Origin of the sequence: Salinarimonas sp., assembly GCF_040111675.1 — a bacterium.
Lineage (GTDB): Bacteria > Pseudomonadota > Alphaproteobacteria > Rhizobiales > Beijerinckiaceae > Salinarimonas.
The window spans coordinates 1,838,022-1,892,232 of sequence record NZ_CP157794.1 but is presented as its reverse complement, the minus strand read 5'-3'; the positions used below and the strand labels follow the sequence as shown (position 1 = coordinate 1,892,232).

The 54,211-nt window shown below is 71.8% G+C and carries 54 protein-coding genes and 1 tRNA gene (2 of these 55 only partly in view); 29 read left to right on the top strand and 26 right to left on the bottom strand.

Annotated elements, in window-relative coordinates; genetic code table 11:
* Positions 1–263, top strand: partial view of a phosphoserine phosphatase SerB gene (serB, locus tag ABL310_RS08830; protein ID WP_349371307.1) — the end only. The gene continues 670 nt to the left of window position 1, outside the view; the window shows 263 of its 933 coding nt (coding positions 671–933); its start codon lies off the left edge, out of view; its stop codon occupies positions 261–263.
* Between the two features lie 12 nt (positions 264–275).
* Here serB and ABL310_RS08825 read toward each other — a convergent pair whose 3' ends face one another.
* The 4 genes from ABL310_RS08825 to ABL310_RS08810 form a co-directional block, all read right to left on the bottom strand.
* Entirely contained in the window at positions 276–719 is a 444-nt protein-coding gene (locus tag ABL310_RS08825) for a response regulator (RefSeq protein ID WP_349371306.1), read from the bottom strand.
* Positions 720–759: 40 nt separating this feature from the next.
* A complete protein-coding gene (locus ABL310_RS08820; RefSeq protein ID WP_349371305.1) occupies positions 760–1,221 on the bottom strand; it encodes a BLUF domain-containing protein in 462 nt (153 codons plus the stop codon).
* 67 nt (positions 1,222–1,288) lie between these two features.
* Positions 1,289–1,561 carry a bacteriocin gene (locus ABL310_RS08815; protein WP_349371304.1) on the bottom strand — a complete coding sequence of 91 codons (273 nt, stop codon included), beginning with the start codon at positions 1,559–1,561 and terminating at the stop codon, positions 1,289–1,291.
* Between the two features lie 121 nt (positions 1,562–1,682).
* On the bottom strand, positions 1,683–3,290 hold the full coding sequence (locus tag ABL310_RS08810) for a carboxyl transferase domain-containing protein (RefSeq protein WP_349371303.1): 1,608 nt from the start codon (positions 3,288–3,290) through the stop codon (positions 1,683–1,685).
* Between the two features lie 124 nt (positions 3,291–3,414).
* Between ABL310_RS08810 and ABL310_RS08805 the strand changes: the two genes are divergently transcribed.
* On the top strand, positions 3,415–4,254 hold the full coding sequence (locus ABL310_RS08805) for a VCBS repeat-containing protein (protein ID WP_349371302.1): 840 nt from the start codon (positions 3,415–3,417) through the stop codon (positions 4,252–4,254).
* Positions 4,255–4,349: 95 nt separating this feature from the next.
* Complete coding sequence (gene hisS, locus ABL310_RS08800) at positions 4,350–5,876, top strand: histidine--tRNA ligase (protein ID WP_349371301.1); 1,527 nt, start codon at positions 4,350–4,352, stop codon at positions 5,874–5,876.
* Positions 5,877–5,888: 12 nt separating this feature from the next.
* On the opposite strand, the gene ABL310_RS08795 is transcribed toward hisS, so the two are convergent.
* Complete coding sequence (locus tag ABL310_RS08795; RefSeq protein WP_349371300.1) at positions 5,889–6,332, bottom strand: iron-sulfur cluster assembly scaffold protein; 444 nt, start codon at positions 6,330–6,332, stop codon at positions 5,889–5,891.
* Positions 6,333–6,501: 169 nt separating this feature from the next.
* Here ABL310_RS08795 and folE point away from each other — a divergent pair, with 169 nt between their 5' ends.
* Positions 6,502–7,143: a GTP cyclohydrolase I FolE gene (gene folE, locus ABL310_RS08790; protein WP_349371299.1), complete on the top strand. Its 642-nt coding sequence runs from the start codon at positions 6,502–6,504 to the stop codon at positions 7,141–7,143.
* A 143-nt stretch (positions 7,144–7,286) separates the two neighbouring features.
* Here folE and ABL310_RS08785 read toward each other — a convergent pair whose 3' ends face one another.
* A complete protein-coding gene (locus ABL310_RS08785) occupies positions 7,287–7,538 on the bottom strand; it encodes an AbrB/MazE/SpoVT family DNA-binding domain-containing protein (protein ID WP_349371298.1) in 252 nt (83 codons plus the stop codon).
* A 144-nt stretch (positions 7,539–7,682) separates the two neighbouring features.
* On the opposite strand from ABL310_RS08785, the gene hisI reads away from it, so the two are divergent.
* Positions 7,683–8,117: a phosphoribosyl-AMP cyclohydrolase gene (gene hisI / locus ABL310_RS08780; protein ID WP_349371297.1), complete on the top strand. Its 435-nt coding sequence runs from the start codon at positions 7,683–7,685 to the stop codon at positions 8,115–8,117.
* A 157-nt stretch (positions 8,118–8,274) separates the two neighbouring features.
* Entirely contained in the window at positions 8,275–9,423 is a 1,149-nt protein-coding gene (locus ABL310_RS08775; protein WP_349371296.1) for a patatin-like phospholipase family protein, read from the top strand.
* Positions 9,424–9,441: 18 nt separating this feature from the next.
* On the opposite strand, the gene murJ is transcribed toward ABL310_RS08775, so the two are convergent.
* The 4 genes from murJ to ABL310_RS08755 all read right to left on the bottom strand — a co-directional run bounded on the left by murJ (position 9,442) and on the right by ABL310_RS08755 (position 13,993).
* A complete protein-coding gene (murJ, locus tag ABL310_RS08770) occupies positions 9,442–10,968 on the bottom strand; it encodes a murein biosynthesis integral membrane protein MurJ (RefSeq protein ID WP_349371295.1) in 1,527 nt (508 codons plus the stop codon).
* 66 nt (positions 10,969–11,034) lie between these two features.
* Positions 11,035–11,790 carry a class I SAM-dependent methyltransferase gene (locus ABL310_RS08765; protein ID WP_349371294.1) on the bottom strand — a complete coding sequence of 252 codons (756 nt, stop codon included), beginning with the start codon at positions 11,788–11,790 and terminating at the stop codon, positions 11,035–11,037.
* Positions 11,791–11,858: 68 nt separating this feature from the next.
* Positions 11,859–13,022, bottom strand: a complete 1,164-nt coding sequence (gene argE / locus ABL310_RS08760) for an acetylornithine deacetylase (protein ID WP_349371293.1) — start codon at positions 13,020–13,022, stop codon at positions 11,859–11,861.
* 101 nt (positions 13,023–13,123) lie between these two features.
* Positions 13,124–13,993, bottom strand: coding sequence for a LysR family transcriptional regulator (locus tag ABL310_RS08755; RefSeq protein ID WP_349371292.1), 870 nt, complete (start codon positions 13,991–13,993; stop codon positions 13,124–13,126).
* Between the two features lie 260 nt (positions 13,994–14,253).
* Here ABL310_RS08755 and ABL310_RS08750 point away from each other — a divergent pair, with 260 nt between their 5' ends.
* From ABL310_RS08750 to ABL310_RS08730, 5 genes are all read left to right on the top strand, one after another.
* Positions 14,254–15,873 (top strand): ABC transporter substrate-binding protein, encoded by a 1,620-nt coding sequence (locus ABL310_RS08750; RefSeq protein WP_349371291.1) that lies wholly within the window; start codon positions 14,254–14,256, stop codon positions 15,871–15,873.
* Positions 15,874–15,995: 122 nt separating this feature from the next.
* Positions 15,996–16,973: an ABC transporter permease gene (locus tag ABL310_RS08745; RefSeq protein ID WP_349371290.1), complete on the top strand. Its 978-nt coding sequence runs from the start codon at positions 15,996–15,998 to the stop codon at positions 16,971–16,973.
* Between the two features lie 11 nt (positions 16,974–16,984).
* On the top strand, positions 16,985–17,950 hold the full coding sequence (locus ABL310_RS08740) for an ABC transporter permease (protein ID WP_349371289.1): 966 nt from the start codon (positions 16,985–16,987) through the stop codon (positions 17,948–17,950).
* Entirely contained in the window at positions 17,947–18,951 is a 1,005-nt protein-coding gene (locus ABL310_RS08735) for an ABC transporter ATP-binding protein (protein WP_349371288.1), read from the top strand. Before ABL310_RS08740 ends, ABL310_RS08735 begins: the two co-directional genes overlap by 4 nt.
* A 10-nt stretch (positions 18,952–18,961) precedes the next feature.
* The gene (locus tag ABL310_RS08730; protein WP_349371287.1) at positions 18,962–20,035 is read left to right on the top strand and encodes an ABC transporter ATP-binding protein; all 1,074 of its coding nucleotides are present in this window, start codon (positions 18,962–18,964) and stop codon (positions 20,033–20,035) included.
* Positions 20,036–20,038: 3 nt separating this feature from the next.
* On the opposite strand, the gene ABL310_RS08725 is transcribed toward ABL310_RS08730, so the two are convergent.
* From ABL310_RS08725 to ABL310_RS08695, 7 genes are all read right to left on the bottom strand, one after another.
* Positions 20,039–20,500 carry a type II toxin-antitoxin system HicB family antitoxin gene (locus ABL310_RS08725; RefSeq protein ID WP_349371286.1) on the bottom strand — a complete coding sequence of 154 codons (462 nt, stop codon included), beginning with the start codon at positions 20,498–20,500 and terminating at the stop codon, positions 20,039–20,041.
* A gap of 23 nt (positions 20,501–20,523) precedes the next feature.
* A complete protein-coding gene (locus ABL310_RS08720) occupies positions 20,524–20,676 on the bottom strand; it encodes a hypothetical protein (RefSeq protein WP_349371285.1) in 153 nt (50 codons plus the stop codon).
* 196 nt (positions 20,677–20,872) lie between these two features.
* A complete protein-coding gene (locus ABL310_RS08715; RefSeq protein WP_349371284.1) occupies positions 20,873–21,091 on the bottom strand; it encodes a CopG family transcriptional regulator in 219 nt (72 codons plus the stop codon).
* Positions 21,092–21,128: 37 nt separating this feature from the next.
* Positions 21,129–23,282 (bottom strand): ABC transporter ATP-binding protein, encoded by a 2,154-nt coding sequence (locus ABL310_RS08710; protein ID WP_349371283.1) that lies wholly within the window; start codon positions 23,280–23,282, stop codon positions 21,129–21,131.
* Between the two features lie 4 nt (positions 23,283–23,286).
* On the bottom strand, positions 23,287–24,237 hold the full coding sequence (locus ABL310_RS08705) for an ABC transporter permease (RefSeq protein ID WP_349371282.1): 951 nt from the start codon (positions 24,235–24,237) through the stop codon (positions 23,287–23,289).
* A gap of 13 nt (positions 24,238–24,250) precedes the next feature.
* Positions 24,251–25,183: an ABC transporter permease gene (locus ABL310_RS08700; RefSeq protein WP_349371281.1), complete on the bottom strand. Its 933-nt coding sequence runs from the start codon at positions 25,181–25,183 to the stop codon at positions 24,251–24,253.
* 74 nt (positions 25,184–25,257) lie between these two features.
* Complete coding sequence (locus ABL310_RS08695; protein ID WP_349371280.1) at positions 25,258–26,964, bottom strand: ABC transporter substrate-binding protein; 1,707 nt, start codon at positions 26,962–26,964, stop codon at positions 25,258–25,260.
* 458 nt (positions 26,965–27,422) lie between these two features.
* On the opposite strand from ABL310_RS08695, the gene ABL310_RS08690 reads away from it, so the two are divergent.
* The 3 genes from ABL310_RS08690 (at position 27,423) to ABL310_RS08680 (ending at position 29,581) form a co-directional block, all read left to right on the top strand.
* On the top strand, positions 27,423–28,265 hold the full coding sequence (locus tag ABL310_RS08690; RefSeq protein ID WP_349371279.1) for a MoxR family ATPase: 843 nt from the start codon (positions 27,423–27,425) through the stop codon (positions 28,263–28,265).
* Between the two features lie 13 nt (positions 28,266–28,278).
* Entirely contained in the window at positions 28,279–28,476 is a 198-nt protein-coding gene (locus ABL310_RS08685; protein WP_349371278.1) for a ribbon-helix-helix protein, CopG family, read from the top strand.
* 94 nt (positions 28,477–28,570) lie between these two features.
* Positions 28,571–29,581 (top strand): Gfo/Idh/MocA family oxidoreductase, encoded by a 1,011-nt coding sequence (locus ABL310_RS08680; RefSeq protein ID WP_349371277.1) that lies wholly within the window; start codon positions 28,571–28,573, stop codon positions 29,579–29,581.
* Positions 29,582–29,599: 18 nt separating this feature from the next.
* Here ABL310_RS08680 and ABL310_RS08675 read toward each other — a convergent pair whose 3' ends face one another.
* Positions 29,600–29,911 carry a DUF1244 domain-containing protein gene (locus ABL310_RS08675; RefSeq protein WP_349371276.1) on the bottom strand — a complete coding sequence of 104 codons (312 nt, stop codon included), beginning with the start codon at positions 29,909–29,911 and terminating at the stop codon, positions 29,600–29,602.
* Positions 29,912–30,066: 155 nt separating this feature from the next.
* Here ABL310_RS08675 and ABL310_RS08670 point away from each other — a divergent pair, with 155 nt between their 5' ends.
* From ABL310_RS08670 to ABL310_RS08630, 9 genes are all read left to right on the top strand, one after another.
* Entirely contained in the window at positions 30,067–31,368 is a 1,302-nt protein-coding gene (locus tag ABL310_RS08670) for a glycerate kinase (RefSeq protein WP_349371275.1), read from the top strand.
* Entirely contained in the window at positions 31,340–31,828 is a 489-nt protein-coding gene (locus tag ABL310_RS08665) for a DUF1036 domain-containing protein (RefSeq protein WP_349371274.1), read from the top strand. Before ABL310_RS08670 ends, ABL310_RS08665 begins: the two co-directional genes overlap by 29 nt.
* Complete coding sequence (pyk, locus tag ABL310_RS08660) at positions 31,825–33,264, top strand: pyruvate kinase (protein ID WP_349371273.1); 1,440 nt, start codon at positions 31,825–31,827, stop codon at positions 33,262–33,264. Before ABL310_RS08665 ends, pyk begins: the two co-directional genes overlap by 4 nt.
* Positions 33,265–33,338: 74 nt before the next feature.
* Entirely contained in the window at positions 33,339–34,289 is a 951-nt protein-coding gene (locus ABL310_RS08655) for a peptidase inhibitor family I36 protein (protein WP_349371272.1), read from the top strand.
* A gap of 228 nt (positions 34,290–34,517) precedes the next feature.
* Complete coding sequence (locus tag ABL310_RS08650) at positions 34,518–35,132, top strand: hypothetical protein (RefSeq protein ID WP_349371271.1); 615 nt, start codon at positions 34,518–34,520, stop codon at positions 35,130–35,132.
* 22 nt (positions 35,133–35,154) lie between these two features.
* Positions 35,155–36,840: a methyl-accepting chemotaxis protein gene (locus tag ABL310_RS08645; protein ID WP_349371270.1), complete on the top strand. Its 1,686-nt coding sequence runs from the start codon at positions 35,155–35,157 to the stop codon at positions 36,838–36,840.
* A gap of 171 nt (positions 36,841–37,011) precedes the next feature.
* Positions 37,012–37,443, top strand: coding sequence for a curlin (locus tag ABL310_RS08640; RefSeq protein ID WP_349371269.1), 432 nt, complete (start codon positions 37,012–37,014; stop codon positions 37,441–37,443).
* 68 nt (positions 37,444–37,511) lie between these two features.
* Positions 37,512–37,910 (top strand): curli-like amyloid fiber formation chaperone CsgH, encoded by a 399-nt coding sequence (csgH, locus tag ABL310_RS08635; RefSeq protein WP_349371268.1) that lies wholly within the window; start codon positions 37,512–37,514, stop codon positions 37,908–37,910.
* Between the two features lie 35 nt (positions 37,911–37,945).
* A complete protein-coding gene (locus ABL310_RS08630; RefSeq protein WP_349371267.1) occupies positions 37,946–38,353 on the top strand; it encodes a curlin in 408 nt (135 codons plus the stop codon).
* Positions 38,354–38,360: 7 nt separating this feature from the next.
* On the opposite strand, the gene ABL310_RS08625 is transcribed toward ABL310_RS08630, so the two are convergent.
* Positions 38,361–39,089, bottom strand: coding sequence for a pyridoxamine 5'-phosphate oxidase family protein (locus ABL310_RS08625; RefSeq protein WP_349371266.1), 729 nt, complete (start codon positions 39,087–39,089; stop codon positions 38,361–38,363).
* Between the two features lie 87 nt (positions 39,090–39,176).
* On the opposite strand from ABL310_RS08625, the gene ABL310_RS08620 reads away from it, so the two are divergent.
* From ABL310_RS08620 to ABL310_RS08610, 3 genes are all read left to right on the top strand, one after another.
* Positions 39,177–40,589 (top strand): PLP-dependent aminotransferase family protein, encoded by a 1,413-nt coding sequence (locus ABL310_RS08620; RefSeq protein ID WP_349371265.1) that lies wholly within the window; start codon positions 39,177–39,179, stop codon positions 40,587–40,589.
* 129 nt (positions 40,590–40,718) lie between these two features.
* Positions 40,719–41,108 carry a septal ring lytic transglycosylase RlpA family protein gene (locus ABL310_RS08615; protein WP_349371264.1) on the top strand — a complete coding sequence of 130 codons (390 nt, stop codon included), beginning with the start codon at positions 40,719–40,721 and terminating at the stop codon, positions 41,106–41,108.
* Positions 41,109–41,236: 128 nt separating this feature from the next.
* Entirely contained in the window at positions 41,237–41,563 is a 327-nt protein-coding gene (locus ABL310_RS08610) for a hypothetical protein (protein ID WP_349371263.1), read from the top strand.
* A 69-nt stretch (positions 41,564–41,632) separates the two neighbouring features.
* On the opposite strand, the gene ABL310_RS08605 is transcribed toward ABL310_RS08610, so the two are convergent.
* The 7 genes from ABL310_RS08605 to ABL310_RS08575 form a co-directional block, all read right to left on the bottom strand.
* Positions 41,633–41,726: transfer RNA gene (locus ABL310_RS08605), tRNA-Ser, on the bottom strand.
* Between the two features lie 70 nt (positions 41,727–41,796).
* Positions 41,797–42,738 (bottom strand): cation diffusion facilitator family transporter, encoded by a 942-nt coding sequence (locus ABL310_RS08600; protein ID WP_349371262.1) that lies wholly within the window; start codon positions 42,736–42,738, stop codon positions 41,797–41,799.
* Positions 42,739–42,772: 34 nt separating this feature from the next.
* Positions 42,773–43,090, bottom strand: coding sequence for an antibiotic biosynthesis monooxygenase (locus ABL310_RS08595; RefSeq protein WP_349371261.1), 318 nt, complete (start codon positions 43,088–43,090; stop codon positions 42,773–42,775).
* A 72-nt stretch (positions 43,091–43,162) separates the two neighbouring features.
* On the bottom strand, positions 43,163–45,025 hold the full coding sequence (locus ABL310_RS08590; protein WP_349371260.1) for an SLC13 family permease: 1,863 nt from the start codon (positions 45,023–45,025) through the stop codon (positions 43,163–43,165).
* A 108-nt stretch (positions 45,026–45,133) separates the two neighbouring features.
* Positions 45,134–45,586 carry a ferritin-like domain-containing protein gene (locus ABL310_RS08585; protein WP_349371259.1) on the bottom strand — a complete coding sequence of 151 codons (453 nt, stop codon included), beginning with the start codon at positions 45,584–45,586 and terminating at the stop codon, positions 45,134–45,136.
* An 89-nt stretch (positions 45,587–45,675) separates the two neighbouring features.
* Positions 45,676–49,875 carry a peptidoglycan-binding domain-containing protein gene (locus ABL310_RS08580; protein ID WP_349371258.1) on the bottom strand — a complete coding sequence of 1,400 codons (4,200 nt, stop codon included), beginning with the start codon at positions 49,873–49,875 and terminating at the stop codon, positions 45,676–45,678.
* Between the two features lie 172 nt (positions 49,876–50,047).
* Positions 50,048–50,797 carry an FCD domain-containing protein gene (locus ABL310_RS08575; RefSeq protein ID WP_349371257.1) on the bottom strand — a complete coding sequence of 250 codons (750 nt, stop codon included), beginning with the start codon at positions 50,795–50,797 and terminating at the stop codon, positions 50,048–50,050.
* Positions 50,798–50,928: 131 nt separating this feature from the next.
* Here ABL310_RS08575 and ABL310_RS08570 point away from each other — a divergent pair, with 131 nt between their 5' ends.
* The 3 genes from ABL310_RS08570 to ABL310_RS08560 all read left to right on the top strand — a co-directional run.
* Positions 50,929–51,810, top strand: a complete 882-nt coding sequence (locus ABL310_RS08570; RefSeq protein ID WP_349371256.1) for a fumarylacetoacetate hydrolase family protein — start codon at positions 50,929–50,931, stop codon at positions 51,808–51,810.
* 62 nt (positions 51,811–51,872) lie between these two features.
* Positions 51,873–52,958: a hypothetical protein gene (locus ABL310_RS08565; RefSeq protein WP_349371255.1), complete on the top strand. Its 1,086-nt coding sequence runs from the start codon at positions 51,873–51,875 to the stop codon at positions 52,956–52,958.
* Between the two features lie 63 nt (positions 52,959–53,021).
* Positions 53,022–54,211 carry the 5' portion of a tripartite tricarboxylate transporter permease gene (locus ABL310_RS08560; RefSeq protein WP_349371254.1) on the top strand. 778 nt of this gene lie beyond the right edge of the window, so only the first 1,190 of its 1,968 coding nucleotides appear in the window; the start codon lies at positions 53,022–53,024; the stop codon falls past the right edge of the window.

Here is a 54,211-nt window from a genome sequence, read left to right as displayed (position 1 = left end):
TCGCCGAGCCGATCCTCGGCCGCGCCGCCAAGTACGCGACCCTCGTCGAGCTGCGCGAGCGCTTCGGCCTCGGCGAGCACGAGACGATGGCCGTGGGCGACGGCGCCAACGACCTCGCCATGCTGGGCGAGGCGGGGCTGGGCGTCGCCTACCACGCCAAGCCGGCGGTGGCCGAAGCGGCGGCGGCGCGCATCGACCACGCGGACCTGACGGCGCTGCTCTACGTGCAGGGATACGCGGCGGACGAGATCGTGCGGGATTGATCCCGCCGGGCCTCACAACGCGTCGTGCATGCTCTTCGGCGCCCAGTCGTTGACGATGCGGCGGCGGCGGGCCTGGCGGCGCAGCACGGTCTTGAGCTTCGACTTCAGAAGGGCGATGTCGAAGGGCTTGAGCAGGAAGGCGTCGACGCCGGCGGCGTGGGCGGCCGTCACCTGCTCGAAAGTGATCGAGACCTCGGTGAGGATGAAGGCGATCTTGAACAATTCCTCATCGCTCTTCACCGTGCGCAGCACCTGCAGGCCGTCCACCGGCTCGAGGTCGAGGTCGCAGACGATCAGGCCGTAATTGCCGTTGCGGATCATCTCGATGCCCTCGACGCCGGAGGGCGTGACGTCGACCTCGGCGAAGCCGAGGCGCGCGAAGATCTCGGCCACGAGCCGGCCGATCTTGGCGTTGTCGTCGATGATCAGGACTGCGGGAAACGGATCGTCGGACATCAGAACGCTCCCGTCCGCAGGCGCTTCGTGCGGCGCGTCGTCATGTCAGGGCCTCGATGCCGCGCTTGGCGAGCAGGTTCTGCTGAAGCGCGAGGATGCAGGCGTGAACGAGACTCGGCTTGGGCGTGCCGCGCGTGAACGCGTCGTCGAGCGCGAACTTGTCGAGGATGTCCTGGGTGATCAGGTTGCGATCGAGGAGCTCGAGCGAAGGCAGGAGCTCGCGACGCGGGATCTCGCGCCATTCGACGATGCGCACCTCCTTGTGCCGGTTATCGGCGGCGATTCGGCGGAAGGTGCCGTTGAGCGCGTCGCGATCGCCCTCCAGCATGTGGCAGAACCAGCCCCTGTCGAGCACCAGGATAGAGGTGATCAGGGCGAACTCGTTCTGCCTGCGGCTCGCGCGAACGAGCTTGTCGAGCTGGTCGTCGCGCAGAAGCGCGTCGCGGTCGAGCGCGCAGCGGCTGAAATAGATGATCCGGCTGAGGCTGGAACGGTTGAGCATGGGGCCTTCGCGTCAGGTTCGGCCCCACGCTCTCAAAGCGGCGATAATAATCCGTAAAGCCCGTGGCTTAAGGGCATTGAACGCGATAGAGCCGCCCGTCGCGACCGCGGGCCGTGCAGTTGGCCGGCGTCGTCTCCGCGCCAATGATCGCGCCCGCGGCGCCGCCGAGCACGCCGCCGACCAGGGCGCCGCCGGCCGTGTTCGTCGCAGCCGCGCCGATCACAGCGCCGGTGCCGGCGCCGATCGCGCCGCCGGCGAGCGCGCGGTCGGTGCGCGAGTTGGGGCTGCAGGCGCCGAGCACGAGAGCGAGCGCGGCGCAGGCGAGAAGGGTCGTCTTCATCTGGCGTCTCCGGTCGCGGCGCCGTAGCGCGCCGCGCCGATACGTTTTCAGAAGAGCGTGGCCGTTTCAACCCGCACTTTCCCCGAGCCGTCCCGCTCGCGCACGCCCCCGAGAGGCGGCGCTACATCCGGAACACGCCGAAGCGGGTCTGCGGGATCGGCGCGTTCAGCGTGGCGGCGAGCGCCAGCGCCAGCACGCGTCGGGTCTCGGAGGGCAGGATCACGCCGTCGTCCCACAGACGCGCGGTGGCGTGGTAGGGCGAGCCCTCGGCCTCGTACTTGTCGCGGATCGGGGCCTTGAAAGCCTCCTCCTCCTCCGCCGACCAGGCCTTGCCCTCGGCCTCGATGTTGTCGCGCCGCACGGTCGCGAGCACGCTCGCGGCCTGCTCGCCGCCCATCACCGAGATGCGCGCGTTCGGCCACATGAACAGGAAGCGCGGGGAATAGGCCCGCCCGCACATGCCGTAATTGCCGGCGCCGAAGGAGCCGCCGACGATGAGGGTGAGCTTGGGCACCTGCGCGCAGGCGACGGCCGTGACGAGCTTCGCCCCGTCCTTGGCGATGCCGCCGGCCTCGTACTCGCGGCCCACCATGAAGCCGGTGATGTTCTGCAGGAAGAGCAGCGGCACGCCGCGCTGGCAGCACAGCTCGACGAAATGCGCGCCCTTCTGCGCGCTCTCGGAGAACAGGATGCCGTTGTTGCCGATGACCCCCACCGGCATCCCGTGGATGCGCGCGAAACCGGTGATCAGCGTCGTGCCGTAGAGGCGCTTGAACTCGTCGAACTCCGAGCCGTCGACGAGGCGGGCGATCACCTCGCGGATGTCGTACTGCTTCTTGAGGTCGGTGGGGACGACGGCGTCGAGCTCGGCCTCGTCGTAGGCGGGCTCGACGGGGTCGGTCAGCGCGAGGTCGACGCGCTTCACCGTGTTCAGGTTCGCGACGATGCGTCGGACGATGGCGAGCGCGTGCGCGTCGTCGGTGGCGTAATGGTCGGCGACGCCGGAGAGGCGGGCGTGCACGTCCGCCCCGCCGAGATCCTCGGCCGAGACCACTTCGCCCGTCGCGGCCTTCACCAGCGGCGGGCCGCCGAGGAAGATCGTGCCCTGGCGGCGCACGATCACGGTCTCGTCCGACATGGCCGGCACGTAGGCGCCGCCGGCGGTGCAGGAGCCCATCACGCAGGCGATCTGCGGGATGCCCATGCCCGACATCGTGGCCTGGTTGTAGAAGATGCGCCCGAAATGCTCGCGGTCGGGGAAGACCTCGGTCTGGTGGGGCAGATTCGCGCCGCCCGAATCGACGAGGTAGATGCAGGGCAGGCGGTTCTCCCTGGCGATCTCCTGGGCGCGCAGATGCTTCTTCACCGTCATCGGGTAGTAGGTGCCGCCCTTGATGGTCGAGTCGTTGCACACGATCATGCATTCGCGGCCCGACACCCGGCCGATGCCCGCGATCAGCCCGGCGGAATGAATCGCGTCCTCGTACATGCCGAAGGCGGCGAGCGCGCCGATCTCGAGGAAGGGCGCGCCGGGATCGAGGAGGCGCATCACGCGCTCGCGCGGGAGCAGCTTGCCGCGGGCGAGGTGCCGCTCGCGCGCCTTGGCCGGCCCGCCCTCCGCCACCTCCGCCCGGCGCGCCGCGAGCTCGTCCGCGAGCGCGGCCCAGGCGGCGCGGTTCTCCTGCGCCTGCGGGGAGGAGAGATCGATCTGCGAGGCGATGACGGGCACGGGAGAGGCCTCCGGGACGCGGTGACGACCCGTGGGTTATGCGGCAGGCCCGCGCGGATCACAAGCGGGAGAGGAGCGCGCGAGGCGCTTGCGGCGGGGGCCGGCCGGGGGCAGCGTCGGCGGCATGATCCGTCTCGCCTTCGCGCTCGCGCTTCTCGCCAGCGTCCCCGCCCCCGCCCTCGCCCAGGCCCCCGGCCCGGAGGACCGCATCCCGCATTCCGCAGTCGCCACCGGCGGGCGCGACGTCGCCCGCGCCTGGCTCGCCGAGCCGACGACGCGCTACGCCCACGGAGTCTTGGGCGACGCGATCGAGGCGGGCGCGCTCGTCGTCGAGACGCGCGGCGGGGAGCGGCTGATCCACCGGCTGCCCGAACGCTTCGTCTTCGAGGACCTGACGCCGCGCCTCGCCGATCTCGACGGCGACGGCCGCGACGAGGTGATCGTGGTGCGCGCCGATGCGCGGCTCGGCGCGGCGCTCGTCGTCTACGGCGTCGAGGGCGGGGCGCTCGTGCAGGAGGCGGCGAGCGAGCCGATCGGGCGGGCGAACCGCTGGCTCAACCCGATCGGCGCCGCCGATCTCGACGGTGACGGGGCGATGGAGGTCGCCTGGATCGAGACGCCGCATATCGGCGGCGTCCTGCGCGTCGCCAGCTGGCGCGACGGCCGGCTCGTCCCGCGCGACGCGCTGCGCGGCGTGTCGAACCACGCGCTCGGCGCGACCGCCCTCGGGCTCCACGCCCTCGTCGACCGGGACGGCGACGGGACCCCGGACATCGTGGCGCCCGTCCAGGCCCGCGACGCGCTCGTCGTGGTGGATTTCCGCGGCGGCCGGCTGGTCGAGGCCGAGCGGATCGCGCTGCCCGGGCGGGTCGCGGGGGACATCCGGGTGGAGGGCCGGAGCCTCGTCGTACCGACGGATCGAGGCGCCGTCGCCGTCCCGCTCGCGACGGGGGAGCGCGGCTGACCCGGCGCGCCGCGCCGACCCCGGCCTTGCCCACGCTCGCGCGACGGGGTATCGCGTCGCGCTCCAATCACGACGCGCGGACGGGCGGCGACACCATGGCCAAGGCCGACAAGACGACTGGCAAGACGGGCGGCAAGACCGGCGAGACCAAGGCGGACCGGCTGAAGGCGCGGGTGCCGCGCGGCTTCGCCGATCGCGGCCCGGGCGAGCTCGCCGCCGCCGAGCGGATGCTCGCCGCGATCCGGGAGGTCTACGAGCTCTACGGCTTCGAGGCGGTGGAGACGCCGCTCGTGGAGTACACCGACGCGCTCGGCAAGTTCCTGCCCGACGAGGACCGGCCGAACGAGGGCGTGTTCTCCTTCCAGGACGAGGACGAGCAGTGGCTCTCGCTGCGCTACGACCTCACCGCCCCGCTCGCGCGTTACGTCTCGGAGAATTTCGAGGCGCTGCCGAAGCCCTACCGCTCCTACAGGTCGGGCTGGGTGCTCCGCAACGAGAAGCCCGGCCCGGGGCGCTTCCGCCAGTTCATGCAGTTCGACGCCGACACGGTGGGCGCCGCCTCCGCCGCCGCGGACGCCGAGATCTGCATGATGGCCGCCGACACCCTCGACCGGCTGGGGCTCGCCGGCCAGTACGTCGTCAAGGTCAATAACCGCAAGGTCCTCGACGGGGTGATGGAGGCGATCGGGCTGTCCGGCGAGGCCGAGGCCGGGCGCCGCCTCACCGTCCTGCGCGCCGTCGACAAGCTCGACAAGGTCGGCGTCGCGGGCGTGCGCGACCTCCTCGGCGCAGGGCGCATGGACCCGAGCGGGGACTTCACCAAGGGCGCGGGGCTCTCGGCCGAGCAGGCCGAGCGCGTGATCGCCTTCAGCGAGGCGAAGCGCGAGACGCTGGAGGCGACCTTCGCCGCGCTCGAGGCGGTGGTCGCCGGCTCCGAGAAGGGGCTCGCCGGCGTCGCCGAGCTGCGCGAGATCGCGGCGCTCGTCGAAGCCGGCGACTACGCGGAGCGCGTCCAGATCGACCCCTCCGTCGTGCGCGGGCTCGAATACTATACCGGCCCGGTCTTCGAGGCGGAGCTGACCTTCCCCGTGACCAACGAGGACGGCGTGCCGGTCCGCTTCGGCTCGATCGGCGGCGGCGGGCGCTACGACGGGCTGGTCGGGCGTTTCCGCGCCGAACCGGTGCCGGCCACGGGCTTCTCGATCGGCGTCTCGCGGCTGCTCTCGGCCTTGCGCCTCGTGAACAGCCCGATCCTGGCGCAGGCCGAGCCGCAGGCGCCGGTGATCGTGCTCGTCATGGACCGCGACCGCGTGGCCGACTACCAGCGCCTCGTGGCGACGCTGCGCGGGGCTGGCGTGCGCGCCGAGATGTATCTCGGCTCGGCCGGGATGAAGGCGCAGATGAAGTACGCCGACCGTCGCCGCAGCCCCTGCGTGATCATCCAGGGATCGGACGAGCGCGAGCGCGGCGAGGTGCAGATCAAGGACCTGATCGAGGGCGCCAAGGCCTCGACCGAGATCGAGACCCACGAGGAATGGAAGGCCGCCCGCCCGGCGCAGTTCTCGGTGCCCGTGGAGGGGATGGTCGAGGCCGTGCGCGAGGTGCTCGCGCGGCACCGGTGAGGCGAGCGGCCGTCAGGCCACCCGCGCGGCCTCGCCCTCGATCTTGTCGAGCGCGTCCGCCACCGCATCGAAGGTCAGCAGCGTCGAGGCGTGGCGGGCCTTGAAGTCCCGCACGGGCTCGAGCACGGCGCACTCGGCCCACTCGCCTTCCGGCGGAGGGCCGTTCTCCTTGAGCATCCGGCGCATGCTCTCGCGCACGGCTCGCAGCGCGTCGGGCGTCGCGCCGACCACGTGGCGGGCCATGATCGAGGAGGCGGCCTGGCCGAGCGCGCAGGCCTTCACCTCGTGGGCGAAGTCCGCCACCTTGCCGTCCTCCACCACGAGATCGACCGTCACCGTCGAGCCGCAGAGCTTCGAGCGCACGGTGGCGCTCGCCTGCGGCGCGGGGAGGCGTCCGAGGCGGGGAATGTCCGCCGCGAGCTCGAGGATGCGCTTGTTGTAGATGTCGTCCAGCATCGGTCCGTCCGGGTCTCGCCCGCTTTCACCCGGCAATATAGGGGGAATGCGGGCTCGCGGGTAGCGCGCCGGAGGCTCGCGGCGACGCCGATGCGGCTATGCGCCGCGACACGCATCCGACGGGAGACATTCCCCGTAAGCCGGACGGTTCCAGAGCGGGAGGCGCCACATGGATGCCGTGGTTAAGACCTTGTCCGCGCGTGTTGATGAGCACGTCGCCGGCGAGACCAGAACGATAACGCGCCCGAGCCGGGAAGAGGCCGAGGCGGCAGTGCGCACCCTCATCGCGTTCGCCGGGGACGATCCCGACCGCGAGGGGCTGCTCGAGACGCCCAAGCGCGTCGCCAAGGCCTATGCCGAGCTGTTCTCCGGCTACGGCGAGGATGCGGGCGCGGTGCTCGCCAAGGTCTTCGAGGACGTCGAGGGCTACGGCGACATGGTGCTGGTGCGCGACATCCCGTTCCATTCGCATTGCGAGCACCACATGGTGCCCTTCGTCGGCTCGGCGCATATCGCCTATTTCCCGTCGAAGGGCGTGGTCGGTCTCTCGAAGCTCGCGCGCGTGGTCGACGTCTTCGCGCGGCGCCTGCAGACGCAGGAGACCATGACCCAGCAGATCGCCGACGCCATCGACGACGCGCTCCAGCCCCGCGGCATCGCGGTGCTGATCGAGGCCGAGCACATGTGCATGTCCATGCGCGGCGTACGCAAGACCGGCGCCTCGACGGTGACGACGGTCTTCACCGGCCTCTTCCGCGAGGAGCCGGCCGAGCAGGCCAGGTTCTTCACGCAGGTGCGGCTGGGGAAGTGACGTGAGGGGCGGGCGGCGCTCGCGCTCTTCTGGACACCGGCGACCGTGATGCTTTCCTTCCCTGTCCGACAGGGAAGGAAACGCTGTGGCGCGCCCGACGAGCACCTTGCCCGAGAGCGGGGAGACCGCCTCACGCGGCGACGCTACCACTCCCACTCCGACTCGTCCCAGTCATAGGCGCCGCTGCCGGAAGCAGCCGGCGCATCCTCGCCGTCGGTCGCCGCCTTCGCGAAGGCCTCGTCCCAGCCCTCGCGCGGACCGCGCCGGGGGCCGAGCACGATCGTGCCGCCCGTCACGTGCATCTCGATCTCCTCTCCGAAGCCGCATCGCGCGACGACGTCTCTCGGCAGCTCGACGCCCAACGAGCTGCCGATCTCGACGAGCTTCACGATCATGACCGGGTCCTCCGTTGCGATCACAACGAAAGCAGCGAGATCGACGTGTCAATGCCGGAACCGGACATCAGGCGAACGACTCTTGACTCGCCCCCCGTGCTCGCGCCTGCTGCGCCCGGCTCCCGATCAGAAGACCCGAGCGTCATGGACACCACGGATTTCCCCACCCTCACCGACAAGACCGCCCTCGAGGAGGGCGACGTCCTCGCCCCGCGCTTCGGGGCCGACGGGCTCGTCACGGCGCTCGCGGTGGATGCGGATACGGGCGAGATCCTCATGCTCGCGCACATGAACGCGGACGCTCTGGCGAAGACGCTGGAGACGGGCGAGGCCTGGTACTGGTCGCGCTCGCGCGGGGAGCTCTGGCACAAGGGCGCGACCTCCGGGCAGATCCAGACGATCGTCGAGATCCGCACCGATTGCGACCAGGACGCCCTCCTGCTGCGCGTGCGCGTCGCGGGCGACGGCGGCTGCTGCCACACGGGGCGGCGCTCCTGCTTCTATCGCCGCGTCGTGCCGGGAGAGGCCGGGCCGCGCCTCGCGCCGGCCGCCGAGGACGCGAAAATACGAGGCGGCTGAGCCACGCATTTTCGAAGATGGCGCGCATCATTCCCCACCTTCGCCGCGTTGTTCAGGTCTCCTTCACGAGACGAGGGAGAGGATGGGCGACGGCGGTGAGGAGTTTCGCGCCATGTTGTTCGGGGATCTGGCGAGGCGGGCTTTGGGAGGCGCTGCGATGAGCGAGCCGACGACGCTCGGAGCCGAGGCCGGGGCGCTCGCCCAGGCCCAGGCCCAGGCCCAGGCCCAGGCCCACGCCCCCGCCGCCGCCGCGGACGCCGCCGCCCCCGTCGCGACCGATCTCGCCGGCGCGCCGCCGTCGCCGCCCGAAGCCGAGCCGCCGGAGGGTCCGCCCAAGCCGCAGCGCGCGAAGAACCGCCTCAAGATCGGCCTCGCGCTCGGCGGCGGCGCCGCGCGCGGCTGGTCGCATATCGGCGTCCTGCGCGTCCTCGCCGAGGCGGGGATCGAGCCCGACGTCATCGCCGGGTCGTCCATCGGCGCGGTGGTCGGCGGCTGCTACGCGGCGGGCAAGCTCGACGACGTCGAGCGCTTCGCCCGCGACCTGACCAAGCGCCGGGTGCTCGGCCTGCTCGATTTCCATATCGGCGCCTCCGGGCTCATCGCCGGGCATCGGCTGAAGAAGCTGCTCGAGGTCGATCTCGGGTCTCTGCGCATCGAGGACCTGCCCAAGACCTTCGCCGCCATCGCCACCGAGCTCGGCACCGGCCACGAGGTCTGGCTGACCAAGGGCCCGCTCGTGCAGGCGGTCAACGCCTCCTACGCGCTGCCGGGGATCATCGACCCCGTGCGCATCCGCGGCCGGCTCTTGATGGACGGCGCGCTGATCAATCCCGTGCCGGTGACGACGGCGCGCGCGCTCGGGGCCGACATCGTGGTCTGCGTCAATCTCAACGGCGATCTCAGGCTGCGCGGCACCACGATCCAGTCGCTCGAGCCGCATCCGGGGGACGAGGAGGAGGACGAGCTCGTCGAGGCGGTGATCGAGGAGCCGCGGCGGTGGGGCCTGTTCGGCCCCGTGCGCGGCGCCGCCGATCGCGTGCGCGGGCGCCCGCCCAAGCCGCGGATCGGGCCCGGCGTCGCGAGCGTGATGATCGACGCCTTCAACATCACTCAGGACCGGATCTCCCGCTCGCGCCTCGCCGGCGACCCGCCGGACCTGATGATCGCGCCGAAGCTCGGCGCCATCGGGCTGTTCGAGTTCCACCGCGCGGCGGAGACCATCGATCTCGGCGCCCAGGCGGCGCGGCGGGTGCTGCCGGACCTGCAGGAGCTGCTGCAGGAGGCCGAGCGGCAGCTCGTGCCGTGAGGGCGGCTCGCGCCGCGATCAGCGCCGCGCGAGCCGCACCCGGGCGACCTTCAGCCCCGCGAGGACGACGACCCCGTAGACGAGCCCTCCCGCGGCGGCGAGGAGCGCGAGGTGCGCCTCCGCCTCCAGCGCCGGCAGGCGCGCGGCGAAGGCGGCCGCGGGGTCGCGCAGGGCGAAGACCGCGAGCGCCAGCAGGATCGTGCCGGCGAGGCTCACCGCCAGCGCCTTGCCGAGCGTCGCGTTCGGCGCCGTCCAGCCGCGCCGCCAGGCGAGGCCGAAGAGGAGGCCCACGTTCACCCAGGCGCCGATCGCGGTGGCGATGGCGAGGCCCGGCGCGCCCAGCGGCTCGGTCAGCAGGATCTTGAAGACGACGTTGACCGCCACCCCGGTGAGCGAGGCGATCACGGGCGTCGTCGTGTCGGAGCGGGCGTGGAAGCTCGCGAGCCCGGCGCGGATCAGCACCACGGCGGGCAGCGCCGTCGCATAGGCCGCGAGCACCGCGCCCGCCGCCGCGGCGTCCGCCGCCGTGAAGGCGCCGCGGCCGAAGAGGGCGAGCATGATCAGGTCGGGGATCGCCACGAAGGCCGCCGCGCAGGGCAAGGCCAGCGCCAGCACGAGGCCGACCGCGCGGTTCTGCGCGGCGTGCGCGCCGGCGACGTCCCCCTCCGCGATGCGCCGGCTCATCTCCGGCAGCAGCACGGTGCCCGCGGCGATGCCGATGACGCCGACGGGAAGCTGGTAGAGCCGGTCGGCGTAGTAGAGCGAGGACACCGCGCCGGCTGGCAGCAGCGAGGCGAGGATCGTGTCCGCGAACATGGCGATCTGCACGCCGGCGGAGCCGATCAGGGCGGGGCCGAGCGTCCTGAAGAACTTGCGCACGTCCGGATCGAGCTTCGGCCGGGAGAGCTTCGGCGCGAGGCCCTTGCGCGCCGCGTCCCACCAGACGAGCAGGAGCTCCAGCACGCCCGCGACCGCCACGCCCCAGGCGGCGGCGTGGCCGGCGGTGGGGAAGAAGGCCGCCAGCAGCAGCCCCGCGATCAGCGAGACGTTGAGCAGGATCGGCGCGCCCGCGGCCGCCGCGAAGCGGTCGTGCGCGTTCAGCACCGCCGAGAAGAGCGTCACCAGGGTGACGAAGAGCAGATAGGGGAAGGTGATCCGCGTCAGCGCCACCGCGAGATCGTAGCGCACGGGGTCGTCGACGAAGCCCGGCGCGAGGAGGCCGACGAGCTGCGGCATGAAGGCCAAAGCCGCGGCGAGCACCAGGAGCTGCGTCGCGAGAACCAGCGCGGTGATCCGCCCCGCGAAGATCCGCGCGTCGCCGTCGCCGCGGGCGGCGCGGGCCTGGGCGTAGGTCGGGATGAAGGCCGCGTTGAAGGCGCCCTCGCCGAAGATGGCGCGGAAATGGTTCGGCAGGCGAAGCGCCACCACGAAGGCGTCCGTGATCGGCCCGGCGCCGAGGATCGCCGCCATGGTGACGTCGCGCGCGAAGCCCGTGACGCGGGAGACCAGGGTCCAGCCGCCGACCGAGACGATCTTCTTGAACATGGGATGACGCCGCTCCTGCCGCACCGATCTAGCCCGAGTGCGGCGCGCTGTCATGCGCCTCCGCGCTCAGGCGATGCGCCCGAGGCGGAGCGCGAGCGGCCAGCGGACGAGCTTCTCCGCCTCCGGGTCGCCCCAGGCGTCGGCGAGGGCCTCCCGGAAGCGGGCGAGCGGCGCCTCTCCGTGGGCGGCGCGCAATCCCTTCAGCGCCGACCAGGTGTCGACGTAGCCGAGAAGGCCCGCGAGCGGCAGCCGCGCCTCGATGGCGAGCGGCGGGGGCGCGATCCCCGGGAAGGGGAACGGCAGGGTGGCATAGCCGGCCTCGACATGGGCGCGCTCCGGCGGCCAGTAGGGCCCGGCGACGTCGTGGTAGAAGCGCGCGAAGACGAGCCCCGCTTCCGCGTCCTCGGGCAGGTCCATGATTCCGTAGGCGACGAGGGCGACGGCGGCGCCCGGCCTCGCCGCGCGCCGGGCCTCCGCGTAGAAGGCCGGCAGGTCGAACCAGTGCGCCGCCTGGGCGGCGACGACGAGATCGACGCTCCCGGCCGCGACGCCCGTCGCCTCCGCGGGCGCGACCCTATAGGTGACCTGCGCATGGGGAGCGGCGCGCGCGATCTGCTCGGCGCTGGCGTCGGTGGCGATCACACGCGAGAACACCCGCGCGAGGCGCGTCGAGAGCTGGCCCGTGCCGCAGCCGACGTCGAGCGCGAGGTCGCGGCCCGGCGCGATCGCGGCGAGCGCGTCGACGAGCGCGTCCGGATAGGTCGGCCGGAAGGCGGCATAGGCGGCGGAGCTCGCCGAGAAATGGTCCTTGAACGCGCTCATTCGGTGGGTCTCCTCACGCTCCGCGGTCGCGACGGCACAGCCGACCGGCGTCGAGGCGCCGACGCACGTCACCCCCGCGTCGCTTCCCGCACCACCTCGCCCACGAACCGCCCGCAGGCCTCGAGCTCGCTGCGCTCGATCCACTCGTTCGCCTGGTGCGCCTGGGCGATGTCGCCGGGGCCGATCACCACGGTGGGGATGCCGGCGAGCTCGGAGAACAGGCCGGCCTCTGTGCCGTAGGCGACCTTGGAATGCTCGTTCCTCCCGGCGAGGCGCTTGGCCAGCGTCACCACCTCCGCCTCCGGCGCGGTGTCGAGGCCGGGGAAGCCGGCATAGACGTCGAAGGAGAAGCCGGCCTGCGGGTCCACCGCCTGCATCCGCGGCTCCAGCGCCTCGCGGGCGTGGGCCTCGATCTCGGCGAGGAGCGCGTCCGGATCGTCGGCGCCGATGGCGCGGACCTCGAACAGGATCTCGGCGCGGTCCGAGACGATGTTGAGCGCCGTGCCGCCCTTCAGCACGCCGACATGGGCGGTGGAGAACGGCACGTCGTAGAGGCCGTCCCGCGCACCCCCGGCGGCGAGGCGGTCGGCGACGGCACGGATCTTCGCCACCAGGAGCGCCGCGAACTCGACCGCGTTGACGCCCTGCGGCGCCAGCGAGGAATGCACCGTGTGGCCGCGCACCGTCACCGCTACCGAGCGCTTGCCCTTGTGGCCGACGACGACGCCCATGCGCGTCGGCTCGCCGACGAAGCAGGCGAGCGGGCGCACGGGCTTCTCCTGCAGCCGCGCCACGAGCCCGCGCGCGCCGACGCAGCCCACCTCCTCGTCGTAGGAGAAGGCGAGGTGGATCGGGCGCTTCAGGTCGGCCCGCGCCATCGCGGGCGCCGCCGCGAGGCAGACGGCGAGAAAGCCCTTCATGTCGCAGGCCCCGCGGCCGTAGAGGCGCCCGTTCTTCTCGGTCAGCGCGAAGGGGTCGCTCTCCCAGGCCTGGCCGTCGACGGGCACGACGTCGGTATGGCCGGACAGCACGTAGCCGGGGACGTCGGCGGGGCCGATCGTCGCCCAGAGATTGGCCTTGGCGCCGGTCGCGTCGGGCACGCGCTCGAGCGCGAAGCCGAGGGGCCGCAGCACGCCCTCGATATGGTCGACGATGGGAAGGTTCGAGTTGCGGCTCGTCGTGTCGAAGGCGACGAGGTCTCTCAGATGCGCGACGATGCGGTCGCTGTCCATGAACTGCCTCCTGGCGCCGCTCGGCGGAGCGGCGGATGTTGCGGCCGGACTCGCGGCGCCCGGCTCTCTCGGTGTCCGGTCGCGCCCCGCGACCCCGCGGATCAGTCCGCCGGGACGAGGGACATCTGCTCGGTGCGTACGAAATCGACGAAGCGGCGCGCCACCGGCAGGTTTCCGCCGACGGCGGGGAAGAGGAAGGACGATTCGTAATCGATCTGCGGCATGAACGGCCTGAAGGCGATCTTCGCGCCGGTGACGTAGGCGATCGGGAACGGGTTCACGACGGCGATGCCGAGCCCGGCGCGCACCATCTCGGTGAGGAACTGGATCGTGCCCGATTCGAGCACGGTGCGCGGCTCGATGCCGTAATCGGAGAAGGCGCGCTCGAGCCGGGCGCGCGCGGAGAAGCGGCGCGTCACCTGGATCAGCGGCGTCTCGCCGATGTCGGCGGGGGTCACCGTGTCCTTGGCCGCGAGCGGGTGGTCCGCGGGCATCATCACGTGCGCCACCGACTGGCGAAAGGCCTCGGCGCGCACGCCGAAATGGGAGGCCGGCACGTCGACGACGCCGAGATCCGCGGTGCCGTCCGCCACCGCGTTCACGGCGTCGCTGGAGCGGCCGATCTCCATCTGGATGCGCGCGTCGGGCTCGACCGTGAGGAAGCGCACGACGAGGGGCGCGAGGAAGGTATGCGCGATCGTCGGCGGCGCGAGCACGCGCAGAACCGTCCCCGTCGATCGCACGTCCGGCCAGTCGGAGAGCCGCTCGAGCGCGGCGAAGATCGGGGCCGCCTCGGCGTCCAGCGCGAACGCGTCCGCCGTGGGGACGAGGCGTCCGCCGTCGCGCAGGAACAGCTCGCGGCCGAGCCGCGCCTCCAGGGCGCCGATCGCCCGCGAGACCGCAGGTTGCGAGACCCCGAGTCGCTGGGCCGCCGCCGTGGTCTTGCGCGTGGTGATCACGGCGTGGAGCACCTCGAGCTCCCGGACGCTGGGCCTAGAGGAACGGCCACTTTCGTCGCCGCTATCCGTCTCGCGCATTTGACTATTACCGTATTTGATGCGGTTGCATATCGACAATGCCGGAGCGGAATATTAGCGTGGCCCCAGCGGCGATCAAGCCCGGCTGGCGCGGCCTACAGGTCGCGGCCCGGCATCGGCACGAACGCCCGAAACATGCCTCCGAGGGCCGGACCACACGGCCCGGGCGAGGCGACCAGAGGAGACGAAACGCAATGAAGAAGACGGCCAAGAGCCTCGCGGTCGCGAGCCTCCCGCTGGCGATGATCCTGGCGACGCCCGCGTTCGCCGAGGACCTCACCATCGGCCTCGCGTCCGAGCCGACCTCGATCGACCCGCATTTCCACAATCTGGGTCCGAACAACCAGCTGCGGATGCACATCTTCGAGGGGCTGACGCAGTCCGACGAGGCGCAGCGCACGGTGCCTTCGCTCGCCACCGAGTGGGAGGTCGTCGACGACAACACCTGGCGCTTCGAGCTGCGCGAGGGCGTCACCTTCTCCGACGGCACGCCGTTCGACGCGACCGACGTGGTCTACACGATCTGCCGCGTGCCGACCGTCGAGAACTCGCCCTCCTCCTTCGTGGGCTTCCTCTCGGGCATCTCGCAGATCGAGATCGAGGATCCGCACACGATGATCTTCCGCACCGACGCCCCGGTGCCGCTCCTGCCGACCAACCTCGCCAACGTCGGCATCCTCTCGGCCGAGAATTACGGCGGCGAGAACGTCGTGTTCAACGGCGGCGCCTGCGACGACCTCGGCACCCCGCCCCAGGCGACGGACTTCGACGATCCGTCGGTGGCGGTCGGAACCGGGCCCTACGTGCTCGAGGACTTCGCCCGCGGCGACGCCATCACGCTGGCGGCCAACGAGAGCTACTGGGGCGGCGCGCCGACCTGGGACACGGTCGTCATGCGCCCGATCGCCAACGAGGGCGCGCGCGTCGCGGCGCTGCTCGCCGGCGACGTCGACGTGATCGAGACGCCTCCGATCCAGGACTTCGACCGCATCCGTCAGGAGGGCAACCAGATCGCCCAGGGCCTGTCGAACCGCGTGATCTATCTCCACCTCGACCAGAACCCGGAAGAGGGCCACGTCCCGCCGGGCGTCGAGGGCACCGACGGCGAGAACCCCTTCACGGACGTGCGCGTCCGCGAGGCGATCTCGAAGGCCATCGACCGCCAGGCCATCACCGACCGCATCATGGGCGGGCTCTCCGTCCCGGCCGGCGATCTCCTGCCCTACCCGATGTTCGGCGCCCGCGAGGACACGCCGATCGAGGGCTACGATCCCGACCGCGCCCGCGAGCTGCTGGCCGAGGCCGGGTACGAGAACGGCTTCTCCATGGTGCTCTCGGCCCCGAACGACCGCTACATGAACGACGAGCTCATCGCCCAGGCGGTGGCGCAGATGCTGGCCCGCGTCGGCGTGCGCACCAGCGTCGACGCCATGACGCGCTCGACCTTCTTCTCGCGTCGCAACGAGTACGCGTTCGGCATGTGGCTCGCGGGCTGGGGCGCCTCCACGGGCGAGATCTCGAGCCCGCTGATCGCGCTCGTCGCCACCCGCGACCCGGACACGGGCATGGGCGCGACGAACCGTCAGCGCTACTCGAACCCCGAGATCGACCAGGTCGTGATGGAGGCCACGCAGACCGTCGACCCGCAGGCGCGCGAGGCGCTGCTGCAGCAGGCGGCCGAGATGGCCATGGCCGACTACGCCACGATCCCGATCCACTTCGAGGTGACGCCCTGGGCCTTCCGCGAGGGCCTGTCGCTGACCCCGCGCGCGGATCAGTACACGCTGGCGACGGAAGTCGAGCCGCAGAGCTGACCGCGTCGCAACGCGCGGGCGGCGGCCTTCGACACGCCGCCGCCCCCTTCTCCTTCGACGCGACGCGCCGGACGGCGCGCCGCGTCCCGCGCCATTGAACGAGCGCCCGAGCCCGAGCCACCATGCTGGTCTACCTCATCCGCCGCATCGGCCAGTCGCTTCTCGTCATCGCCGTGATGGCGTGCCTGGTCTTCCTCGCCGTCTACGCCGTGGGCGACCCCGTCGCGATTCTCGCCAATCCGGAAGCCAGCGAGGAGGAGATGGCCGCCATCGCGTCCCGCCTCGGCCTCGACCGACCGATCTGGGAGCAGTTCTTCATCTTCATCTGGAACGCGCTCCAGGGCGATCTCGGCACCTCCTTCGTCTATTCCGATCCCGCCCTCGAGGTGATCCTGGAGCGGCTGCCGGCGACGATGGAGCTCGCCCTCGTGGCGCTGATCCTGTCGATCCTGATGGGCGTGCCGCTCGGCGTGATCGCAGGCCTCAAGCCGGATTCGTTCGTGGGCCGCACCATCATGTCGACCTCGATCCTCGGCTTCTCGCTGCCGAACTTCTGGATCGGGCTGATGCTGATCCTCTTCTTCGCGGTGGAGCTGCGCTGGCTGCCGGCGAGCGGGCGCGGGGACACGGTCGAGGTGCTGGGCATGCACCTGTCGATGTTCACCTGGGACGGGCTGCGGCATCTGCTGCTGCCGGCCTTCACGCTCGCCCTCTACAAGGCCTCCCTCGTCATCCGCATCGCCCAGGCGGGCACGCGCGAGGTGATGCTGCAGGACTACGTGCGCTTCGCCCGGGCCAAGGGCCTGTCCTCGCGGCGCATCGTCATGGTGCACGTGCTCAAGAACATGATGATCCCCGTCGTCACCGTGCTCGGCCTCGAGCTCGGCTCGATGATCGCCTTCGCCGTGGTGACGGAGACCGTCTTCGCCTATCCGGGGATGGGCAAGCTCCTGATCGACTCCATCAACCGCCTCGACCGGCCCATCATCGTCGCCTACCTGATGATGACGGTCTTCATCTTCGTGATCATCAATCTCGTGGTCGATCTGCTCTACGCGGCGATCGACCCGCGCGTGCGCCTCTCCGAGGCGAAGGGCTGAGGACGCGGGACATGACGGATCTCTCCCCCCACGCCGCCGCGAAGCCCCTCGCCGGCCCCGCCGCGGGCATGCCCGCCTCCCCGCCCCCGCCCGCGCCCGAGAAGGGCGAGAGCCTGCTGCGCCGGCACGTCTCGTCGTTCTTCGAGAGCTGGACCGCCATCATCGGGCTCGTCGTGCTGGTGCTCGCCGTCGCCGCGGCCGTCTTCGCGCCCTGGTTCGCGCCGCAGGACCCCTACGACCTCGCCACGCTCTCCATCCTCGACAACATGCTGCCTCCCGGCGAGACCTTCGGCATGGGGCAGACCGCCTGGCTCGGAACCGACGACCAGGGCCGCGACATGCTCTCGGCGATCCTCTACGGACTGCGCGTCTCGCTCACCGTGGGCGCCTCCTCGGTGCTGATCGCGGCCGTGATCGGCGCCTCGCTCGGCGTGCTCGCGGCCTATGCCGGCGGGCGGGTCGAGAGCATCGTCATGCGCATCGTCGACCTGCAGCTGTCCTTCCCGGCGATCCTGGTGGCGCTGGTGCTGCTCGCCGTGTTCGGCCGGGGCGTCGACAAGGTGGTGATCGCGCTGATCGTGGTGCAATGGGCCTATTACGCCCGTACCGTGCGCGGCTCGGCGCTCGTCGAGAAGCGGCGCGAATACATCGAGGCGGCGCGCTGCCTCGCCCTGCCGCGGCGGCGCATCGTCTTCCGCCATCTCCTGCCGAACTGCATCCCGCCGCTCATCGTGGTGGCGACGGTGCAGATCGCCAACGCCATCGCGCTCGAATCGACGCTCTCCTTCCTCGGCGTCGGCGTCCCCGTCACGGAGCCCTCCCTCGGCATGCTCATCGCCAACGGCTACGGCTACCTGCTCTCCGGCAAGTACTGGATCTCGACCTTCCCCGGCGTCGCGCTCGTGATCGTCATCGTCGCCATCAACCTCGTCGGCGACCGGCTGCGCGACGTGCTCAACCCGAGGCTCGCGAAATGACGACGCCCGTTCTCGACGTCCGCGACCTCGTCGTCACCTTCGGCACCCGCGACGGCCTCGTCACCGCCGTCGACGGCGTCTCCTTCACCGTCGAGGCGGGCGAGGTGATGGGCCTCGTCGGCGAATCCGGCTCGGGCAAGTCCGTCACCGGGCTCGCCGTGCTCGGGCTGATCGACCCGCCCGGGCGCATCGCGGCGGGCTCGATCAAGGTGCGGGGCGAGGAGCTCGTCGGCAAGCCGGAGAAGGCGCTCCGAAAGATCCGCGGCAAGGACGTCGCGATGATCTTCCAGGATCCGATGACGACCTTGAACCCGGTCCTGCGCATCGACACGCAGATGATCGAGGCGATCCGCGCCCACGAGAAGGTCTCCGAGAAGGCCGCGCGCGACCGCGCCCGCGATGCGCTCGCCAAGGTCGGCATCCCCTCTCCCGAGGAGCGGCTCTCCGGCTATCCGAACCAGTTCTCGGGGGGCATGCGCCAGCGCGTGGCCATCGCCACCGCGCTCCTCAACCGGCCCGGCGTCCTCGTCGCCGACGAGCCGACGACGGCGCTCGACGTCACCATCCAGGCGCAGATCCTCTCCGAGGTGCAGACGCTCTGCGCCGAGACCGGCACGGCGCTCGTCTGGATCACGCACGACCTCTCCGTCGTCGCCGGCCTCGCCGACAAGGTGGCCGTGATGTATGCCGGGCGCATCGTCGAGGAGGGCCCGGTCGCCGACGTGCTGGAGCGGCCGATCCACCCCTATACCGCGGGGCTGATCGGCTCGGTGCCGAGCCGCAACAAGCGCGGCCAGCCGCTGGCGCAGATCCCCGGCATGACGCCGCAGCTCGCCAAGCTGCCGCCGGGCTGTCCCTTCGCCCCGCGCTGCGGCTACGCGACCGAGATCTGCCGCGCCGACCGGCCGCAGCGCACGCCCTATCCGGGCGCCCGCGCCGCGCGCTGCCACAATCCGCTCAACGTCCCCGCCGCCGATCCCGAGCGGGAGCTCGCGCCGTGAGCCGCCAGTCATGACCGACGACATCACCTCCCCCTCCGCGAAGCCGATCCTGTCGCTCTCGCACGTCCACAAGCGCTTCGTGAAGTCGCTCGACGCGGCCGAGCGCGTGGCGAACCTGTTCGGCGCGGGCCTGCGCGAGCAGGTGGTGCGCGCCGTCGACGACGTCTCGCTCGACGTCGCGCCGGGCGAGGTCGTGGGCCTCGTCGGCGAATCGGGCTGCGGCAAGTCCACGCTCGGCCGGATCATGGCCGGCATCCTCGACCCCTCGGACGGCGTGGTGCGCTTCGAGGGCGAGGACGTCGCCAAGATGAGCCCGGCCGCGCGCCGCAAGGCGGATCTCGCCGTGCAGATGATCTTCCAGGACCCGGCCGCCTCGCTCAACCCGCGCATGCGCGTCGTCGAGATCATCGGCGAGGCGCCGGTGGTGCACGGGCTGGTCGCCGAAAGGGACGTCGACGCCTATGTCTGCGGGCTGATGGAGAAGGTCGGCCTCGACCCGGCGACGCGCCGGCGCTACCCGCACCAGTTCTCCGGAGGCCAGCGGGCGCGCATCAACATCGCCCGGGCGCTCGCGGTGCAGCCGCGGGTGCTCGTCTGCGACGAGTCGACCGCGGCGCTCGACGTCTCGATCCAGGCGCAGGTGCTCAATCTCTTCCTGGAGCTTCGGCGCGATTTGAACCTCACCTACGTCTTCGTCAGCCACGATCTCGGCGTGATCGAGCACATCGCCGACCGGGTGGCGGTGATGTATCTCGGCCGCATCGTCGAGCTGGCGAAGACGGACGACGTCTTCACGGCGCCGAACCATCCCTATACGGAGGCGCTGCTCGAGGAGGTGCCGCGGCTCGAGGCGAGGAAGCGCGCCTTCACGGCGCTCAAGGGCGAGATCCCCTCCCCGCTCGCGCCGCCGCCGGGCTGCCATTTTCACCCCCGCTGCCCGCACGCCTTCGCCCGCTGCTCGGTCGACCGCCCGGCGCTGAAGGCCATCGCCGACGCGCGGCTCTCGGCCTGCCACCTGAACGACGAAGCCGCCACGCGCCCCGGAAGGGCGATGCCGCAGGAGGCGGTGGCGGCGCAAGTGTGAGGGTCAGCCGTTCCCGTCGGCAGGGACGAAGGTGACCTCTAGGCGTCCGCCGAGCGCGCGCGCGGCTTCGTCGAGACGCTCGAGCTTGGTGCGGTGGTTCGGATCGAGAATGCGCCGCACTTCGCCCTCGTGGACGTGCAGCCGGTCGGCAAGAGCCACACGCGTCATGCCGGCGCGCTGAAACGCCTCGTAGACAGCGACCTTCGCGGCCATTTCCGCGGGCGGAGAAATCGCGCGCGCACCCGTGACGTCCTGCGACGGCTGCGGGATATCCTCCTGGTCACGCATGCGCCCGCGCAACGCTTCGCGCAGACAGTCCTGAGCCTGTTCGAGAGCGTCTTCTTCCGACCTCCCGAAGGTTATCGCCTCCGGAAGATCGGGAAACGTGACGATGATTTCGCCGTCTTCCCCGTTTTCGAACAGGGCGGGGAAAACATAGCGCGCCGGAGCTTGGATCAACTGCATCTCACTTCTTTGTCAGACAAAAATCAAACGGCGTCCGGTGGAAGGCCAAGTTTCTTCAAAATAAGCTTCATGTAAGTCTTCGAAAGCTCTCCGTGTTTTTCAATATGCTTATTCTTGCCAACATATACTGTACCGTGGCTACCCTTACCCTCGCCCTTGATCCAATCGTAGTCCACGCCTTGATCCTTACAAATACCCTTAATTAAACGCAAAAATTGTTCCCTCTTCATAAAAGATCCTCCATGCAATCATAGACTATCTCCCTCTGGGCTGCTCGATTGATGTCGTAGCCGCGCAATGATACGAACAAAAAAGTGCGATGTCAACCAATTCGTACAATTTTGTTCGCAACACACCGGCAAGCCCGCCGCCTCACCACTCGTCCCGAAGCAGCTGCTGACAGGCGAGGCCATCAGGCTCGCCGGGACCCCAGATCCCGAACGCCTCGTCGAGCGGCCTCGGTTTCGGACGCCCCGCGATCACCCTCGCGATCGCCTCCCGGATCAGCGCCTCGCGTGTCGTGCCCCGCTCGCGCGCGAGGGCGTCCAGCGCCGCGATCGTCTCCACGGGCAGGTCCAGCTCCACACGCATGCATCGTCCTCCCTCGCAGGAGGACACCATAGCACGCTCAGGCCGCGCTCGCGGGCGCCTCCACCTGGCGGAACACCGGCTCCATCTCCTCGAGCTCGGGGAGCGGGATGTGGCAGGCGATGCGGTGGCCGTCGGGGCGGGAATGGACCGGTGGGCGCTCCGCGTCGCAGATCGCGCCGAGCTTGCGCGGGCAGCGCGTGGCGAAGGGGCAGCCCTTGGGCGGGTCGAGGGGGCTCGGCAGCGCGCCCTCCAGCACGATCTTCGTCTTCTCGATGGTGGGATCCGCCACCGGTACGGCCGAGAGCAGCGCCTCGGTATAGGGGTGATAGGGCGGCTCGAACACGTCGACGGTGCGGCCCTGCTCCATGACCTGGCCGAGATACATCACCACCACCCGGTCGGCGAGGTAGCGCACGAGCGACAGGTCGTGGCTGATGAAGAGCAGCGTCGTGTCGTTGTCGCGCTGGATGTCCATCAGGAGCTGCGTCACCGCCGCCTGGACCGAGACGTCGAGCGCCGAGACCGGCTCGTCGGCGACGACGACGCTCGGGTTCCCGGCGAAGGCGCGGGCGATGCCGATGCGCTGCTTCTGCCCGCCCGAGAGCTGGCGCGGCATGCGCTTGGCGAAGTCCCGCGGCAGTTTGACGAGGTCGAGCAGCTCGTAGACCCGCGCCCAGATCTTCTGATGGTCGCTCTCCACGCCGAACTTCTTGATCACCCGCGCGATCTGCCCGCCCACCGACTGGCTGGGGTTGAGCGTGTCGTTCGGGTTCTGGAAGATCATCTGCAGGTTGGCGACCTGCTCCTTGCGCCGCGTCGTCACCGGCGCTCCCGCGACGTCCTCGCCCTCGAAGCGGATGGCGCCGTCCGTCGCCGTCTCGAGGCCCATCAGCACCTTGGCGAAGGTGGATTTGCCGCAGCCGCTCTCGCCGACGATCGCGACCGTCTGCCCGCGTCGGGCCTTGAACGAGATCTCCTCGTTGGCCTTGACGAATCGCACCGAGCGGCCCTGCAGCATCGCCATCAGGGAACGGTCGTAGACCGGATAGTATTTCTGCATGTCGGCGACCTCGAGCACGACGTCGCCGCCCTCCTGCGCGGCATCGCCGCCGGCGCGCTTGCGCCGCTTCCTCACGGGCTCCATGGCGTCGAGCCGCAGGCAACGGGCGCGGTGGCCGGAGGCGGGCGCCTCGTCGTGATCGGAAGCGTCGCGCATGGGCACCTGGCCCTCGTCGCACAGGCCACCTTCGAACAGCCCGCAGCGCGGCCCGAAATTGCAGCCTCGCGGACGCTGATGCGGCAGCGGCAACTGCCCGGGAATGGCGGTGAGCGGCCGGGCGTGCTTGTCCGCCGCCGGGACCGGAATGCAGCCGAACAGCCCGCGCGTGTAGGGATGGCGCATGGCGGTGAAGACGTCCTCCACGGCGCCCTCCTCCACCACCTCGCCGGAATACATCACCGCGACCCGGTCGCAGACCTCGCGCACGAGGCCGAGATTGTGGCTGATGAACAGGATGGCGGTGCCGTACTTGCGCTTGATCTCGCCGATCAGCTCGACGATCCCCGCCTCGACGGTGACGTCGAGCGCCGTCGTCGGCTCGTCGAGCAGCAGCAGCGAGGGGTTGGCGAGCAGCGCCATGGCGATGACGACGCGCTGCTGCTGCCCGCCGGAGAGCTGGTGCGGGTAGGCGGCGAGGGTGCGCTCGGGATCGGGTAGGCGCACGTCGGCGAGAATCTCGGTGGCCTTGGCGAGGGCCTCCTCCTCCGAGAGGCCGTGATGCACGGTGGAGACCTCGGCGAGCTGGGCGCCGACCGTGAGCGAGGGGTTGAGCGCCGCGAAGGGCTCCTGGTAGACCATCGCGATCTCGTTGCCGCGCACCGCGCGCAGCTCCTCCTCCGACATGGCGAGCATGTCGCGGCCCTTGAAGCGCATGCGGCCGGCCGCGATCCGGCCGTTGCGGCCCATATAGCGCATGATGGCGTTCGCCACCGTCGACTTGCCGCAGCCGCTCTCGCCGACGAGCGCCACCGATTCCCCGGCGCGGATCGTCAGGTCGAAGTCGAGCACCGCGGGGATCTCGCCCGCACGGGTGACGTAGGAGATGGCGAGCCCCTCGATCTCGAGCACGGGCTCGGCGGCCGGGACGGCTTCGATGTCGGGCCGGACGCCCTGCGAGGAGGTCTCGTGCATCGCCTCAATCCTTCAGCGAGATCTCGCGGATGCCGTCGGCGAGCAGGTTGAAGCCGAGGACGAGCGAGGAGATCGCGATCACGGGGAAGATCGTCATGTGCGGCGCGAAGGTCGCCATGGAGCGGGTCTGGTTGACCATGCCGCCCCAATCCGGATCCGGCGGCGGCAGGCCGAGCCCGAGGAAGCCGAGCACGCCGATCGTGATGATGGTGTAGCCGAGCCGCAGGCAGGCGTCGACGATGAGCGGGCCGCGCGCGTTCGGCAGGATCTCGACGAACATGATCCACAGCGCGCTCTCGCCCCGCGTCTGCGCGGCGGCGACGTAGTCGCGGTTGCGCAGGTCGAGCACGAGGCCGCGCACGATGCGCATGATCCCCGGGGCGCTCGCGAAGGTGACGGCGAGCACGATGTTGATGCCCGACGCCCCGAAGGTCGAGATGATGACGACGTAGAGGACGAGGATCGGGAAGGAGAGGATGATGTCGGAGACGCGCGAGAGCACGTCGTCCACCCAGCCGCGGTGATAGCCGGCGAGAAGCCCCATCACGATCCCCACCGCGAAGGCGCAGCCCGTCGCCACGGGAGCGTAGAACAGCACCGTGCGCGAGCCCCAGATCACCCGGCTGAGGATGTCGCGGCCGAGGTGATCGGCGCCGAGCAGGAAGGTCCCGCCGTCCGGATGCGGAGCGCCGGGCGGCGCGAAGGGGACGAACTGCGCGTTCGGGTCGAAGGGCGCGATCAGCGGCGCGAGCACCGCGACCACCACCCAGAACAGGACGATGCCCGAGCCGATCATCGCGACCACGCTCTCGCGCAGGAGCGCGAGGCCGCCGACGAGCGGACGGAGCGGCCCCAGCAACCGGTCGCGCACGGGGCGCGGCGGCTTCGGGTCGGCGAGGGTCGGCGGCGAAAGCTCGGAGGCGCGCTCGGGCCCAACGGCGGTGGTGTCGCTCATCGCTCCCCCTCCCTCACGCGAACCGGATGCGTGGGTTGAGATAGGTGTAGCCGATGTCCGCGATCGTCTGCGTCGCCACCGCGACGAAGACAGCGACCATGGCGCAGGCCTGGATCAGGTAGATGTCCTGGTTCAGCGACGCCTCCAGGAGAAGCGCGCCGAAGCCCTTGTAGGCGAAGAAGAATTCCACCACGATCACGCCCGAGAGCAGCCAGTTGATCTGCAGCATGATGACCGTGAACGGCGCGATCAGGGCGTTGCGCAAGGCGTGGCGCAGGATCACCTGGCGGTAAGGCAGGCCCTTGAGCACGGCGGTGCGGATGTAGGGCGTCTGCATCACCTCGGCCATCGAGGCGCGGGTCATGCGCGCGATGTAGCCGAAGCCGTAGAGCACGAGGACGGTCACCGGCAGGACGAGCTCGCGCCAGGCGAAGCCGTCGTTCATCGAGCTCGTGCCCGGCAGCCAGGCGAGCCAGAAGACCAGGACGAAGGTGAGCAGCACCGCGCTCGCGAATTCGGGGATCGACGTGGTGACGATGGAGCCCACCGAGATCGAGCGATCGAGGACGGAGCCTTCGCGCATCCCGGCGAGCACGCCGAGCACCAGCGCGAGCGGGATCATCACCGCGAAGGTGACGCCGCCGAGAATGGCGGTGTTGACGAGGCGCGGCCAGAGCACCTCCGAGACGGGCACGCGGAAGCGGATCGACTGGCCGAAATCGCCGGTGGCGATGTTCCCGAGCCATTCGAAATAGCGCACGAACAACGGCCTATCGTAGCCGTTCGCGACGAGCCAGAGCGCGCGCTGCTCCTCGGTCGTGTAGGGCCCGAGGACCTTCACGGCGACCGCGTCGCCGTTCACCTCCAGCAGGAGGAAGAGGAGGATCGAGACCGCCAGCATGGTCAGGGCCATGAAGGCGAGCCGCTTGGCCAGGAAGATCAGCATCGCTCACGCGTCCGTCGAGGCTCCGCCCGCGCGGGGCGGGCGGAGCCGAAGGGAAGACCGGCCGTGGCCGCGGATCAGCTCTGGGCGAGCCAGACCTGCTCGAAGTGATGCTCCTCGGCGGGATGATGGGCGTAGCCCTGCACCTTCTGGTTCGAGGCCGTGGCGATGGAGCGCCAGTAGGGCTGGATGATCACGGCGTCGCCCTGCAGCATCAGCTCGAGCTCCTCCATGATCGTCTGCCGCTCGGTGACGTCGAGCGTCGCCTCGGCCTTGTCGAGGAGCGCGTCGAAATCCGGGTTCGAATAGGACGACTCGTTCCACGGCACACCCGAGCGATAGGCGAGCGAAAGAACCTGGGTGCCGAGCGGACGATGGGTCCAGGAGGTGAAGCCGAACGGCGTCGTCATCCAGCGGTCCCAGTAGGTGCCGCCGGGCATGATGTTGACCGCGAGGTCGATCCCGGCCGGGCGCAGCATCTCCACCAGCGCCTGGCAGGTATTGGGCTCCCAGGTCGGCTGCGCCACGCAATCGATCTGGATCTCGAGACCGTCCGCGTAGCCGGCCTCGGCGAGGAGCGCGCGGGCGCGGTCGTAATCCTGCGTCGGCTTCGGCAGCGCGGCGTATTCCGGGTGGACCGGCGCGACGTGGTGATCCTCGCCGGCGACGCCGAGGCCCTGATAGGCGATCGCGAGCAGGCGCTCGTGATCGATGCAGGACTGGATCGCCTGGCGCACGCGGACGTCGTCGAACGGCGCCTCGGTCACCTTCATGCGGGCGACGCCGGTCTGCGCCGTGTCGGCCTGGTAGAGCACGAGGCTGGGGATGGCGCGGGCGGCGGGCACCTGCTCGACGTTGAGGCGGTAGAGGATGTCCACCTGGCCGGAGGCGAGCGCGGCGAGCGGGGCGGCCGGATCGTCGCCGTGATCGATGTAGTCGATCCCGTCGAGATGGACCTCGCCGCCCCACCAGCCGCTCTCCTTGCGGCGATAGCGGGCGCGCGAGCCCACCGTGAGCTCGACGAGCTCGAACGGGCCGGTGCCGATCGGGTCCTCGACCCAGTTGCCGCCCTGGAAGGAGCGGTGCGCGATCAGCGCCGGGTAGTCGCCCATCGACTCGGGCAGCGCCAGGAACGGGACGCGCAGGTTGAACTCGACGGTATGGTCGTCGATCTTGACGACGCCGTTCTCGAGCATCGGCGAGCCGTCGTCGTTGGACGTGCGCAGCGCCGAGAAGCGGCCGTAGTTCGAGGAGCCGACGGCAGGGTCCATCCAGCGCTTGAAGTTCGCCACGACGTCGTCGGCGCCGAAATCGTCGCCGTTCGACCACTTCACGCCCTGGCGCAGCTTGAACGTCCAGGTGCGCAGGTCCTCGGAGGCCGTCCAGCTCTCGGCGAGATGGGGCACCGCCACGTTGTCGGAGGTGATGCGCACGAGCGGCTCGATCACGTGGCGCAGCTCGTTGCCCTTCTCCGACCAGTCGACGGTCGCGGGATCCGAGATCTCCTTGATGTTCATCGACACGCGCAGCACGCCGCCCTTGACCGGCGTCCCGTCCTGGGCGCGCGCGGCGGGCGCGAAGGGCTCGCCCGTCAGCTTGCCGGCCATGGCGTAGGCCGCGCCGGCGGAGAGGCCGAGAAGGGTCGCGGTGCGCAGGAAGGCGCGGCGCGAGACCTTGCCCTCGAACACGTCCTCGGCCATTTGCGGCAGCTGCGGGTGAACCGCCTCCAGCGTCGTCGTCTCGTCGCGGTCGAGCCGCGAGCCGTCGTGCTTCTTGGTCGTCATCTCTGGTCCTCCGCCCGTTGCCGCGGGCTTTCGTTCTCGCTGCGGAATGCGCGTTTTGCGACGCGTGGCCGAAGGCGCGCGCAAATTGCCCCTTTCGGCCCGGCCCGTCGTGAAAGTTATTGCCCTGCTCGCGAGGTGTGTCAAATGTATAGATGGCCGCCACGAGGCTAGAGCCGCGCGGCGGCGCACGTCTCTCCCATCGGCCCGCACGACATACGTGCACGGGGCTGCGGAATTGTCATGGGACGCATGCCGCTCATCCGGGGTGCGCCACGACGACGCTTGTGCGAAACCGACGGTGGGCGAGGCTATTCTTCCCAGGCGCCGCGAAAGTGGCGGCGCCCTCCTCCGCTAGACTGCGCCCGCGCGCGGCGACGCGGCGTGTTGCGCGCCGTCGCGCGGCATGGGACAAGCGACGCGTGCCGCAGGTCGGCCCCGAGGCGAGAGGACGGAACGCGATGCGCTTTGCCGGGACGAAGGATTACGTGGCGACGGAGGACCTCGCGGTGGCGGTCAACGCCGCGATCACGCTGGAGCGCCCGCTCCTCGTCAAGGGCGAGCCCGGCACCGGCAAGACGGTGCTCGCCGAGGAGATCGCGAAAAGCGTCGGCGCGCCGCTCCTCACCTGGTCGATCAAGTCCACCACCAAGGCGCAGCAGGGCCTCTACGAGTACGACGCCGTCTCGCGCCTGCGCGATTCGCAGCTCGGCGACCCGCGCGTCTCCGACATCGCCAACTACATCCGCCGCGGCAAGCTCTGGGACGCCTTCGTCGCCGACGAGCGCCCGGTCCTGCTGATCGACGAGGTCGACAAGGCGGACATCGAGTTCCCCAACGACCTCCTGCAGGAGCTCGACCGGATGGAGTTCCACGTCTACGAGACCGGCGAGACCGTGAAGGCGGCGCGCCGGCCGATCGTGGTGATCACCTCCAACAACGAGAAGGAGCTGCCCGACGCCTTCCTGCGCCGCTGCTTCTTCCACTACATCAAGTTCCCCGATCCCGACACGATGGCCGCCATCGTCGAGGTGCACTATCCCGGCATCAAGAGCCGCCTCGTCAAGGAGGCCCTCGAGGTCTTCTTCGCCGTGCGCGAGGCGCCGGGCCTGAAGAAGAAGCCCTCCACCTCCGAGCTGCTCGACTGGCTGAAGCTCCTCCTCAACGAGGACGTCGCGCCGGAGGTGCTGCGCGAATCGAGCGCGCGCAAGCTGATCCCGCCGCTGCACGGGGCGCTCTTGAAGAACGAGCAGGACGTGGCGCTGTTCGAGAAGATCGCGTTCATGACGCGGCGGGGCGGGTGAGCGGGGCCTGTCGATGCCCCCTCCCGAACCCGAGGAGCCCTCGCCGAAGCGACGGCGCGGCCGCCCCGCCACCGGCCGCGATCCGCTCGTCAGCCTGCGGCTGCCCAGGGAGGCGCTGGAGGCGGTCGAGGGGATCGCGAAGGACGAGGGGGTGGCGCGCTCGGAGGTGATCCGGCGGGCGGTGCTGGACTGGCTGGCGCGGCGGGGGTGACGGCCCCCGTCACACGCTTCGCCGGACGGGCACGGCCCGGGTCGACCTCCGCCGCGCCCTGCCGCATCATGACCGAAACGGGAGGAGAGCGGACATGACGCGAGACTTCGTCTGGGGCGTGCTCGGCGCCGCGAAGATCGGCGAGAAGGTGGTGCCGGCCCTGCAGGCCGGCGCCGGGATGCGGGTTGGGGCCATCGCCTCGCGCGACGAGGGCCGCGCGCGGGCGGACGCGGAGCGCTACGGCGTCGCGAAAGCCTACGGCGCCTACGAGGCGCTCCTCGCCGATCCGGAGATCGACGGCGTCTACAACCCGCTGCCGAACGACCTGCACGTGTCCTGGTCGATCCGCGCCATGGAGGCCGGCAAGCACGTGCTCTGCGAGAAGCCGATCGCGCTCACGGCCGCGGAGGCGGAGCGGCTGCGCGAGGCGCAGGTGCGCACCGGCCGATTGGTGGTCGAGGCCTTCATGGTGCGCCACCACCCGCAATGGATCGAGGCGCGCGAGCGCGTGCGCTCCGGGGCGCTCGGCGAGCTGCGGGCGATCCAGACGGCGTTCTCGTTCTACAACGACGACCCGACCAACATCCGCAACCGCCCCGAGAACGGCGGCGGCGGGCTCTACGACATCGGCTGCTACGCCATCAACACCGCCCGCTTCCTGTTCGAGGCGGAGCCCGAGCGCGTGATCGGCCTGTTCGACATGGACCCGCAGATGGGCGTGGACCGGCTCACATCGGGCCTGATGCTGTTCTCCGGCGGCCGGCAGGCGAGCTTCGTGTGCTCGACGCAGCTCGTCCCGACGCAGCGCGTCACCATCCTGGGCACGCAGGCGCGGCTCGTCGTCGAGGTGCCGTTCAACGCGCCGCCGGACCGGGACCTGCGCATCGTCGAGGACCCGGGGACCGACCTGTTCGGCGAGGCGGCGCAGGCGACCGTGCTGCCGGCGACGGATCAGTACGCGCGCCAGGCCGAGGCCTTCGTGGCGCGCGTCGCCGCAGGCGGCGGCGCGGACACCGGGCCGATCGAGGACGCGATCGCCAACATGCGGGTGATCGACGCCCTCTTCCGCTCGCGCGAGAGCGGCGCGCTGGAGCGCGTCGGCTGACGGGCGCGCGCTCGCGGCTCAGTGACCCGGACCGGCCTTGTCGAAGGCGGCCTTCTGCTCGGGGCTCGCCTCGGCCTGGTGCTTCGCCTTCCATTCGTCGTAGGGCATGCCGTAGACGGCCTCGCGGCTCTCGTCCTTGGAGAGCGCGACGCCCTTCTCGTCGGCGGCGTCCTTGAGCCAGTTGGAGAGGCAGTTGCGGCAGAAGCCGGCCATGTTCATCAGGTCGATGTTCTGCACGTCGGTGCGCGCGCGCATGTGCGCGACGAGGCGGCGGAAGGCGGCGGCCTCGAGCTCGGTGCGGGTGGCGGGGTCGAGATCGGAAAAGGGCATGGCTCGCTCGTGGATAGGTGCGGATGGATGGCGTCGCTCCCGAACATGGCGGATGACCTCGGCGCTGAAAAGGCATAGGAAGGGAAACGGAACCTTCGCGAAGCGCGCATGCGCGGTGGGGGTGCCCTCGCCGCCTCGCCCCCCGGAGGAGCCAGATGTCCGTATCCCCCGCCGTCGCCGCAGACAGCCGAGCCTCGCTCGCGCGCGTCTTCGAGGCGGCCGTGGCGCGGGCGCATCCCGACCTGTGCCTGCCGCCGCACCTGCCCGAGCCGCCGGCCTCGGGCCGGGTGATCGTGCTCGCCACCGGCAAGGCCGGCGCGAGCCTCGCGGCGGCTGCGGCGCGCCATTACGCCGAGCGCGGCCTCGGCCCCGATCGGCTCACGGGCCTCGCCGTGTGCCGCTACGGATACGCCGCGGACGCGGGACCGATTCCGGTGGTCGAGGCCGGGCATCCGGTGCCTGACGAGGCCGGGGTCGCGGCGACGCGACGCACGCTCACGTTCGCCGAGAGCGCGACCGCCGACGATCTCGTCCTCGCGCTGATCTCGGGCGGCGGCTCGGCCAACTGGATCGCGCCGGCGGGCGAGCTCACCCTCGCCGACAAGCAGGCGGTGACGAAGGCGCTCCTGCGCTGCGGGGCGACGATCGGCGAGATCAATTGCGTGAGGAAGCGCCTCTCGCTGATCAAGGGCGGGCGGCTCGCCGCCATGGCCGCCCCCGCGCAGGTCGTGGCGCTGGCGATCTCGGACGTGCCGGGCGACGATCCCGCCGCCATCGCGTCCGGTCCCACCGTTCCCGACCCGACCACGACGGCGGACGCCCGGGCCATCGTCGCGACATACGGGCTCGACCTTCCGCCCGCCGCGCGCCGGCTCCTCGACGACCCCGCCAACGAGACGCCGAAGCCCGGGGACCCGTGCTTCTCGGGCTCGTCCTTCACGATCGTCGCCCGCCCCGCCGACGCGCTCGCCGCGGCGGCCGAGGCGGCGTCGGCGGCGGGCTACGAGCCGGTCCTGCTCGGCGCCGATCTCGAGGGCGAGGCGCGCGAGGTCGCCCGCGCCCAAGCCGCCCTCGCCCGCGAGGCGAAAGCCGCCGGGCGGCGCGTGGCGCTCCTGTCGGGCGGCGAGCTGACGGTCACGATCCGCGGAGAAGGTCGCGGCGGGCCGAACCAGGAATACGCCCTCGCCCTCGCCCTCGCGCTCGACGGGGCGGAGGGGATCGCGGCGCTCGCCGGCGACACGGACGGAACCGACGGCGGCTCCGGCGCGTCGACCGATCCGGCGGGCGCTTTCGTCGACGCCGCCACCCTGGCGCGCGCCGCCGCCGCGGGGCTGGACGCGCGCCGCATGCTCGACGACAACGATTCCACCGCCTTCTTCGAGGCTCTCTCCGATCTGTACGTCCCCGGTCCCACCCGCACGAACGTCAATGACTGCCGCATCATCCTGGTCGACTGAGAGGCGCGGCGCCGCCGCACGAGCGCTCGCGCGCGTGCTGCTCGCGGGCGCGCTCGCCGGCGGAGCGCTCGCGCTCGAGGCCCGCCCAGCGCAGGCGGACCTGCGCCTGTGCAACATGACGAATTCCCGCGTCGGCATCGCCATCGGCCACCGCGACGACGACGGCTGGCTCACGGAGGGCTGGTGGAACCTCGATCCGCGCGCCTGCGAGACCCTGCTCGAAGGCGCGCTCGCCTCGCGCTTCTACTATGTCTACGCGATCGACTACGACCGCGGCGGCGAGTGGGGCGGGCGCACGGTGATGTGCACCCGCGAGCGCGAGTTCACGATCCGCGGCGTCGAGGACTGCCTCGCCCGCGGATTCGACCGCAACGGCTTCTTCGAAGTCGACACGGGCCAGCAGCGCAGCTGGACCATTCAGCTCACAGATCCCGACAGACCCGGAGCCGCTCTGCGATGACGCGATCGAGACGCACCAAGATCGTCGCCACCCTCGGCCCCGCCTCCAGCACGGTCGAGATGGCCTGCCGGCTGCACGAGGCGGGCGCCGACATGTTCCGCATCAACATGTCACACCTCTCGCGCGAGGATCTGCGCTCCCGCGTGGAGATGCTGCGCGACGTGGAGCAGCGGGTGAAGACCCCCGTGCCGATCCTCGTCGACCTGCAGGGCCCGAAGCTGCGCGTGGGCACGTTCACCGGCGACAAGGCCGAGATCATGAAGGGCGAGACCTTCGTGCTCGATTCCGACCCGAGCCCGGGCGACGCGACGCGCGTGCACCTGCCCCATCCGGAGATCCTCTCCGCGCTCGAGCCCGAGCACGCGGTCATCATCGACGACGGCAAGCTGCGGCTCGTGGTGGAGGACGTCGAGCCGGGCAAGCGCGCGGTCACCCGCGTCGTCGTCGGCGGCACGATCTCGAACCGCAAGGGCGTCTCGCTGCCCGACACGCAGCTGCCCGTCTCCGCCATGACGCCGAAGGACCGCTCGGACCTCGAGGCGGCGATGGACGTCGGCGTCGACTGGGTGGCGCTCTCCTTCGTGCAGCGGCCGGAGGACATCGCCGAGGTGAAGAAGGTGGTGCGCGGCCGCGCCCAGGTTCTCGCCAAGATCGAGAAGCCGCAGGCGCTCAAGCGCCTCGACGAGATCATGGAGATTTCCGACGCGCTGATGGTGGCGCGCGGCGATCTCGGCGTGGAGATGCCGCTCGAGCGGGTGCCGGGCATCCAGAAGCGCATCACCCGCGGGGCGCGGCGGCTCGGCAAGCCGGTGATCGTCGCGACGCAGATGCTCGAGAGCATGATCACCGCCCCCGTCCCCACCCGCGCCGAGGTCTCCGACGTCGCGACCGCCGTCTACGAGGGCGCGGACGCGGTGATGCTCTCCGCCGAGAGCGCGGCGGGCCAGTACCCGATCGAGGCCGTCTCGACCATGGACGCGATCGCCGTGCAGGTGGAGCAGGAAGAGCTCTACTGGACGATCATCGCCTCCCAGCAGGCCGAGCCCGAGGCCACGGGCTCCGACGCCATCGCGGCGGCGGCGCACCGCATCGCCGACACGCTCGGCATCGGCGTGATCTGCGCCTGGACCTCGTCGGGCTCGACCGCGCTGCGCATCGCCCGCGAGCGGCCGAACTCCACCATCATCGCGCTGACCCCCAATCGCGGCGCGGCCCGGCGCGCCCAGCTCGCCTGGGGCGTCCACCCCATCGTCACCCGCGACGCCCACGACGTCGACGACATGACCTTCCGCGCCTGCAAGTTCGCCGTCCGCGCCGGCCTCGCCAAGGTGGGCGAGCGGGTGATCGTGGTGGCCGGCGTCCCCTTCGGCACCCCGGGGGCGACGAACATGGTGCGGATCGCGTTCATCAAGCAGGAGCATGCGGACGCGGCTTGAGGGGTCGCGGAATCCGGAACCCTCCCCCCTCCCCTCCTGTTCGGGTCGGCGTCGCTCGAAACGAGGAGGACGCCATGACCGACCGAATTCGCCTCGCCGCCCCGCTCGCGGCGGCGGCGCTGCTCACGACCGCCGCGGCCGTGGAGGCCGCGCCGGCCCGCACCTCGGTCGACCTGTCCCTGCGCGAGGGCCCGAGCACACGCTACCAGCGGCTCACCGTCGTTCCGCAGGGCGCGCGGGTCGAGGTGGCGCGCTGCACGCCGAGCTACGAGTGGTGCGAGGTTTCCTGGCGCGGCTACGATGGCTGGTCGGCGGCGCGCTACCTCCAGCCGGCGGCGCCCGAGCTGCGCGCGCCCGTGGCCGAGCTGCAGGGCCGCTTCCCCGCGGAGGTCTTCGACTTCTTCGCCGAGTTCGGCCTCGCCCTCGCCCGCGGCGAGGAGCCGGACGTGGGCCCGCCGGAGGATCGCGGCCCGGCGGTCGCGCGCGGCGAGGCCTGCTTCTACGCCGATTTCGACTATCAGGGCGAGAGCGTCTGCTCCCAGGGCGGCGCCGACCCGCGGCTCTCGGGCGGCTGGAACGACCGTATCTCGGCGATCCGCACCGGGCCGGGCACAGCGGTTCTCGTCTGCGAGCACTACGACTACGAAGGCCGATGCCGGCGCATCGCCGGCAACGTCGCCTCGCTCTCGAGCGAGTGGAACGACGTGATCTCGTCCTACGAGATCGGCGGGCGGGTCCCGCCGGACCAAGGCGACGAGGGTCCGCCGGTCGACGCGAACGAGGTCTGCTTCTACGAGGACTACGAGTTCGGCGGCGCCGAGCTGTGCGCCGACGTCGGCGACGCGGATGCGCGGATCATGGGCGAATGGAACGACCGCATCTCCGCGATCCGCACCGGCGCGAACGCGACCGTGGAGGTCTGCCAGGACTACGGCTTCGCCGGGGGCTGCCGGACGGTGGACGGGACCGTCTCCGCTCTGCGAGGCGGATGGAACGACGCGATCTCGGCCTACCGGGTGCGATGACCGACAATCTCGCCGGCCCCGTCGCCTTCGTGGCGGGGCCGGACGGCATCACTTCCGATTGAGCCCGGCGCAATTCTGAGTAATAGGAATAAGAGCTCGAACTTACACCAAGCCCCTTCGAGTTGCCTTGACTATCCGCAAGCCTCTATACGACGTATTTCAACAGCTTTAACCGCTTCTTCACAGCAACATCCGAACATCTCCTTACGTCATCTGAGGAGATCGCCCATGCGCATCACCACGACTGCCCTGATCCTCGCGGGCGCTCTCGCCGTCCCGCTCCCGGCCGCGGCGCAGGGCGCGGCCCCGAACGCGAAGATGCTGATCGGCCCGGCCGTCGTCGCCGAGGTCCGCTCCTGGCTCGAGACCGAGATCGTTCGACTCTCGGTCGAGAGCCAGAACGAGCGCTATGCCGGCGCGGACGCGGCCGAGATCGAGGCGCTCGACCAGCAATGGCGCGCCGAGCGCGAGGCGGCGGACAAGCCGTTGATCGCCGCGACCCTGTCCTCCCCGCTGTCGGTCTACCTGACCCGCGTGCAGGCGCAGGCCCTCGGGCTCTACGTCGAGATCTTCGTCACGGACGACGAGGGCCTCAACGTCGGCCAGAGCGCCATCACCTCGGATTACTGGCAGGGCGACGAGGCGAAGTTCCAGAACACCTTCCCCGTCGGCGCCGACGCGGTCTTCATCGACGATCCGGAATGGGACGAGGGCCTGAAGATCTGGCGCGCGCAGCTCAACCTGACCGTCACCGACGAGAGCGGCCGCGCGCCCATCGGCGCCGCGACGGTGGAGATCAACCTGACCGAGCTGATCCGCCGCTCGGCTGTTATCGGCGGCTGAGCCGACCGAGGGGGCATGTGAGATGTTCAACGACCTTTCCGTCACCAAGAAGGGACTGGCCGCCTTCGTCGGCCTCGCCCTCGTCGGCGTCGCCGCCGGCCTGTTCTCGTTCGACCGGGCGCGCGTTGCCGGAGACGCCATCGAGCAGGCGAGCGAGGCGCAGGAGCTGACGGGCGACGCCCGTGCGATCCAGGGCGCGATCCTCGGCCAGGCCTTCGCCATCCAGAGCTTCGTCCTCTCCGGCGATCGTGGGCGCCTCTCGGAATACGAGACCGCCGCGCAGACGACGAGCGACGTCTTTTCCGAGATGATCGCAGAGGCCCGGGCCGTCGCGCCGGCCGTGGCGACCGACGCCGCCGCCGCCGAGGCCGCCTGGCAGGCCTGGCGCGAGGGCTACGTCGCCCCGCAGATCGAGCGCATGCGCGATCCGCTCACGGTGGACCTCGCCCGCGCCGTGGCGAGCTCGGTCGAGGCGGAGCGCATGTTTGACGCCGTGATCGAGGCCGTCGGCGCCGTGGAGCGCGACCTCGAGGTGATCCGCGGCGAGCTCGTCGCCGCCCAGCAGAGCGCGCTCGCCACGGTGCGCGCCGTGGGCCTCGGCGCCTCGGCGCTGCTCGCCCTCGTCGCCCTCGCCTTCGCCTACCTGAACTTCGCCGTCGTCTCGCGGCCGCTGGCCCGGCTCGCGGACACGACCCAGCGCCTCGCCGAGGGCGATCTCGAGGCCGAGCCGCCGGCGAGCCGCCGCGGCGACGAGATCGGCCGCATGGGCGCGGCGCTCGGGGTCTTCCGCGACAACCTGATCCGTACCCGCACGCTCGAGGCCGAGACGGCGGACGCCCGCGAGGCGGCGGAAAAGCGTCGACGCCAGGAGATGCAGCGCCTCGCCCGGGACTTCGAGGCGTCCGTCCTGCAGCTTTCCGACGAGATGCAGGCCGAGACGGCGCGCCTCGGCGAGGCCGCGGCCGCGCTCTCCACCATCGCCGCGCAGACGACCGAGCAGGCCATCGGCGCCTCGACGGCGTCGGAAGAGACGGCGGTCAACGTCCGCGGCGTCGCCAGCGCCACGGAGGAGATGTCGGCATCCATCAACGAGATCACGTCGCAGGTGAACGCCTCCTCGCAGATGGCGATCGAGGCGGCGGGCGACGTCGAGCGCTCGAACGCGGCGGTGACGAACCTCAACGGCGTCGTCGAGCGAATCGGCGACGTGACGAAGCTCATCTCGGAGATCGCCGCGCAGACGAACCTGCTCGCGCTCAACGCGACGATCGAGGCCGCGCGCGCCGGCGAGGCGGGCAAGGGCTTCGCCGTCGTCGCCGCCGAGGTGAAGTCCCTCGCCGACCAGACCGGCAAGGCGACCGAGGACATCGAGCGCCAGATCGCGGAGATGCGCGGGGCGGCGCAGGCCTCCATGCAGGCCGCGGCCGCGGTGGCCGAGAAGGTGCGCGCCATCACTGAGCGGATGAACACCGTCGCCGCCGCCGCCGAACAGCAGAACGCCACCACGGGCGAGATCGCCCGCAACGTCGCCGAGGCCGCCTCCGGCACCCAGGACGTCAGCCGCACCATCACCGACGTGAGCGGCCAGGCGAACCGCACGGGCGAGCTCTCGGCGTCGGTCCACGCCTCCTCCAGCGCGCTCACGGAGCGCTCCGGGGCGCTGCGCCATGCGATGGAGGCCTTCGTGGCGAAGGTGCGGGCGGCCTGAGCCGGGCGCCGAAACGCGAGCGGCATCTCGAAGGGGGCGGCGCCGAGCCGCCCCCTTCTCTTTTGGTGAACGCCTTCTGAACGAGCGGTTCAAGCGGCGTTCCGGCGCCTCCCTCTACACCTCGTGACACGCCACCGAGACGGCGGCGTCGAGATCCAGAGGAGAGACCCCATGACCCGCAAGCTCTTCACCGCGACCCTGGTCGCCCTCGTCACCGGCCTCGCCACGCCCGTCCTCGCCAACGAGATCGTCATCCGCCAGCACGGCTGGGCGCATTCCGTCGGCGGCGAGCAGGTCGGGCGGGGCAACCGCGTGGGCGTCCATCAGGAGGGGCGCTTCAACGAGGGCGTCGTGCGCCAGTACGGGCGCGGCAACACCGGCGCCATCGGCCAGAGCGGCCGGCGCAACCACGCCGACGTCTGGCAGCGCGGCCGCGCAAACGCGGGCGGCGTGGCGCAGTTCGGCGACCGCCACAGCGCCATCGTCACCCAGGACGGCAACGGCAACATCGCCGCCGGCGTGCAGGTGGGCACGGGCTGCTCCGGCGAGGTGACGCAGAACGGCAGCGGCAACGTCGCGGCCTTCGTGCAGACCTGCAACTGAGCCCGCGCCGCGCGGCCGAGGCTATGACCCGGCCGCGCCGCCCCCTCCCCTCGAGAACGGAGACTCTCATGTTCGGCCTCGATAATCGCCTCGTCGCCGGCGCCGTGGTGGCGCTGAGCGCCCTCGGCCCCCTCGGCGCCGCCATCGGCGCGTCGAGCTCGTCCGCCCACACCGCCGACGACGGCCCGCGCTGCGAAGTGCGCGTGGAGCGCAGCGGCGGGCTCGTCACCGTCGAGCCGCTTCTCGTCAGCGACCGCGCGGTCTCGGGAAACTACAGGCTCGCCGTCGTCGGCGGCGGAGCCGCCGGGCGCTCGACCATCAGCCAGGGCGGCGCCTTCGACGCCCGGGCCGGCCGGGAGACGGTGCTCGGCAGCGTGACGTTGAACGCCGGCGGGCGTTACGACGCGACCCTCGAGATCGACGTCGGCGGCGAGCGCCTCGCCTGCGAGGAGCGGATCGGCCGTTGAGGCCGATCCGGACCATGAGCGAAGGAGCCGGTCTCATGACCAAGCGTTCGATCAGGGCCGCAACCGCGGCCGTCCTTCTCGCCGCCGGCCTCGCGACCGGCCCCGCCGCCGCGGGCGGAACCGTGACCTTCTCCGCCAACGCCCAGGGCGCGGACGCCGAGCGGGCGCTGCGCGCCGGCCTCGCCCTGTACGGGCTCGCCACCGACATGCGCACGAACGGCCGCATCACCCAGCAGGGCCGCGACAACGCCGCCGGCCTCCTGCAGAACGGACGCGGCAATCTCGGCCTCGTCCACCAGGAAGGCCGCGACCACGTCGGCACGCTGGAGCAGGACGGCGACCGCAATTCCTACGGCCTGTTCCAGTTCGGCCGGGGGACCCGCGCCCACGTGCGCCAGCGCGGCGACGGCGGCTCGGGCGTGACCTTCCAATGGGGCTTCTGAGCCCCGCTCAGCCGGCGGCCGCCGCGGCTTCGGCCGCCGCGTAGGCCTCCCGCAGCGCGTCCTCCAGCGGCCGGCCTTCGGCATACGGCGCGAGATGCGCGGGGCGCTCCATCCCCGGCGGCACGCTCGGGCAGCGCTCGGACGCGCCGATCACGGTGTGAACGGGCAGCCGCTCCGCCCAGATCGGCAGAGCGGCGTCGGGATCCCCGGCGACGCCGGCGGCGCGGATCTTGGCGGAGGCCTCCTCGATCTCCATCACGATCACCGCCGTGGCCTTCACCTCCTGCGCGGTCGCCGGCCTGAGGGTCGCGTCGCGCCCCGGAAAGAAGCGGTCGACCATCATGTGCAGAGCCTGCGCCTTCTCCTTCGGATCGGTGACGAGCCTGGCGCGGCCGAAGGCCATCACGGAGCGGTAATCGGCCGAGGACGAGAAGCCGGAGCGCGCGAGCGCGAAGGCGTCGAGATGCGTCACCGTCAGGCAGGCGGGCTCGCCGTCGGCGAGGTTGCGCAGCATCCGGCTGGCGCTGCTGCCGTGCCAGTAGAGCCGCGTGCCTTCGCGCCAGAACAGGGTCGGCGTGCAATAGGGCTGGCCGTCGATCACGTAGGAGACGTGGGCGAGCGCGGCGGCGTCGAGGAGGGCGTGCACGGTCTCGTGGTCGTAGTGGCCGCGCTCGTGCTTGCGCTTCACCCGGTTGCGCGGGCTGACCGGATAGGTGGCGGACGCGATGTCGGACATGGCGGATCGGCTCCGGGTCTCGCGCCCGGGGGGGCGCTGCGGCTTCTCCGTAGCGCGACCGAATTGGCTCGGATAAGATCCAATCTCATGCGAAAGGATCGAGCCAATTCGTCGGACTGGTCGGCCCTGATCCCAGTCCTGCCGGGCGAGGGCCCGCGCCGGGTGGCGCTCTACGCCGAGCTGCGCCGGCTGATCGAGACGCGTCAGCTCGCGCCCGGGGCGAAGCTGCCGCCGACCCGGGCGCTGGCGACCCGGCTCGGGGTGGCCCGGGGCGCCGTGGTCGCGGCCTTCGAGCAGCTGGTGGCGGAGGGCTTCGCGGAGGCGCGGGTGGGCGCCGGCACCTTCGTCGCGACGGCGGTGCCCAGTCTCGCGCCGGAGCCCGCACGGCCCGCGCGCCCGCGGCGCCGGGAGGTGGAGGCGCTGCCCGGCAGGCTCGGCACCGCGGCGCCCGATTCACGGACGCTGGCTCTGTTCGGCCGGCTTCTGCAGCGCCAGCTCGCGCGCCCCGTCCCGAGCTGCTTCCACTACGGCGACCCCCAGGGCGAGCCCGAGCTGCGCGCGGCGATCGCGGACTATCTGCGCGCCGCGCGCGGCGTTCGGCTGCACGCCGACCAGGTCGTCGTCACGCACGGCGCGCAGCACGCGATCGACCTCGTCGCCCGCGGCGTGCTCGCTCCCGGCGACGAGGTCTGGATCGAGGACCCGGGCTACGGCTCGGCCGTCGCGTGCCTGCGCGGCGCGGGGCTCTCGCTCGTTCCGGTCGCCGTCGACGCGGAGGGGCTCGATCCCGCCGCCGGGATCGCCCGTGCGCCGCGGGCGCGGGCGGCTTACGTCACGCCCTCGCACCAGTTCCCCATGGGCGTCGTGCTTTCCATGCGCCGGCGCCTCGCCCTGCTCGCGTGGGCGCGCGAGGCCGGGGCCTGGATCCTCGAGGACGATTACGACAGCGAGTTCCGCTACAACGGCCCGCCGCTGGCCTCGCTGCAGGGCATGGACGGCGGGGGGCGTGTCGTCTACGTGGGCACCTTCTCGAAGGCGTTGTTCCCGGGCCTGCGCATCGGCTACGCGGTGCTGCCGGAGCCGCTGATCGAGCCCGTCCTCGCACTGCGCGACCGAGGCGACCGCTACCCCTCCCCCCTCCTGCAGGGCGCCCTCGCCGCCTTCCTGAGGGAGGGTCACTTCGCCGCACACCTGCGCCGAGCCCGTGCGCGCGCCCGCGCGGCGCGCGACGCCCTGGTCGCCGGGCTCGCCGCGGGCGGTCTCGCGGTGCGCCCGCCGGATCAGGGCCTGCATCTCGTCCTCGACCTTGTAGACGGCCTCGACGAGGCGGACGCCGTCGCCCGCGCCGCGCAGGCGGGGCTCTCGGCGCGGGCCCTCTCCGGGCTTCATCTCGCTCGACCGGTCCGCCGGGGCCTCGTCGTCGGCTTTTCCGGCTTCGCGCCGCAGGCGCTGGAGGAGGCCGCCCGCCGCTTCGGGGAAGCGGCGCGCCGCCCGTCGTGACTGGCGAATTGGTTCCATCCGCCCCGAAATGGCCCAGAACGCGACCCGCGCGCTCCCCATTCTCGCCCGATCCGAACGGTTAACAGCCGCCTGCCGCAAGGCGTCGATCAACCTTCAACGGACGGTCCAGTGCAGCTCATCCGCAACGCGGCCATCGCCGCCGCCCTCTCCGCCCTCGTCGCGCTTCCCACGCTTCCCGCCCAGGCGCATCCCGCCGGCGGCGCCGCGGCCGCGGTCAAGACCGCGCACGCCTCCTGGTACGGCCCGGGCTTCCACGGCCGCAAGACGGCGAACGGCGAGCGCTTCGATCAGGACGGGCTCACCGCGGCCCACAAGACGCTGCCCTTCGGCACCAAGGTGCGCGTGACCAACGTGGCGAACGGCAAGTCCGTCGTGGTGCGGATCAACGACCGCGGCCCCTTCGTGCGCGGGCGCGAGATCGACCTGTCCCGTGGCGCGGCGAAGGCGGTGGGGATGGTCGGCTCGGGCGTCGCCCAGGTGCGGATGGAAGTTCTCTGAGGTCCTGCCGGGATGCGGCGGGCCGCGCCGAAGCTCGGATCGGCGCGACGGATCGAGCCCGTACGTGCGAGGATCCGACGAACCGGACATGGCGCCGGAGCGGCTCCGGCGCGCGGCAGGAGACCGTGATGTCACGCCCCGATCCGATCGCCCTCGCCCGCGCCGGCCTCGTCGCCGGCCTCGTCGCCTTCGTGCTCCAGGTCGCTACGCCGGCCGGCGCCGAGCCGATGCCGCTTCCGAGGACGCCGTCCGTGGAGTCGATCCCGCCGGAAAGCCTGACCGGCCTCGACGCGCAGGGGCGCCCCAACCTGCTCGGCTCGACCGGGCACACGACCTCGGCGGAGGCGCCGCGGGCGCGCCCGCCGAGCGCGGATCTCTCCATGCGCCTGCTGCTGCGAGCAGCCGGAACGGTGGCGTCCGGGCCCGCCACGGGTCCAGCCATCGAGCGCCGCTGAGCGCAACCCGCCCAGCCTCTCGCGGCACAGCGCGATCCGCTTCGACCCGAAACTCGACAATGGAAGATGTGGCGGAGCCGGAGGGATTCGAACCCTCGATACGGGTTTAAGCCCGTATAACGGTTTAGCAAACCGCCGCCTTCAGCCTCTCGGCCACGGCTCCGTGCGCATCGCGTCGCGCGGAGAATGCGTATCGGACGGGCGCGCGCCCGTCAACGCCTCCGCCGCCGTCTTCACTCCCGCGCGAACAGCGCCCCGTCGTGGTCCACCCCCGCCGCGCATTCCACCTCGATCGTCGCGTGCGCCACCCCGAAGCGCTCCGCGAGCCGGCCCTTCAAGCCCTCCTTCATCCGCGTCGCGGCGGCGAGATCGGCGTGGTCGAGGGCGAGGTGGACCTCGAGCGCCACCCGCTCCTCGTCGAGGCGCCACAGGTGGAGGTGATGGACGCCGGCGACGCCGTCCTCGTTCTCCAAAAGGCGGCGCAGGGCGTCGTAGTCGAAGCCCTGCGGGGCGGAGTCCATCAGCACCGCGACCGCGCCGCGCATCTCCGCGCCGGCGTGGACGAAGATGTACACCGCGATCGCCGCCGTGATCGCCGGGTCGACCCACGTCACGCCCCAGATCATCACCGCGAGCGCGCCGAGGACGACGCCGAGCGTCGCCAGCGCGTCCGCGATCATGTGCAGGAAGGCGGAGCGCACGTTGGCGCCGGTCTCCTTGCGCAGCACCCACGCCGCCGCGACGTCCTCCGCCATTGCGATCGCGCCGACGATCAGCATGATCTCGCCCTGGATCGGCTGCGGGTCGAACAGCCGCGTGACCGCCTCGTAGCCGAGGAAGACGCCGATGACGAGGAGCACCGTGAGGTTGATCACGGCCCCTACCGTCTCCGCGCGGGCGTAGCCGAAGGTGCGGCGCGGGTCGGCCTTCCGCCGCGAGATCCGCCAGGCGATGTAGGCGACGAGAATCGCGCCCGCGTCGGCGAGGTTGTGCGCGGCGTCGGCGAGGAGCGCCAGCGAGCCGGAGATCGCGCCGCCCACGACCTCGGCCACCACGATGCCGAGGTTGAGCGCGAGCGCGATCAGCAGCCGCCGGCCGCGCCGCTTCGCGGCGGCGGGGTCGTCCTCCGCGGCGGCCGCCGCCCCGCCGGCGTGATGATGATGCGCGTGCGCCATGCTCGCCCCGGAACGCCGCCGGCCCCCGGCCGGTTCAGCTTGTCTCCAGTACCTGCACGGCGTCGAAGTCCTCGAGCTCCGGCGGCCCGAGCGTCAGCGGCTTGTTGTCGCCCGCCCGCGCATGGGCCTTGCGGAACGCCTCCGAGCGCGTCCACTCCATGAACGCCTCCCGCGAGGCCCACATCGAGTGCGAGACGTAGAGCACGTGATCCTCCCGCTCGGGGCCCTTCAGAAGGTGGAACGCCCTGAAGCCCGGCACCTCCTTCAGGAAGCTGTCGCGGTTCTTCCACACCGCCTCGAAATCGCCGACGGCGTCCTTGCGGACCTTGAAGCGGTTCATGCCGATGAACATGGGCGGTCTCCGGATTGCGATCTCGGCCGGAGGGTAGTGGGCGCGGGGCGCGGGCTCAAGGCGGCGCCCCCCTCACAACGGCCACACCCACACGATCATCGGCACCCCCACCGCCACCACCAGCGCCTCCAGCGGCAGCCCCAGCCGCCAGTAGTCCCCGAACCGCAAGCCCGCCGGCCCCAGGATCAGCGTGTTGTTCTGGTGCCCGATGGGAGTGAGGAAGGCGCAGGAGGCGCCGACCGCGACCGCCATCAGGAAGGGGTCGGGGCTCGCGCCGAGCGTCTGGGCGGCGCCGATGGCGACGGGGGCCATGACGGCGGCGGTGGCGGCGTTGTTCATGAAGTCGGAGAGCGTCATCGTCACGACGAGGATCAGCGCCAGCGCGAGGATGGCGTTGCCCTGCGCGACGATGTCGAGGAGGCCGCGGGCGAGGAGGTCGGCGGCGCCGGTCGTCTCCATGGCGCCGGCGACGGGGATGAGCGCGCCGAGCAGCACGATCACCGGCCAGTCGACGGCGGTGTAGACCGTGCGCGGGGCGACGACCCGCGTCGCCATGGCGGCGAGGACGCCGGCGGCGAAGGCGATCGCGGCGGGCGCGAGGCCGAAGGCGGCGGCGGCGATGGCGGCGGCCATGATGCCGAGCGAGAGCGCGACGTCGCGGGGCCTCGGCAGCGCGATCGCCCGCTCGGCGAGCGGCGCCGCGCCGAAGCCCGCCGCGACGTCGGCGAGGCGCTCGGGCGCGCCCTGCATCAGCAGCACGTCGCCCTCGCGCAGGAGCATGGTGCGCAGCCGCGCGCGCGGGCGCTGCCCCTGGCGCGAGACGGCCAGCAGGTTCACCCCGTGGCGCGTGCGCAGCTTCAGGTCCTGCGCGGAGCGGCCGGCGAGGGAGGAGCCCGGCAGGATGACGAACTCGGCGAGGACGACGCCCTCGTCCTCGGCCGTGGCGCGTGGGGCCGCGTCCCTCCCCTCGTCAGCCTCCCCGGTCTCGTCGCCGGCCGAGCCGCTTTCTTCCTCGGCCGCCTCCGTCTCCTCGGGGTCCGGCGGCGGCTTGTCCTCCTCGAGCTTCAGGCCGAGCCGCGAGAGGACGCCGGGCAGCGCCTGCGGCTCGGCCTCGAGCACCAGGATGTCGCCAGCGCGCGCCTTGCGCCAGGGGTTCGGCGCGGAGAGGCGGACCTCGTGGCGCACGAGGCCGACGACGAGGGCGTCGGCCTCGCGCAGGGCCGCCTCGATCTCGCGCAGCGTCATGCCCGCCGCCTCGGCGCCCTCGGGAATGCGCGCCTCGGTCATGTAGGCCTCGGTCTCGAAGGTCTCGGCGCCGGCGCGCTTGCGGGCGGGCGCGAGCAGGCCGCCGAGCGCCACGACGAAGAGCACGCCCGCCGCGGCCACCGCGAGGCCGACCGGCGTGTAGGCGAACATGCCGAAGCCCACCCCCGTCGCCTCGGCCCGGAAGCCGGCGACGATGAGGTTCGGCGGCGTGCCGATGAGCGTCGTCATGCCCCCCAGGATCGAGCCGAAGGAGAGCGGCATCAGCACCTTCGAGGGCGAAAGCCCGCTCTTGCCCGCGACCTGGAGGGCGACGGGCATCAGCAGCGCCAGGGCGCCGACGTTGTTCATGAAGGCGGAGAGGAAGGCGCCGAGCACGGTGAGCGTCGCCACCGCCCGCGCCGGGCCGACCTCGGCGGGAAGCGCGCGGCGGGTGAGGAGGTCGACGGCGCCCGAGCTCTGCAGCGCACGCGACAGGACGAGCACGCACGCGACCGTCACCACGGCCGCGTGGCCGAAGCCGGCGAAGGCCGCCTCGGCCGGGACGAGGCCTGCGGCGACGCAGGCGACGAGCGCCGCCACCGCCACCATGTCGTGCCGCCATCGGCCCTGGACGAAGAGCACGATGGCGGCGGCGAGAATCGCCAGGATCAGGATCTGCGGCGTCGTCATCCGCGGAAGGCTAAGGCTTCTCGCGGGAAATGCGAGAGGCGCGCGGCCTCGACCGCACCGCCCGTTCCCGCCCGGCCGCGGCCCCGGCAGAGCCCCGCCGGCGCGGCGTCACGACGTGCGCGAGGCCGCGTCCATGTACTCCTTGTGGCGCTTCTCGTCGGCGAGCGCGCGCTCGAAGATCGGGCGATCCTCGGCGGGCACGACCGGGTTGTCGCAGGCATGCGCATAAGCGCTGATCGTATCGTTCTCGTTGCTGCTCATCGCCTTCAGGATCGGGCTGTCCCCGGAGGCGAGGTTGGCGATCTGGATCTTGCCCGTCGTCAGGTACTGCTTGACGTCGCCCTCGGTCGGGACGTTCGCCCCGTAGCGCGGCGCCATCAGCGTCAGCTCGCTCAGGTGCCGATCGTGATCGGCGCGGAACTCCGCGATGCGCGTCCTGTGGGTCGCGTCCGAAAGGCGCTCGAGCGTCGCGTCGTAGGCCGCGATCGCGTCCCGCTCGAGCAGGATGAGGTTCTCGATTACCGTGGGCATGTCGCCGCCCGTTCCGACGGTGGTGGCCATGTCGACGCTCCGTTCGCTGTTGCCGTGACCCCGCCAATCGATACGGCCGATCGGGGTTCCCGGCAGCGGCGCGACGCGTCGGCGCGCCTTCAGCCGTCCGGCGAGGCCGCGATCCATCGGCTCTCGAAGCCGGGCCAGCGCTCGGTCGGGGCAGGCCCCTCGCAAGACGCCTCGAAGCCGTCGCGCCGGCGGTCGAATTCGCGGTCGAGCAGCCAACCGAGCAGGAAGCAGCCCGCCTCGTACCGGCCGAACTCGGCGTTGCGCGTCTCCACCGTCACCACTACGACGACCGCCTCGAGCGGGCGCCCGTCCCAGGTCGCGACCCCGTAATCCAGCAGCCGGACATCGTGGCCGTCCACCTCCCAGAACTCCAGCGGCCGCGAGCCGACCCAGTCCACGAAGCGCGGGAAGAGGTCCGCCATCGCAGCGCTCGGCTTTCCGCCGAGCACCGTCTCGACGCCCGCCGCCATGTCGTTCTGCGCCGCGCGGGCGGTCTGGCCGTGCGTGCTCCGCAGCGCCTCCTGCGCCGCCTGTCGCGCGCGATCGGCGCGGGCGCGCTGGGCGTCCGCGAGAACGGCGGCCGCCTCCTGCTCCTGCCGGCGCGCGCCGAGAAGCTGCAGCGCCTCCGCCCGCTCCGCGGCCAGGCGTCCGCGGAGCGCCGATATCTCGTCCGCCTCCAGCCAGATCGGGAGAACGCGATGCGGCGTCTCCTCGCGCGCGAGGGCGTCGAGCAGGCGCGCCAGCTCCTCCGCCCGCGCGAGGACGAGCGCGCACTCGCCCCTCTGCAAACGGGCGAAGACCGCGTCCGGCTCGGCGACGAGACGCGGGCCGATCGGCCCCGCATGGAGGGCGAGATCCTCCGCGCGCGCGGAGAGAACGGCTTCGTGAAGCGCGCTCTCGCTCTCGCGAGCGGCGGCGTCCCGCGCCGGCGCGGTCTCGACGACGCAGACCCGATCGCCCCCGGGCGCACCGGCCGCGAGGAAGCCGAAGCCGGCCCGCACCCCTGCCGAGACCTCGGCTTCGATGTCGCGCGCGAGCCGCTCGCCCTCCGCCGCGCGTGCGGCGACGGACGACCAGAGAACGGCATCGAGGACCTCGAGCCGCCCCTCCTCCAGGGCGCGGACCACCGGACGCGCGTAGGCGAGGCTTTCGCCGAGAAGCGCGCCGCGCTCGACGAGCACGAGATCCTGCGCGCCCGGCGCCTCGGGGGGACAGCGCGCCGCCGCCTCCGCCCGGCCGCCGAGCGCGCGGATGCGCGCCAGCGCCGAGCGCACGCCGAGCGTCTGGTCCGGCGGATCGTGCCGCCAGCACGCTCGCGTGCGACCGCCCTCGAAGACGAGCGCTCCGAGGAGATCGGCCCTCAGGTTGGGAGCGCTGCCGGACAGGTTGCGCAGGACGAGAACGTCGCGCGGATCTCCGACGAGAAGCGCGCGGTTGAGCGCGGTGACGGCGAGCCCGTTCGGCGCGGTCTCGACCTGCGCCTCGCCCGCCGTCAGGCGGGCCAGGAAAAGCTCCGCCTCGTCCCACAGGGCGAGGCTTCGCAGACCCTCGCGCGTCGTGTCCAGCGCCGCGGCCAGGGTCGGCGCGTGGCGGCTCTCGAGCGCCGCGTTCAGCCCCGCCTGCAGCTCGAGCAGCGCCGGCGCCTCCTCGCCGAGAGGGTTCGCGGCGAGGTGGTCCCGCAGGAACCCGTCCAGCGTGGCCGCGATCTCGGCCGCACTCGCCGCGGCGTCGGTCTCGCTCGCCGCCATCGCGCCGGCCCGACGCTCGGCGAAGGCGACGTAGGCCTCCTCCGCATCGAGGAGCCGCTCCAGCTCCGCGACCGCCGCCTCGACCGGGGCGGCGTCGGCCCCGTCGCGCGCGCGGCGCAGGCCGGCGACGCCGCGCGCGACCGCGAGCCCGTCCATGAAGCGCCCCCCGCCCTCGACGAAGGCGTCCACCGTCGCGAACAGATCGTCGGTCCGCGCGCGAGCCCGGTCGAGGGCGAATCGCGCGGCCTCGGACTGCGCCTGTCGCTCCAGCAGCGCGGCCGCCTCGACTTCGGGCCGGAGCACGAAAGCCGCGGCCGCGCTTTCCAGGCCGAGCTTCGCGATCCGATCGACGGCATCCGCCTGCGCGGCCACGATGGCGTCGGGATCGGCTCCCGAGAGCGCCCGCGAAAGGCTCTCCTGGATCTCCAGGAGGTCGGGCACGCCGGGCGCGAGCACGTCTCGGGCGACCTGGGCGCGGGCGAAGGCCTCCAGCCGTTCGGCGTTGTCCCGCGCCTGCGCGAACGCCGCCGCGTCGGCGCCGCGCTCGGCGACGTCGGCCTCCCGTTCGAACGAGCGAAAGCGCTCCTCGCCGTCGAGCGCGTCGTCGAGCGCCGCAATGGCCTGGACGATCGCCTCCGCCTCGGTGCGGGACAAAGCGGCCTTGAGCGCCAGGACCGCCCGCGCGACCCCGAGCGCGTCCTCGAAGGCCCCGTTCGCTTCCCTGGCGTAGCGGTCGACGCGCGCAATGCGCGCCTCGGCCTCGGTCCGGGCGGTCTCCATGGCGAGGCGGGCGCGCTCGGATGCGGCGCGGGCCGCGCGATCCCGCTCCTCCAACGCCGACGCGTCGATCTCCGGCTCGAGGCGGAAAGCCGCGGCCTCCTCGCCCAGGCCGAGGGAGGCGAGCGTCGCCGTCGCTTCTTTCTGCGCCGCGACGACGGCGTCCGGATCGGCGCCTGCGAGCGCCTCCGACAGGACCCGGCCGAGCGCGAGGAGATCACGCGCCTGGGGCGCCGTGACGTTGCGCGCGACCCACGCGCGGACGAAGCCGTCGAGCCGCTCGGCGTTGCGCCGCGCCTGCGCGAACGCCGCCGCATCGGCCTCCTGCTCGGCGCGCTCGAGAGCTTCGACGTGCATGCCGAAGGCGCGTTCGGAGGCCAGAAGGTCGTCGAGAACGGCGCGCGCCGCCTCGATACCGTCAGGAGCGCCGTCGTCCATGGCCGCGCGCAGGTCGATCAGGGCCGCTGCGACGTCGAGCCCGTTCTCGAAGGCGCCGCCGCCGGCCGTGAAGCTCTCGATCCGGCCGACCAGAGCCTCCGACTCGCGCAGGAAGGTCTCTCGGGCGATCCGCCGCCGCTCGGCCTCGATCGCGCGGCGTTGGGCGGTCACGGCGTCCCGCGCCTCCGAGAGGGCGAGCCGGAGATCCGCGCCGCCCGGCTCGCGCGCGAGCGCCTCGGCGCACAGGTCGGCGGCTTCCTGCCAGCGCTCCTCAGCGGAGGCCTGCAGGCAGAGGGTCGCGCCATGCGCCGCGCGAGCGCGCGTGTGCGCGGCCTCGGCCTGCGCGACCCGGTCGACCATGGCTTCCAGCGCGCTGGCGGCTTGCGCGTCGGTCAGGACGTCCCGGCGCATCGCCTCGAGGTCGCCCTCCAGCCGGGCGAGCTCCGCGCCGGACGCGACCACGAGCGCGTCGAGCTGGCGCGCCGCGGTGGAGAGCGCGGCGCGGCTTTCCACGTCGTCGGGCGCGAGCGTCGCGGCGCGCCGGCAGGCGCGCGCCGTCTCCATCCAGTCCCGAGCGGCGACGGCGGCCCGGCACGCCTGCACGCCCGCCTCCCGCTCGGCGGCGCGCTCGCGCTCGCGCAGGAACGCCTCCCGCGTCTCCAGGCCCGACTTCTCGAAGGCCACCCATTCGTCGAAGCGCGTGAAGCCCGCGCGTCGGGCCGCCTCCCAGGTGGCGTGGTCCCTGAAGCCGGCCTCGGAGGCGCGACGAAACGCGGCCATGTCGGGAAAGCCGCTGGACCGGAACGACGCGAGCTCGTCGGCGTCCCGCGCCCCGACGCGGCGCGCCTCAGACAGGGCGCTCGCGTCACGGAACCCGGCCCGCTCGGCGATCTCCATGTCCTGGCGGGTCGAGAAGCCGCGCGCATGCGCGGCCCGCTCCTCGGCGGCAGACCGGAAGCCCGCCGCGGCCCGCTGCTCCAGCGCCACGATATCCGCCTCCAGAAGCGCCTTCGGCGCCATTCCGAACGCATTGAAATACCGATCGAGCGCCGCCCGCGTCCCGGGACCCGCATCGCCGTCGACCCGCAACGTGTAGAACCCGAGGGTCTTCAGCGCGGTCTGGACCCGCCGCACCTGGCGGATCTCGTGCTCGCGTTGCCGGTTCACGGCCTGCTGATCGATCTGGCGCTGCCGTTCGAGCTGCTGCTGCCGCATGCCCTCCTGAATGGCGAGGCCCATGATGCCGAACAGCACGTCCGCCTGGGCGAGAGCCACCTGGACGGACCCGAGGAGCATGACCGCCGCGAGCGTGGAGCGAAGCTTCATCAGGGGGTGACCTCCATGCCGCGGGACCGTCTTCGCCGGCAGGCGGGGCTGCGCGACTCTCACACGATGATAATCCCTACCAATCCTTATTTGTCGAGTGGGGATCGGGCGTCGTGAGGGTCGACGACGCCGCGCGCGCCGGTCGGGGAGCGAGCCCGCGCCGGCCGGCGCTTCAGCCGGAGGCGAGGCCGCCCCGGGACGGTCGCGTCGCCGCCGCGGGCTCGGTCAGGAAGCCGTCGAGGCCCTCGCCGGTACGCTGGAAGTGGGCCTCGACCAGAGCGCAGGTCGCCGCCACGTCGCGCGCGAGAGCCGCGCGCGCGATCTCCCGGTGCTCGCTCATGAGATCGCGGGCCCGGCGCTCCGCGCCGATCGAGGCGCGCCGGTAGCGCTCGCACTGGTCCTGCAGGTTCTGCCGCACGCGCAGCAGCCACTCCGTCCCGCAAGCCTTGACGAGGGCGTGGTGGAAGCGGGCGTTCGCCGCCTCCCAGCGCTCGAGGTCCGCCTCGCCGCTCTGGAGCAGCCGGTCCTGTTTCTCGAGCGCGTAGGCGGCCGCGACGACGTCCGCCTCCCAGTCGTCGTCGCCGGCCGGGATCGACAGCCGCAGCGCCGCGGTCTCCACGGCGATGCGGGCCCGGTTGAGGTCCGCGAAATCCGCCGCGGCGAGCCGCGCCACGGAAAAGCCGCGGCTCCCCGTGGCGACGACGAGCCCGTCCGCCGCGAGCCGCTGCAGGGCCTCGCGCAGCGGCGTGACGCCGATGCCGTAGATCGTCCGCAGCCGCTCCATGCGCAGGCGCTCGTCGGGGCGCCGCCGCCCGGCGATGATGTCGCTGCGCAGCGCCGCGTAGGCGGCGTCCACGAGCGACGCCTCGGACGCGCCGCGCCCCTCCGGGCTCCGGCTCGTCGGCGTGGAAGCGGTCCGCATGCTCTCGGTCATCCGTCGTCGCGGCAAGACGCGACCATTGGTGAGGAAAGTTCGATCGAGAAAGTGCCATGCTGCACTTGACTCGTCAAACCGTATGGATACGCTCAAATCATATATGAAAAGAGGTGGCCATGCGCATCGTCTCGTTCACCCATGGGGAGGTCCCGGGCGCCGGCATCGTCGACGGCGAGGAGATCGTGGCGGCGGCGCGGGGCGCCGAGGCCCACGGCGCCATCGGCCGGATGATCGCCGGTGGGGAGCCCGAGCGTGCGCGCTGGGAGGAGCGGCGCGCCGACCCGGGGGCGCAGCGCATTCCTCTCGCCGAGGCGCGGCTCGAGGCGCCGCTGCCGGATCCGCGCCAGATGATCGTCTGCGTCGGCAAGAACTACCGCGCGCATGCGACCGAATTCCACAAGAGCGGCTTCGACTCGTCCGGCAAGGAGGAGGTCCCCTCGCACCCCGTGGTCTTCGCCAAGGCCGGCAGCAGCGTCGTCGGGCCCGGCGCGCCGATCCGCGCCTCGCTCGACCCCACGGGAAGCGTCGACTACGAGGGCGAGCTCGGCGTGGTCATCGGCCGGCGCGCCTTCCAGGTGACGCGCGAGGACGCGATGGCGCACGTCTTCGGCTACACCATCGTCAACGACGTGACCTCGCGCCAGCTGCAGAGCCGGCACAGCCAGTGGCTGATCGGCAAGAGCCTCGACAGCTTCGGACCGATGGGCCCGTGGATCGTCACCGCCGACGAGATCGGCGACATCGGCCGTCTCGAGCTCGTCACGCGGGTCGACGGCGAGGTGCGCCAGAAGGCCCGCGTCGCCGACCTGATCTTCGATGTTCCCACGCTGATCGCGACCTTGAGCGCCACCATGACGCTGGCGCCCGGCGACGTGATCGCGACGGGAACGCCGGCGGGCGTCGGCATCGGCTTCGAGCCGCCGCGCTACCTGCGGCCCGGCGACCGCGTCGCCGTCACGATCGAGGGCATCGGCACGCTGGAGAATCCCGTGACCTGACGCCCCGCAACGGCTCGCGAAGCCTCGGCACAGGGGCGGCGAGCGCACAGGGAGGAAAAGCCATGAGCGTGATCGACAAGCGTCTCGCATTCGGCCTCGCGGCCGCCTGCATCGCTCTCGCGGGCCCGGCGGCCGCACAGGACTTCTACGCCGGCAAGCGCATCCAGGTGATCGTGCCGTTCTCGCCCGGCGGCGCGACCGACGTCGCGGCCCGCTTCCTGGAGAAGTACCTGGAGCGCCACGTGCCCGGCAATCCGGACGTCGAGGTGGTCAACCGTCCCGGCGGCGGCTCGGTGCTCGGCGCGAACTGGTTCGCCGAGAACGCGCAGCCCGACGGGCTGACGATCCTGTTCACCACCTCGTCGACCTCCAATCCCTTCGTGCTCGGGCAGGAGGGCGTGGAATACGATCTGGCCGCCATGCGCCCGGGCTACAGCCTGCCCTTCGGCGCCGTCGCCTACGTCTCGCCGACCACCGGCGTGACCGAGGCGACCGAGGTGAAGGACCCGGACGTGCCCCTGATCTACGGCGGCATCGCGGCCGCGGCGAGCGACCTGCCGGGGCTCCTGTCGTTCGAGGTGCTCGGCCTCGACGTCAAGACCGTGCTGGGCTTCCCCGGCCGCGGGCCGATCCGCCTCGCCTTCGAGCGGGGGGAAACGAATTTCGACTACCAGTTCACCCCGGTCTACGCGACGCAGGTTGTGGACATGGTCGCGGCGGGGCGCGCCACGCCGTTGTGGACGGGCGGCTCCGTCGCCGAGGACGGCCGCCTCACCGGCCGCGACCCCGCCTTCCCGGACCTGCCTTCGGTCTACGAGGTCTACACGGCGATGAACGACGGCGCGGAGCCGAGCGGGCTCGCCTGGGACGCGTTCCAGGCCGTGGGCACGGCGACCTACAATTACGGCCTCACCGCCTTCCTGCCCGAGGGCACGCCCGACGAGGCGATCGCGGCCTTCGAGGCGGCGATCCCGGCGATCAACGCGGATGCCGAGTTCCAGACGGAAAGCGCCGAGGTCGTCGGCGGCTACGCGCTGATCCCGCCGTCCGAGGTCGAGGGGCCGCTCCTCGCGGCGCTCAGGCCCTCGCCGGAGATTCGCGCCTACCTGCGAGACCTGCTCGGCACGAAGTACGGCGTCAGCTTCTGACCCGGCCGGCGGCGCGCCACCCGGCGCGTCGCCCCTGCGCACCCCCGACGGAGGCGTCCGCCCGTGCTCGAGCATCTCGTCCCGGCCCTGTCCGCGCTCCTCGAGCCCGCGCGCCTCGCCGCCCTCTTCGCCGGCATGCTCGCCGGGCTCGTCTTCGGGATGCTCCCCGGTCTCGGCGGCGTGGCCGCGGTGTCGATCCTCCTGCCCTTCATCTATCTCTTCGACAGCTATGCCGGCCTCGCCCTGCTGCTCGGGGCGATCTCGGTGATCTACACCTCCGACACCATCACCTCGGTGCTCGTCGGCGCGCCCGGCTCGCCGGCCTCGGCGCCGACCGCCATCGAGGGCCACGCGCTCGCCCGCGAGGGCAAGGCGGCGACCGCTCTCGGCGTCGGCTTCCTCGCCTCCATGGTCGGCGGGCTGTTCGGCGCGGTCATCCTGTCGCTCGCGATCCCCGTCGCCGGCCCGCTCGTGCTCGCGCTCGGCACGCCGGAGCTCCTGATGTTCGCCATCGTCGGCCTCGTCTTCGCGGCCGGCATGGTGGGCAAGGACATCGCGGTGGGTCTCGCCGCGGCGGCCTTCGGCATCCTCCTCGGCACGATCGGCGCCGCGCCCGCGGCCGTCGACTTCCGCTTCACCTTCGGCCAGCCCTACCTCGCCGACGGCCTGTCCCTCACCATCGTCGCGCTCGGCCTGTTCGCGGTGGCCGAGGTGGTCGGCATGCTCGCCTCCGGGGGCGGCATCTCCAACGAGCGCGCTCCGCTCGGGGACTGGCGGGAGGGCGCCCGCGCCTTCGTGCGCCATCGCTGGCTCGTGGTCCGCTCCGCCCTGATCGGCGTCTTCGGCGGCTTCGTGCCGGCCGTCGGCGCGAGCGCCTCGACCTGGGTCGCCTACGGCCACGCCATGCGCTCGGCCAAGGACAAGAGCCGCTTCGGCAAGGGGGAGATCCGCGGCGTCGCGGCGGCGGAAGGGGCCAACAACGCCACCGTGATCTCCGATCTCGTCCCGACGCTCCTGTTCAGCGTCCCCGGCGGGCCGGCCGCCGCCGTGTTTCTCGGGGCGCTGTTCTCCTTCGGCTTCTATCCGGGCCCGCGCCTCGTGCGCGAGAATCCGGAGCTGATGTACGTCATCGTCTGGAGCGTCGCCCTCGCCTCCGTCGCGGGCGCCCTGATCTGCTTCGCCATCACGCCGCTCATCGCCCGGCTGACGCGCATTCGCTTCGCCATCATCGCGGCGCCGCTGCTCCTGATCAT

Excerpts from the sequence above, each read along its gene's own strand:
- ABL310_RS08825 (WP_349371306.1), bottom strand. The coding sequence starts at position 719 with ATGTCCGACGATCCGTTTCCCGCAGTCCTGATCATCGACGACAACGCC.
- ABL310_RS08820 (WP_349371305.1), bottom strand. The coding sequence starts at position 1,221 with ATGCTCAACCGTTCCAGCCTCAGCCGGATCATCTATTTCAGCCGCTGC.
- ABL310_RS08815 (WP_349371304.1), bottom strand. The coding sequence starts at position 1,561 with ATGAAGACGACCCTTCTCGCCTGCGCCGCGCTCGCTCTCGTGCTCGGC.
- ABL310_RS08805 (WP_349371302.1), top strand. The coding sequence starts at position 3,415 with ATGATCCGTCTCGCCTTCGCGCTCGCGCTTCTCGCCAGCGTCCCCGCC.
- hisS (WP_349371301.1), top strand. The coding sequence starts at position 4,350 with ATGGCCAAGGCCGACAAGACGACTGGCAAGACGGGCGGCAAGACCGGC.
- ABL310_RS08795 (WP_349371300.1), bottom strand. The coding sequence starts at position 6,332 with ATGCTGGACGACATCTACAACAAGCGCATCCTCGAGCTCGCGGCGGAC.
- folE (WP_349371299.1), top strand. The coding sequence starts at position 6,502 with ATGGATGCCGTGGTTAAGACCTTGTCCGCGCGTGTTGATGAGCACGTC.
- ABL310_RS08785 (WP_349371298.1), bottom strand. The coding sequence starts at position 7,538 with ATGATCGTGAAGCTCGTCGAGATCGGCAGCTCGTTGGGCGTCGAGCTG.
- hisI (WP_349371297.1), top strand. The coding sequence starts at position 7,683 with ATGGACACCACGGATTTCCCCACCCTCACCGACAAGACCGCCCTCGAG.
- ABL310_RS08775 (WP_349371296.1), top strand. The coding sequence starts at position 8,275 with ATGAGCGAGCCGACGACGCTCGGAGCCGAGGCCGGGGCGCTCGCCCAG.
- murJ (WP_349371295.1), bottom strand. The coding sequence starts at position 10,968 with ATGTTCAAGAAGATCGTCTCGGTCGGCGGCTGGACCCTGGTCTCCCGC.
- ABL310_RS08765 (WP_349371294.1), bottom strand. The coding sequence starts at position 11,790 with ATGAGCGCGTTCAAGGACCATTTCTCGGCGAGCTCCGCCGCCTATGCC.
- argE (WP_349371293.1), bottom strand. The coding sequence starts at position 13,022 with ATGGACAGCGACCGCATCGTCGCGCATCTGAGAGACCTCGTCGCCTTC.
- ABL310_RS08750 (WP_349371291.1), top strand. The coding sequence starts at position 14,254 with ATGAAGAAGACGGCCAAGAGCCTCGCGGTCGCGAGCCTCCCGCTGGCG.
- ABL310_RS08745 (WP_349371290.1), top strand. The coding sequence starts at position 15,996 with ATGCTGGTCTACCTCATCCGCCGCATCGGCCAGTCGCTTCTCGTCATC.
- ABL310_RS08740 (WP_349371289.1), top strand. The coding sequence starts at position 16,985 with ATGACGGATCTCTCCCCCCACGCCGCCGCGAAGCCCCTCGCCGGCCCC.
- ABL310_RS08735 (WP_349371288.1), top strand. The coding sequence starts at position 17,947 with ATGACGACGCCCGTTCTCGACGTCCGCGACCTCGTCGTCACCTTCGGC.
- ABL310_RS08730 (WP_349371287.1), top strand. The coding sequence starts at position 18,962 with ATGACCGACGACATCACCTCCCCCTCCGCGAAGCCGATCCTGTCGCTC.
- ABL310_RS08725 (WP_349371286.1), bottom strand. The coding sequence starts at position 20,500 with ATGCAGTTGATCCAAGCTCCGGCGCGCTATGTTTTCCCCGCCCTGTTC.
- ABL310_RS08715 (WP_349371284.1), bottom strand. The coding sequence starts at position 21,091 with ATGCGTGTGGAGCTGGACCTGCCCGTGGAGACGATCGCGGCGCTGGAC.
- ABL310_RS08710 (WP_349371283.1), bottom strand. The coding sequence starts at position 23,282 with ATGCACGAGACCTCCTCGCAGGGCGTCCGGCCCGACATCGAAGCCGTC.
- ABL310_RS08705 (WP_349371282.1), bottom strand. The coding sequence starts at position 24,237 with ATGAGCGACACCACCGCCGTTGGGCCCGAGCGCGCCTCCGAGCTTTCG.
- ABL310_RS08700 (WP_349371281.1), bottom strand. The coding sequence starts at position 25,183 with ATGCTGATCTTCCTGGCCAAGCGGCTCGCCTTCATGGCCCTGACCATG.
- ABL310_RS08695 (WP_349371280.1), bottom strand. The coding sequence starts at position 26,964 with ATGACGACCAAGAAGCACGACGGCTCGCGGCTCGACCGCGACGAGACG.
- ABL310_RS08690 (WP_349371279.1), top strand. The coding sequence starts at position 27,423 with ATGCGCTTTGCCGGGACGAAGGATTACGTGGCGACGGAGGACCTCGCG.
- ABL310_RS08685 (WP_349371278.1), top strand. The coding sequence starts at position 28,279 with ATGCCCCCTCCCGAACCCGAGGAGCCCTCGCCGAAGCGACGGCGCGGC.
- ABL310_RS08680 (WP_349371277.1), top strand. The coding sequence starts at position 28,571 with ATGACGCGAGACTTCGTCTGGGGCGTGCTCGGCGCCGCGAAGATCGGC.
- ABL310_RS08675 (WP_349371276.1), bottom strand. The coding sequence starts at position 29,911 with ATGCCCTTTTCCGATCTCGACCCCGCCACCCGCACCGAGCTCGAGGCC.
- ABL310_RS08670 (WP_349371275.1), top strand. The coding sequence starts at position 30,067 with ATGTCCGTATCCCCCGCCGTCGCCGCAGACAGCCGAGCCTCGCTCGCG.
- ABL310_RS08665 (WP_349371274.1), top strand. The coding sequence starts at position 31,340 with ATGACTGCCGCATCATCCTGGTCGACTGAGAGGCGCGGCGCCGCCGCA.
- pyk (WP_349371273.1), top strand. The coding sequence starts at position 31,825 with ATGACGCGATCGAGACGCACCAAGATCGTCGCCACCCTCGGCCCCGCC.
- ABL310_RS08655 (WP_349371272.1), top strand. The coding sequence starts at position 33,339 with ATGACCGACCGAATTCGCCTCGCCGCCCCGCTCGCGGCGGCGGCGCTG.
- ABL310_RS08650 (WP_349371271.1), top strand. The coding sequence starts at position 34,518 with ATGCGCATCACCACGACTGCCCTGATCCTCGCGGGCGCTCTCGCCGTC.
- ABL310_RS08645 (WP_349371270.1), top strand. The coding sequence starts at position 35,155 with ATGTTCAACGACCTTTCCGTCACCAAGAAGGGACTGGCCGCCTTCGTC.
- ABL310_RS08640 (WP_349371269.1), top strand. The coding sequence starts at position 37,012 with ATGACCCGCAAGCTCTTCACCGCGACCCTGGTCGCCCTCGTCACCGGC.
- csgH (WP_349371268.1), top strand. The coding sequence starts at position 37,512 with ATGTTCGGCCTCGATAATCGCCTCGTCGCCGGCGCCGTGGTGGCGCTG.
- ABL310_RS08630 (WP_349371267.1), top strand. The coding sequence starts at position 37,946 with ATGACCAAGCGTTCGATCAGGGCCGCAACCGCGGCCGTCCTTCTCGCC.
- ABL310_RS08625 (WP_349371266.1), bottom strand. The coding sequence starts at position 39,089 with ATGTCCGACATCGCGTCCGCCACCTATCCGGTCAGCCCGCGCAACCGG.
- ABL310_RS08620 (WP_349371265.1), top strand. The coding sequence starts at position 39,177 with ATGCGAAAGGATCGAGCCAATTCGTCGGACTGGTCGGCCCTGATCCCA.
- ABL310_RS08610 (WP_349371263.1), top strand. The coding sequence starts at position 41,237 with ATGTCACGCCCCGATCCGATCGCCCTCGCCCGCGCCGGCCTCGTCGCC.
- ABL310_RS08600 (WP_349371262.1), bottom strand. The coding sequence starts at position 42,738 with ATGGCGCACGCGCATCATCATCACGCCGGCGGGGCGGCGGCCGCCGCG.
- ABL310_RS08595 (WP_349371261.1), bottom strand. The coding sequence starts at position 43,090 with ATGTTCATCGGCATGAACCGCTTCAAGGTCCGCAAGGACGCCGTCGGC.
- ABL310_RS08590 (WP_349371260.1), bottom strand. The coding sequence starts at position 45,025 with ATGACGACGCCGCAGATCCTGATCCTGGCGATTCTCGCCGCCGCCATC.
- ABL310_RS08585 (WP_349371259.1), bottom strand. The coding sequence starts at position 45,586 with ATGGCCACCACCGTCGGAACGGGCGGCGACATGCCCACGGTAATCGAG.
- ABL310_RS08580 (WP_349371258.1), bottom strand. The coding sequence starts at position 49,875 with ATGAAGCTTCGCTCCACGCTCGCGGCGGTCATGCTCCTCGGGTCCGTC.
- ABL310_RS08575 (WP_349371257.1), bottom strand. The coding sequence starts at position 50,797 with ATGCGGACCGCTTCCACGCCGACGAGCCGGAGCCCGGAGGGGCGCGGC.
- ABL310_RS08570 (WP_349371256.1), top strand. The coding sequence starts at position 50,929 with ATGCGCATCGTCTCGTTCACCCATGGGGAGGTCCCGGGCGCCGGCATC.
- ABL310_RS08565 (WP_349371255.1), top strand. The coding sequence starts at position 51,873 with ATGAGCGTGATCGACAAGCGTCTCGCATTCGGCCTCGCGGCCGCCTGC.